Origin of the sequence: Streptomyces sp. NPDC002209, from assembly GCF_042890265.1 — a bacterium.
Taxonomy (GTDB): domain Bacteria; phylum Actinomycetota; class Actinomycetes; order Streptomycetales; family Streptomycetaceae; genus Streptomyces.
Genome location: NZ_JBIARX010000018.1, coordinates 1 through 57,671, shown reverse-complemented (window position 1 = coordinate 57,671; position 57,671 = coordinate 1). Strand labels below are relative to the sequence as shown.

General features: G+C 72.5%; 45 protein-coding genes and 1 other RNA gene (1 of these 46 running past the window's edge). 26 read left to right on the top strand and 20 right to left on the bottom strand.

The annotated features are described in order from the left end of the window. Positions 1–938, bottom strand: partial view of a LysR family transcriptional regulator gene (locus ACFYXK_RS27620; RefSeq protein WP_383519620.1) — the 5' portion only. The gene continues 34 nt to the left of window position 1, outside the view; the window shows 938 of its 972 coding nt (coding positions 1–938); the start codon lies at positions 936–938; its stop codon lies beyond the left edge, outside the window. A gap of 84 nt (positions 939–1,022) precedes the next feature. On the opposite strand from ACFYXK_RS27620, the gene ACFYXK_RS27615 reads away from it, so the two are divergent. Continuing rightward, positions 1,023–2,318: an MFS transporter gene (locus ACFYXK_RS27615; RefSeq protein WP_389413558.1), complete on the top strand. Its 1,296-nt coding sequence runs from the start codon at positions 1,023–1,025 to the stop codon at positions 2,316–2,318. Between the two features lie 101 nt (positions 2,319–2,419). Here the strand turns inward: ACFYXK_RS27615 and ssrA are convergent. From ssrA to ftsE, 5 genes are all read right to left on the bottom strand, one after another. Beyond that, positions 2,420–2,808, bottom strand: a transfer-messenger RNA (tmRNA) gene (gene ssrA / locus ACFYXK_RS27610). Between the two features lie 82 nt (positions 2,809–2,890). Beyond that, a complete protein-coding gene (smpB, locus tag ACFYXK_RS27605) occupies positions 2,891–3,376 on the bottom strand; it encodes an SsrA-binding protein SmpB (RefSeq protein ID WP_030161337.1) in 486 nt (161 codons plus the stop codon). An 18-nt stretch (positions 3,377–3,394) separates the two neighbouring features. After that, the gene (locus ACFYXK_RS27600) at positions 3,395–4,606 is read right to left on the bottom strand and encodes a S41 family peptidase (RefSeq protein ID WP_389413557.1); all 1,212 of its coding nucleotides are present in this window, start codon (positions 4,604–4,606) and stop codon (positions 3,395–3,397) included. Positions 4,607–4,673: 67 nt separating this feature from the next. After that, positions 4,674–5,606: a permease-like cell division protein FtsX gene (gene ftsX, locus ACFYXK_RS27595; RefSeq protein WP_383519633.1), complete on the bottom strand. Its 933-nt coding sequence runs from the start codon at positions 5,604–5,606 to the stop codon at positions 4,674–4,676. A gap of 16 nt (positions 5,607–5,622) precedes the next feature. After that, entirely contained in the window at positions 5,623–6,312 is a 690-nt protein-coding gene (gene ftsE, locus ACFYXK_RS27590; RefSeq protein WP_030161344.1) for a cell division ATP-binding protein FtsE, read from the bottom strand. 237 nt (positions 6,313–6,549) lie between these two features. Between ftsE and ACFYXK_RS27585 the strand changes: the two genes are divergently transcribed. After that, on the top strand, positions 6,550–6,741 hold the full coding sequence (locus tag ACFYXK_RS27585; RefSeq protein WP_053784895.1) for a hypothetical protein: 192 nt from the start codon (positions 6,550–6,552) through the stop codon (positions 6,739–6,741). Positions 6,742–6,828: 87 nt separating this feature from the next. Here ACFYXK_RS27585 and prfB read toward each other — a convergent pair whose 3' ends face one another. After that, entirely contained in the window at positions 6,829–7,938 is a 1,110-nt protein-coding gene (gene prfB, locus ACFYXK_RS27580; protein WP_383519637.1) for a peptide chain release factor 2, read from the bottom strand. Positions 7,939–8,252: 314 nt separating this feature from the next. Here prfB and ACFYXK_RS27575 point away from each other — a divergent pair, with 314 nt between their 5' ends. After that, entirely contained in the window at positions 8,253–9,263 is a 1,011-nt protein-coding gene (locus ACFYXK_RS27575; RefSeq protein ID WP_389413556.1) for an isopenicillin N synthase family dioxygenase, read from the top strand. Positions 9,264–9,334: 71 nt separating this feature from the next. Here ACFYXK_RS27575 and ACFYXK_RS27570 read toward each other — a convergent pair whose 3' ends face one another. Then, the gene (locus ACFYXK_RS27570; protein WP_389413555.1) at positions 9,335–10,600 is read right to left on the bottom strand and encodes a serine/threonine-protein kinase; all 1,266 of its coding nucleotides are present in this window, start codon (positions 10,598–10,600) and stop codon (positions 9,335–9,337) included. A gap of 150 nt (positions 10,601–10,750) precedes the next feature. Continuing rightward, positions 10,751–12,541, bottom strand: coding sequence for a protein kinase (locus ACFYXK_RS27565; protein WP_389413554.1), 1,791 nt, complete (start codon positions 12,539–12,541; stop codon positions 10,751–10,753). 470 nt (positions 12,542–13,011) lie between these two features. Here ACFYXK_RS27565 and ACFYXK_RS27560 point away from each other — a divergent pair, with 470 nt between their 5' ends. From ACFYXK_RS27560 to ACFYXK_RS27510, 11 genes are all read left to right on the top strand, one after another. Further along, complete coding sequence (locus ACFYXK_RS27560) at positions 13,012–16,221, top strand: FHA domain-containing protein (protein WP_389413553.1); 3,210 nt, start codon at positions 13,012–13,014, stop codon at positions 16,219–16,221. Between the two features lie 127 nt (positions 16,222–16,348). After that, complete coding sequence (locus ACFYXK_RS27555) at positions 16,349–17,734, top strand: ABC transporter substrate-binding protein (RefSeq protein ID WP_389413552.1); 1,386 nt, start codon at positions 16,349–16,351, stop codon at positions 17,732–17,734. 4 nt (positions 17,735–17,738) lie between these two features. Further along, positions 17,739–19,088: a carbohydrate ABC transporter permease gene (locus ACFYXK_RS27550; RefSeq protein WP_389413551.1), complete on the top strand. Its 1,350-nt coding sequence runs from the start codon at positions 17,739–17,741 to the stop codon at positions 19,086–19,088. Continuing rightward, positions 19,085–19,996 carry a carbohydrate ABC transporter permease gene (locus tag ACFYXK_RS27545; protein WP_389413550.1) on the top strand — a complete coding sequence of 304 codons (912 nt, stop codon included), beginning with the start codon at positions 19,085–19,087 and terminating at the stop codon, positions 19,994–19,996. Before ACFYXK_RS27550 ends, ACFYXK_RS27545 begins: the two co-directional genes overlap by 4 nt. 180 nt (positions 19,997–20,176) lie before the next feature. Continuing rightward, complete coding sequence (locus ACFYXK_RS27540; protein ID WP_389413549.1) at positions 20,177–22,450, top strand: CDP-glycerol glycerophosphotransferase family protein; 2,274 nt, start codon at positions 20,177–20,179, stop codon at positions 22,448–22,450. A 118-nt stretch (positions 22,451–22,568) separates the two neighbouring features. Further along, positions 22,569–23,336, top strand: coding sequence for an iron-containing redox enzyme family protein (locus ACFYXK_RS27535; protein ID WP_389413548.1), 768 nt, complete (start codon positions 22,569–22,571; stop codon positions 23,334–23,336). A 33-nt stretch (positions 23,337–23,369) separates the two neighbouring features. After that, a complete protein-coding gene (locus ACFYXK_RS27530; protein WP_383519659.1) occupies positions 23,370–24,347 on the top strand; it encodes a 2-hydroxyacid dehydrogenase in 978 nt (325 codons plus the stop codon). Positions 24,348–24,349: 2 nt separating this feature from the next. Continuing rightward, the gene (locus ACFYXK_RS27525) at positions 24,350–25,504 is read left to right on the top strand and encodes an NAD(P)/FAD-dependent oxidoreductase (protein WP_389413547.1); all 1,155 of its coding nucleotides are present in this window, start codon (positions 24,350–24,352) and stop codon (positions 25,502–25,504) included. 12 nt (positions 25,505–25,516) lie between these two features. Beyond that, on the top strand, positions 25,517–26,089 hold the full coding sequence (locus ACFYXK_RS27520) for a hypothetical protein (protein WP_389413546.1): 573 nt from the start codon (positions 25,517–25,519) through the stop codon (positions 26,087–26,089). Between the two features lie 199 nt (positions 26,090–26,288). Then, positions 26,289–27,020, top strand: coding sequence for a hypothetical protein (locus tag ACFYXK_RS27515; protein WP_389413545.1), 732 nt, complete (start codon positions 26,289–26,291; stop codon positions 27,018–27,020). After that, positions 27,020–28,864, top strand: a complete 1,845-nt coding sequence (locus tag ACFYXK_RS27510) for a formylglycine-generating enzyme family protein (RefSeq protein WP_389413544.1) — start codon at positions 27,020–27,022, stop codon at positions 28,862–28,864. The genes ACFYXK_RS27515 and ACFYXK_RS27510 overlap by 1 nt, the downstream gene beginning before the upstream one ends. 37 nt (positions 28,865–28,901) lie before the next feature. Here the strand turns inward: ACFYXK_RS27510 and ACFYXK_RS27505 are convergent, their stop codons facing one another. Continuing rightward, complete coding sequence (locus ACFYXK_RS27505; RefSeq protein WP_389413543.1) at positions 28,902–29,546, bottom strand: TetR/AcrR family transcriptional regulator; 645 nt, start codon at positions 29,544–29,546, stop codon at positions 28,902–28,904. Positions 29,547–29,674: 128 nt separating this feature from the next. Between ACFYXK_RS27505 and ACFYXK_RS27500 the strand changes: the two genes are divergently transcribed. Next, complete coding sequence (locus tag ACFYXK_RS27500; protein ID WP_389413542.1) at positions 29,675–30,655, top strand: ABC transporter permease; 981 nt, start codon at positions 29,675–29,677, stop codon at positions 30,653–30,655. Further along, the gene (locus tag ACFYXK_RS27495; RefSeq protein ID WP_389413541.1) at positions 30,648–31,466 is read left to right on the top strand and encodes an ABC transporter ATP-binding protein; all 819 of its coding nucleotides are present in this window, start codon (positions 30,648–30,650) and stop codon (positions 31,464–31,466) included. The genes ACFYXK_RS27500 and ACFYXK_RS27495 overlap by 8 nt, the downstream gene beginning before the upstream one ends. A 99-nt stretch (positions 31,467–31,565) precedes the next feature. On the opposite strand, the gene ACFYXK_RS27490 is transcribed toward ACFYXK_RS27495, so the two are convergent. From ACFYXK_RS27490 to ACFYXK_RS27480, 3 genes are all read right to left on the bottom strand, one after another. Next, positions 31,566–36,533 carry an NAD-glutamate dehydrogenase gene (locus ACFYXK_RS27490; protein WP_389413540.1) on the bottom strand — a complete coding sequence of 1,656 codons (4,968 nt, stop codon included), beginning with the start codon at positions 36,531–36,533 and terminating at the stop codon, positions 31,566–31,568. 353 nt (positions 36,534–36,886) lie between these two features. Further along, entirely contained in the window at positions 36,887–37,582 is a 696-nt protein-coding gene (locus ACFYXK_RS27485; protein WP_389413539.1) for an HAD family hydrolase, read from the bottom strand. Next, positions 37,579–38,079 carry a DUF6912 family protein gene (locus ACFYXK_RS27480; RefSeq protein WP_389413538.1) on the bottom strand — a complete coding sequence of 167 codons (501 nt, stop codon included), beginning with the start codon at positions 38,077–38,079 and terminating at the stop codon, positions 37,579–37,581. Before ACFYXK_RS27480 ends, ACFYXK_RS27485 begins: the two co-directional genes overlap by 4 nt. A 302-nt stretch (positions 38,080–38,381) precedes the next feature. Between ACFYXK_RS27480 and ACFYXK_RS27475 the strand changes: the two genes are divergently transcribed. Next, entirely contained in the window at positions 38,382–38,762 is a 381-nt protein-coding gene (locus ACFYXK_RS27475; RefSeq protein WP_389413537.1) for an Rv3235 family protein, read from the top strand. Between the two features lie 71 nt (positions 38,763–38,833). On the opposite strand, the gene secA is transcribed toward ACFYXK_RS27475, so the two are convergent. Continuing rightward, positions 38,834–41,605 carry a preprotein translocase subunit SecA gene (gene secA / locus ACFYXK_RS27470; RefSeq protein ID WP_383519684.1) on the bottom strand — a complete coding sequence of 924 codons (2,772 nt, stop codon included), beginning with the start codon at positions 41,603–41,605 and terminating at the stop codon, positions 38,834–38,836. A 226-nt stretch (positions 41,606–41,831) separates the two neighbouring features. Between secA and ACFYXK_RS27465 the strand changes: the two genes are divergently transcribed. Together ACFYXK_RS27465 and ACFYXK_RS27460 are read left to right on the top strand one after the other, a co-directional pair. Continuing rightward, positions 41,832–42,407, top strand: coding sequence for a GNAT family N-acetyltransferase (locus ACFYXK_RS27465; protein ID WP_389413536.1), 576 nt, complete (start codon positions 41,832–41,834; stop codon positions 42,405–42,407). A 95-nt stretch (positions 42,408–42,502) separates the two neighbouring features. Beyond that, on the top strand, positions 42,503–43,705 hold the full coding sequence (locus ACFYXK_RS27460; RefSeq protein WP_389413535.1) for a winged helix-turn-helix domain-containing protein: 1,203 nt from the start codon (positions 42,503–42,505) through the stop codon (positions 43,703–43,705). Positions 43,706–43,742: 37 nt separating this feature from the next. Here ACFYXK_RS27460 and ACFYXK_RS27455 read toward each other — a convergent pair whose 3' ends face one another. From ACFYXK_RS27455 to mtrA, 6 genes are all read right to left on the bottom strand, one after another. Beyond that, complete coding sequence (locus ACFYXK_RS27455) at positions 43,743–44,444, bottom strand: response regulator transcription factor (protein ID WP_030300047.1); 702 nt, start codon at positions 44,442–44,444, stop codon at positions 43,743–43,745. Between the two features lie 199 nt (positions 44,445–44,643). Next, the gene (gene hpf, locus ACFYXK_RS27450) at positions 44,644–45,339 is read right to left on the bottom strand and encodes a ribosome hibernation-promoting factor, HPF/YfiA family (RefSeq protein WP_383519715.1); all 696 of its coding nucleotides are present in this window, start codon (positions 45,337–45,339) and stop codon (positions 44,644–44,646) included. A 270-nt stretch (positions 45,340–45,609) separates the two neighbouring features. Next, a complete protein-coding gene (locus tag ACFYXK_RS27445) occupies positions 45,610–46,383 on the bottom strand; it encodes a ComF family protein (RefSeq protein WP_389413534.1) in 774 nt (257 codons plus the stop codon). Between the two features lie 88 nt (positions 46,384–46,471). Next, a complete protein-coding gene (locus tag ACFYXK_RS27440; protein ID WP_389413533.1) occupies positions 46,472–48,325 on the bottom strand; it encodes an LpqB family beta-propeller domain-containing protein in 1,854 nt (617 codons plus the stop codon). Beyond that, entirely contained in the window at positions 48,315–50,240 is a 1,926-nt protein-coding gene (mtrB, locus tag ACFYXK_RS27435) for an MtrAB system histidine kinase MtrB (RefSeq protein WP_389413610.1), read from the bottom strand. Before mtrB ends, ACFYXK_RS27440 begins: the two co-directional genes overlap by 11 nt. Before the next feature lie 97 nt (positions 50,241–50,337). Further along, positions 50,338–51,027, bottom strand: a complete 690-nt coding sequence (mtrA, locus tag ACFYXK_RS27430; protein ID WP_389413532.1) for a two-component system response regulator MtrA — start codon at positions 51,025–51,027, stop codon at positions 50,338–50,340. Positions 51,028–51,447: 420 nt separating this feature from the next. Here mtrA and ACFYXK_RS27425 point away from each other — a divergent pair, with 420 nt between their 5' ends. From ACFYXK_RS27425 to ACFYXK_RS27395, 7 genes are all read left to right on the top strand, one after another. Beyond that, a complete protein-coding gene (locus tag ACFYXK_RS27425; RefSeq protein WP_389413531.1) occupies positions 51,448–52,719 on the top strand; it encodes a hypothetical protein in 1,272 nt (423 codons plus the stop codon). 7 nt (positions 52,720–52,726) lie between these two features. Beyond that, positions 52,727–53,407 carry a DUF4129 domain-containing protein gene (locus ACFYXK_RS27420; RefSeq protein WP_389413530.1) on the top strand — a complete coding sequence of 227 codons (681 nt, stop codon included), beginning with the start codon at positions 52,727–52,729 and terminating at the stop codon, positions 53,405–53,407. A gap of 119 nt (positions 53,408–53,526) precedes the next feature. Continuing rightward, the gene (locus tag ACFYXK_RS27415) at positions 53,527–54,780 is read left to right on the top strand and encodes a DUF4350 domain-containing protein (protein WP_389413609.1); all 1,254 of its coding nucleotides are present in this window, start codon (positions 53,527–53,529) and stop codon (positions 54,778–54,780) included. Continuing rightward, positions 54,777–55,739, top strand: coding sequence for an AAA family ATPase (locus ACFYXK_RS27410; RefSeq protein WP_389413529.1), 963 nt, complete (start codon positions 54,777–54,779; stop codon positions 55,737–55,739). Before ACFYXK_RS27415 ends, ACFYXK_RS27410 begins: the two co-directional genes overlap by 4 nt. Then, positions 55,739–57,049 (top strand): DUF58 domain-containing protein, encoded by a 1,311-nt coding sequence (locus ACFYXK_RS27405; protein ID WP_389413528.1) that lies wholly within the window; start codon positions 55,739–55,741, stop codon positions 57,047–57,049. The genes ACFYXK_RS27410 and ACFYXK_RS27405 overlap by 1 nt, the downstream gene beginning before the upstream one ends. 49 nt (positions 57,050–57,098) lie before the next feature. Next, a complete protein-coding gene (locus ACFYXK_RS27400) occupies positions 57,099–57,254 on the top strand; it encodes a hypothetical protein (RefSeq protein WP_389413527.1) in 156 nt (51 codons plus the stop codon). An 82-nt stretch (positions 57,255–57,336) separates the two neighbouring features. Then, the coding region (locus ACFYXK_RS27395; protein ID WP_389413526.1) for a Uma2 family endonuclease at positions 57,337–57,671 on the top strand (335 nt) is incomplete at its 3' end.

The following is a 57,671-nucleotide window of genomic DNA, read 5'->3' as shown; positions in this document are numbered from 1 at the left end:
GGGCGCCAGCCGGCCGGGGGCACGTCCAGCCAGCCGCGCTCGGCGGCGATCCCGGCCGCGGCCCGGTGCAGCGCGTCGAGCCCGGGGTGGCCGAAGCCCTTGCGCCAGACCATCGACAGCGGGGACAGCGGCAGCGGCTCGACCAGCGGCCGTTTCACGCACCCGGGCAGGTCGAGGAAGTCCACGGTGACCAGCACCGGATTGCGGGTCTTGGCCATGACCCGGCGGAATTCCTCCTTCCCCATCGCCACGGGTGCGGGCGGCGCCAGGGCGATGCCGCGCCCGGCGAACAGCTCGCGGGCGAGCCCGGTCCACTCCAGGGTCCGCGGATTTCCGGCCCCCGCGTACACGGTCTCCCCGGCCAGCGCATCGAGCGGTACCTCGGCCAGCGCGGCCAGCGGATGCCCGTCGGGCAGCAGCACCGCGAGCGGCTCGTACCGTACGGGCCGGTGCGCGAGGCGGGCCCGCAGCGCCGGGTCCAGCCCGTGGGCGTACCCGAAGGACACGTCGAGGCGCCCGGCGGCGACCTCGGCGGCGGCGTACGTGAGCCCGCTCTCGAAGCGGGCCATCAGCTCGCAGTCCGGGGCGAGTTCGCGGGCCCGCTCGAGCACGGTACGGGCGGTGCTCGGCCCGTCGGTGTTCAGATCCACGAGCAGCGGCCGGGGGCCTGCGCAGGCGAAGGCGGCGCCGAGCGCCTCGTGCGCGGCGAGCACCCGCCGGGCCAGCGGCAGCAGCCGCTCCCCGTCGGCGGTCAGCTCGACGGCGCGGGTCGTCCGTACGAACAGCCCTGCGCCCAGGGCGGCTTCGAGCCGCCGTACGTCCCGGCTGAGCGCCTGCTGGGCGACGTACAGGCGGGCGGCGGCGCGGGTGAAGTGCAGCTCCTCGGCCACGGCGACGAACCCGCGCAGCAGCCGGGGTTCCACATCACGGGGATTCACCCGAGGAGACTAACAACGGAAGCCGGTGAATGGCCCCGGAACAGGTGTTGGACGCCCGGGCACCCCGCGCCCGAGCCTTGGACCATGCCGCAGACCACCGCCCCGCTGATGACCGTGACCGGCTCGACCCTCGTGATCGCCCCCGCCCCGCACCGGCCTGCGGCCCGCACGCCGGGCCCGTACGGCAGGCTCTTCTCGTATCCCGGGACCCGCGCCTTCACCGCCGGGAACCTCATCGCCCGCCTCCCCATGGGCATGTTCGGCATCAGCGCGGTCATGATGATCGCCGGCCAGCGCGGCTCGTACGCCCTCGCCGGCGCGGTCACCGCCACCGGGCTGGCCGCCACCGCACTGGTCGCGCCGTGGACCGCGCGCCTGGTGGACCGGTACGGGCAGGCCCGGATCGCCGTCCCGGCGACGCTGATCGCGGTGCTCGGCTCGGTGGCGCTGATCCTCTGCGTCCGTGCGCAGGCCCCCGCCTGGACCCTGTTCGCCTCGTACGCCGCCACCGCCACCACCCCCAACATCGGCGGCATGTCCCGGGCCCGCTGGACCCACCTGCTGCGCGACTCCCCCGCCGCGCACCACACGGCGATGTCCTTCGAGCAGGCCGCGGACGAGCTCTGCTTCATGCTCGGCCCGGTGGTGGCGGCGTTCCTGTGCTCGGCCGTCTTCCCGGAGGCGGGCACCCTCGCGGCGGCCGTCCTCCTGCTCACCGGCATGCTGCTGTTCACGTCCCAACGGGCCACGCAGCCCCCGGTGTCGACCCCCGGCCGAGGCGCCTCCCCGCTCCGCGCGGTACGCCCCCTCCTGGCGCTCTTCCTCCCCCTGGGGCTGCTCTTCGGCTCGATGGAGGTCACCTCGATCGCCCACCTCGACGCCCGCGGGCTGGGCGCCGCCACCGGCCTGGTCCTGGGCCTCCAGGCGGCGGGCTCCTGCGCGGCCGGGCTGCTCTACGGAGCCTTCCGCCCGCGCAGCCTGCGGACCTGCCTGATCACCCTGTCCGCCGCGATGGCCCTCCCCTGGGCGGCGGCCGCCACGGGCTCGCTCCCGCTGCTGGCCGGCGCCCTGCTCCTGGCGGGCATGGCCACGGCTCCGACGATGGTCACGGCGATGTCCCGCATCCACGCCCTCGCCCCCGAGGGCCGCCTCAACGAGTCGATGACCCTGGCGGTCACGGCCATCTTCGCGGGCATCTCCCTGGGCTCGGCCGCGGCGGGCACCCTGGTCGACCACCTGGGCCCCACCACCCCGTACGCCCTCCCGGCCGCGGCGGCCGTCCTGGCCCTCCTCATCTGCCAGACGGTGCTGTCCGGCTCCGGTCTCGCCGCACCGACGAGGAACACCGCCTCGTGTACCGGGCGGACGGAAAAGGAGTGAAGGTGCTCAAGGCGCGCTATCGCCACTGACGCCGCGGACGCTTCGGGCATGACGAAGGCCCCGCAGCCTGACCGGCTGCGGGGCCTTCGCCCACATGGGATGAGTGGAGATGGCGGGAATCGAACCCGCGTCCAACGGTGCAGAAGCAGGGCTTCTCCGAGCGCAGTCCGCTGCGCTTTTCTCGGCCCCGGAGATCACACGGACAAGTCTCCGACGGGCTCAGCCACTGTTTGGTTTCCCTCCAACCCCCGTGACCGGGGCTAGAGGTTTAGATCCCTAATTGACGCCAGGATCCGGACCGGGACCACTTCCGGGCTGACGCTCCTCACAGAGGCTTCAGCTCACTGTTATTAGGCAGCGAGGGTGAAGCGGGAGTTATCGCTCTTGGAGTTGGCGATTATTTTTTGCGACATGTGGTTAGCGAGATCATTGCCGCTTCCTCGGCTCGCTTCCCCTGCATCGACATCCGCTGTCGAAACCGATCATCCCCATGTTGATTTTTCAAGATGCTCCACCCCGGGGGGCGGTGCTGACGCCATGGTACGCGAAGTGGACCACGGGATGCCAGGAGATTACAGCTGGCCGCGCTCCTTGCGCTTCACGGCCGAGATCACCCGGTTCGTCTCGCGCGTGTCCTGCTTCTCGCGCAGGGCCTGGCGCTTGTCGTACTCCTTCTTGCCCTTCGCCAGCGCGATCTCGACCTTCGCCCGGCCGTCCTTGAAGTACAGCGAGAGCGGCACGATCGTGTTGCCCGTCTCGCCGGTCTTCGAGTCCAGCTTGTCGATCTCCTCGCGGTGCAGGAGGAGCTTGCGCTTGCGGCGGGCGCTGTGGTTGGTCCAGGTGCCCTGGCTGTACTCCGGCACGTGCACGTTGTAGAGCCAGGCCTCGCCGCTCTCCACCGACACGAAGCCGTCCACCAGCGAGGCACGGCCCTGGCGCAGGGACTTGACCTCGGTACCCGTGAGCACGAGGCCGCACTCGTAGGTGTCGATGATCGTGTAGTCGTGCCGCGCCTTCTTGTTCTGGGCGATCAGCTTGCGCCCTTTTTCCTTAGCCATAGTGCGGTCATTTTCGCACTACGGACCCACCCCCAGGCCACCCAATACCGTGCGCGCCCGTTCCTCGGCGCCGTCGGGTGCCGCGAGGTCCGGGGTGATGCCGTCGCCGTCGAGGCTGCGGCCCGCCGGGGTGCGGTACGTGCCGACCGTCAGCTCCGCCACCGAGCCGTCCGGGAGCTGCGTCGGCATCTGCACCGAGCCCTTGCCGAAGGTCCTCGTCCCCACCGCCACCGCGCGGCCGCGGTCCTGGAGGGCGCCCGTCACCAGCTCCGCCGCGCTCATCGTGCCGCCGTCGACCAGCGCCACCAGGGGTCTCGCGGTGTCCCCGCCCGGGCTCGCGTACAGGGCGCGCTGGGTTCCCCGTACGTCGTACGTGGCCACCAGCCCGCCGTCCAGGAAGGCGGAGGCGGCCGTCACGGCCTCGGTGACCAGGCCTCCCGGGTTGCCGCGCAGGTCGAGCAGGAACCCGGCGCCGGCCGGGGCCGCGCGGACGGCGGCCCGGACCTGTTCGCCCGAGCCGCGGGTGAAGGAGGCGACCTTGATGACGGTGATCCCGCCGGGGAGCTCCCGTACGGTCACGGGCTCGGCGCGCAGCTGCTCGCGGCGCAGGGTCTCGGTGCGGTCGGCGCCGTCCCGGGTGAGGTGCAGGACGACGGGGGTGCCGGCCTCGCCGCGCAGCAGGGCGACCACGTCGCAGATGCGCAGGCCGGTGACGGCGTTGCCGTCGATGCTCAGCAGCCGGTCCCCGGCGCGCAGCCCGGCCCGGGCGGCGGGGCTGCCGGGCTGGACCTTGTCGACGTCGATGCGGCCGTCCTGGCGGCGCTCGGTCCAGAGCCCGACGCCGGTCCAGCGGCCGTCGAGGTCGTCGGTGAAGGCGGCGTACTCGCCCTGGTCGTAGACCATGCCCCAGCGGTCGCCGCTGCGGCTGACCACCTCCTGGGCGGCCTTCTTGCCGGACTTGCCCTCGGCGGCGGCCTCGGCGGCGGCGCGGGCCACGGCCTCGCGGTCGGCGGTGCCGCCCTCCCGGGGCGCCTCGGACGCGGCCGCGGGGGTCTGCGCACCGGTGGCCGTTAACCCGCCGCCACCGGCCCCCACGGCGTCGGCGCGGTCCCAGCAGCCGGTGCCCGCCGCGGCGCCGACGGCCGCGATGAAGGCCAACGTCAAAACGGCCCCGCGACGCAGGTCGCGGGGCCGGAGACAGAAGGGGGGAATACTCGGCAAGCCCAGCATGGCGCCGAGTCTAGGACAAGCCCCGTGGAGGCACGGCGGGTTGGACGGACCTCACACGGGGCGCTTGTCACACCTTCAGGTACTTGCGCAATGCGATGAAGGCGGCCAGCGAGGGCATCAGCACCCCGATGACCAGCACCAGCGGCAGCTTGGTCAGGACGGAGTCCCAGCCGATGAAGTTGATCAGCTCCATCTTGGCGCGCAGCGAGGCGCCGTGGTCGATGACGAAGTACTGGCCTGCGCCGAGCATGACGCAGGCGAACACGCCGCCGATGAGGCCCGCGAAGGCGGCCTCCATGATGAACGGCACCTGGATGTAGAAGCTGGAGGCGCCGACGAGCCGCATGATCCCGGTCTCCCGCCTCCGGCTGAAGGCGGAGACGCGCACGGTGTTGACGATCAGCAGCAGGGCCACGATCAGCATGATGAGCATGATGCCGAGGGCGGCCAGGTTGAGGTAGCCGAGCATCGTGAAGAGGTTGTCGAGCTCCTGGTGCTGGTCCTCCACCGACTGCACGCCGTCGCGGCCGGCGAAGGCGGTGGTGATGACCTTGTACTTCTCGGGCTGCTCCAGCTTCACCCGGAAGGATTCGGGCATCTGGTCCGGCGTGATCACCGAGGCGAGCGCGGTGTGCCCGAAACGCTCCTTGTAGTGCTTGAAGGCCTCGTCCGAGGACTCGTAGTGGACCGTCTCGACGAGGTCCATCTTCTTCAGGTCGGCCTCGATCTGCTGCTTCTGCTCGGGCGTGACCGCGCCCTTGGCGCAGGCCTTGCTCCCGCTCTCGCTGTTCTCCTCCGCGTCGCTCTTGTTGCAGAGGTAGATCGAGACGTTGACCTTGTCGTACCAGTAGCCCTTCATCTGGCTCACCTGGTCGCGCATGAGCAGGGAGCCACCGAACAGGGCCAGCGACAGGGCCACGGAGATGATGACCGCGAAGGTCATGGTGAGATTGCGACGGAGACCGACGCCGATCTCCGACATGACGAACTGGGCGCGCATGACGTCTCAAAGCCCTTCAGTGCTGGTAGCCGTAGACGCCGCGCGACTGGTCGCGTACGAGTCGGCCCTGTTCGAGTTCGATGACGCGCTTGCGCATCTGGTCCACGATCTGCTGGTCGTGCGTGGCCATGATCACGGTGGTGCCGGTCCGGTTGATCCGGTCCAGCAGCTTCATGATGCCGACCGAGGTCTGCGGGTCGAGGTTGCCGGTGGGCTCGTCCGCGATGAGGAGGGCCGGCCGGTTGACGAAGGCGCGGGCGATGGCCACGCGCTGCTGCTCACCGCCGGAGAGCTCGCCGGGCATCCGGTCCTCCTTGCCGCCGAGGCCCACGAGCTCGAGGACCTGCGGGACGGCCTTGCGGATCTCGCCCCTCGGCTTGCCGATGACCTCCTGGGCGAAGGCGACGTTCTCGGCCACCGTCTTGTTGGGGAGGAGGCGGAAGTCCTGGAACACGGTCCCCAGCTGGCGCCGCATCTGCGGGACCTTCCAGTTGGAGAGCTTGGCGAGGTCCTTGCCGAGCACGTGGACCTGGCCGTGGCTCGCCCGCTCCTCGCGCAGCACCAGCCGCAGGAAGGTGGACTTGCCGGAGCCGGAGGAGCCGACCAGGAAGACGAACTCGCCCTTCGCGATGTCCAGGGAGACATCTCTGAGTGCAGGGCGGTTCTGCTTCGGGTAGGACTTGGAGACGTTGTCGAATCGGATCACGGGTGCACCACGGTCGCCGGGAGTAGGTGTGCGGAGTCGGTGTGCGTGACCATACGCGAACGGGCGGGGGGTGGGGGCCCGGCGTCCGGAGTTGCCCGATATATCCCCTGGTCCGAGGGGGGTCCGGGGGTGATTGACCCGACGGGCCGCGCCGAATGTCGCGAGAGCTGGCACAGTGGTAGGGGAACGGAGTCGTTCCGTCAGGCGTTGTTCAAGGGGACGAAAGGAGGAGAGCGCATGACATATGACCGGCTCGTGTGCGCGAACTGCGCCGCGCCCGTCAGTCAGGGCCGCTGCCCGGTGTGCCGGGCGAATCGGGAGCGCCTCCAGCAGGAGGGCCCCTTCGCCGGCCTGAACCCCATGGCGCTCATTCTGCTCCTGGTGGTCCTCGTGGCAGCTCTGGCCTGGGTGGCACAGCAGGCGGCGTAGCCTCCCCGCGTTCCGATCATGACATTCCGGCATGGGAAGGGCCCGGACACCTCGGGTGTCCGGGCCCTTCCCATGCCGTTCGCCGCCTTACGCGGTCTGCTCCTGCTGCTTGCGCCAGCGGATGCCGGCCTCGAGGAAGCCGTCGATCTCGCCGTCGAGCACCGCCTGCGGGTTGCCGACCTCGAACTCCGTCCGCAGGTCCTTGACCATCTGGTACGGGTGCAGGACGTAGGACCGCATCTGGTTGCCCCAGGAGCTGCCGCCGTCCTTGAGGGCGTCCATCTTGGCCTGCTCCTCCTGGCGGCGCCGCTCGAGCAGCTTGGCCTGGAGTACGTTCATGGCGCTGGCCTTGTTCTGGATCTGCGAGCGCTCGTTCTGGCAGGAGACGACGATGCCGGTCGGGATGTGCGTGATGCGCACGGCCGAGTCGGTCGTGTTGACGCCCTGGCCGCCGGGGCCGGAGGCGCGGTACACGTCGATGCGCAGCTCGGTCTCGTCGATCTCGACGTGGTCGCTGGTCTCGACGACCGGCAGCACCTCGACGCCGGCGAAGGAGGTCTGGCGGCGGCCCTGGTTGTCGAAGGGCGAGATGCGCACGAGGCGGTGGGTGCCCTGCTCGACCGAGAGGGTGCCGTAGGCGTACGGGGCCTTGACCACGAAGGTGGTCGACTTGATGCCGGCCTCTTCCGCGTACGAGGTCTCGTAGATCTCGGTGGGGTAGCCGTGGCGCTCGGCCCAGCGCAGGTACATGCGCTGCAGGCGCTCGGCGAAGTCGGAGGCGTCGACGCCGCCGGCCTCGGCGCGGATGTTGACCAGCGCCTCGCGCTCGGCGTACTCGCCGGAGAGCAGGGTGCGGACCTCCATCTCGTCCAGCGCCTTGCGGACGGAGGTCAGCTCGGCCTCGGCCTCGGCGAGGGTGTCCGCGTCGTCCATCTCCTGGGCGAGCTCGAACAGCACCGCGAGGTCGTCGATGCGGCCGCGCAGGGTCTCGGTCTTGCGGACCTCGGCCTGGAGGTGCGAAAGCTTGCTCGTGATCTTCTGGGCGGCCTCCGGGTCGTCCCACAGGGACGGCGCGGCGGCCTGCTCCTCGAGCACGGCGATTTCTGCCCTCAGCTTGTCGAGGTCCAGGACGGCCTCGATCGACCCCATGGTCGAGGAGAGGGACTTCAGCTCTTCGGAAACATCGACGACTGCCACGGGTCCAGCGTAGCCGGTCCGCGGGCGGCGCCGTCCGGGCAGGCCGATTCACCCGTTCTGATGAGCGAGAGAACGGGCGTACGCTCACGGTATGACTCTCCTCCTCGTCAAGCGCCGCCATGTGGACCACATGCGTGTCACGACGACGAGCTGTCTGCCGCCGGACCTTCCCCAAGCCTGATCCACCCCGATCCGACTTGGTCCTGTACGCGGCCCAAGCGGCTCCGGCGCCATCCCTGCCGGCGGCCCTCCCCATCCGCTGCCCCGACACCCTTTGGGGAACAGGACCCCGTGACATCCGAAACGGAGCCGTCATGCCGTCCGCGCACACCTCCCTTCCCGTCATCGATCTCTCCCAGGCCGACGACCCGACCCAGCGGGCCGACTTCCTGAAGCAGCTGCACGCGGCAGCCCGGGACACCGGCTTCCTGCACCTGACCGGGCACGGCATCACCGATGCCGAGACGGCCCGCATCCTTGAGCTGACCAGGGCCTTCTTCGCCCTGCCCGAGGCCGACCGGCTCGCCGTGAGCAACCTGAACTCGCCGCACTTCCGGGGCTACACCCGCATCGGCCACGAGCTGACCGGCGGGGCCTCCGACTGGCGCGACCAGCTGGACGTCGGCGCCGAGCGGCCGGCTCCGGTGGTGGGCCCCGACGACCCGCCGTACCTGTGGCTGGAGGGCCCGAACCAGTGGCCGCAGGCCCTGCCGGAGCTGCGTCCGGTCGTACTGGAGTGGCAGTCCCGGCTGGCCGCGGTGGCCCACCGCCTGCTGAAGGAGCTGCTGACCTCGATCGGCGCCCCCTCCGACTTCTTCGACGAGGCCTTCGCGGACCGGCCGCACCTGCACACGAAGCTGATCCGCTACCCCGGCTCCTCCCCGACCGGCACCGACCAGGGGGTCGGGGCCCACAAGGACTACGGCTTCCTGACGCTGCTGCTCCAGGACTCGGTGGGCGGCCTGCAGGTACGGCAGGGCGACGGGTTCCTGGACGTCCCGCCGATGCCGGGGGCGTTCGTGGTCAACCTGGGCGAGCTGCTGGAGATCGCGACGGAGGGGTACCTGGTGGCCACGGACCACCGGGTGGTCAGCCCGCCGGGGGCGGTGGAGCGGTACTCGGTGCCGTTCTTCTACAACCCGCGGCTGGACGCGGTGGTGGAGACGGTCCCGGGCGAGTACCTGCGGTCGGCGCCGGGGGTGGCGCACGACGCGACGAATCCGCTGCACGCGGAGTACGGCCGCAACGAGCTGAAGGGCTGGACCCGGGCCCACCCGGCGGTGGCCCGCCGCTGGCACCCGGAACTGGTCCAGGCCCAGGCCTAGGACAGTCCCCAGCGGGCCCCGGGTTCCGGCTCCGGCCGACTACGGCTCCGGCCGGACACGGCTGCTGCCGGCTACGGCTTCGGCTTCGACGGGGCCGAGTGCTTGCCGTCCTGCGGGGGTGGCTGCTCGTCGCCGGAGGCGGCCAGCCAGGTCCCCACGCCCAGCGCGGCGGCCAGGGCGACCGCCCCGGCCGTCAGGGCCAGGCGGCGCTTGCGGGCCGTCTCCGCGCGGTGGCGGGCCGAGCCCGGCCGGTGGCCGCCCGCGGGGCGGGGGACCCGGGCCGTGCCCAGCGCGCCCCCGGCCAGCTCGTCCGGCCCCGGCACCCGCATCGAGGTGTGCGTGTCCCGGTTCGAGTCCGTCGCGGAGCCCGGCACCAGCGGGACCACCCCCCGGCGGCGGACCGGGCCGTCGGCTTCCACCGGCTCGGCCGACTCCGGCTCCGGCTCCGGCTCGTCCGGCTCGTCCACGTCCAGCGGCGGCATCCCGGCCAGGAGGGGCAGCAGGTCCCGCAGGCGGACCGACAGCTCCGACGCGCGCAGGCGCGAGGCCGGGGCCTTGGCCAGGCACTGGACGATCAGCTGCCACAGCTCGTCGGGGATGCCGGGAAGCGGGACCACCGTCTCCGTCACGTGCCGGCGCAGCACCGCTCCCGGGTGGCCCCCGCCGAACGGCGTGAAACCCGCCAGCAGCTCGTACAGCACCGTGGCCAGGGCGTATATGTCCACGGCCGCCCGCGGCGGCAGGCCCTCCACGATCTCCGGCGCCAGATAGTCCGGCGTGCCGATGATCCGGGTCGTCGGGGCCGAGGCGCGCGCGCCCGCCGCCCCGGCGGCCCGGCGCGGCGAGTCGATCAGCTTGGCCACGCCGAAGTCGGTCAGCAGCGCCGGGTGCGAGCCGCCCGGCCCCAGCGGTCCCTGCATGTCCAGCAGGACGTTCTCGGGCTTCACGTCCCGGTGCACGACCCCGGCCGCGTGCGCTGCCGCCAGCGCGTCCGCGACGTCGGCGACGATCGCCACGGCCGCCTCGGGGGCGAGCCTGCGCTCCCGGTCGAGGCGCGTGCGCAGGTCCGTGCCGCGTACGAGGTCCATGACCAGGGCCAGGTCGTTGCCGTCGACGACGAGGTCGCGGACGGAGACGATGTGCGGGTGGTCCAGGCCGAGCAGCGCGCTGCGCTCCTGGACGAAGCGTCCGACCAGCTCCTGGTCGGACGCGAGGTCCTCGCGCAGCAGTTTGACGGCGACGGGCCCGTCCGGCCCCTCGCCCAGCCACACCGTGCCCGCGCTGCCGCGCCCCAGGATCTGGTGCGCGGTGTACCGGCTGCCGATCTTCCGTGCCACGACTGCTCCCTCAGCGGCTGGCGTACGCACCAAAGCTACGCGGCCGGGTGGGGGTTGGACGCCCCGGAACACTGCGACCTTCACTTCTGGGGGCGAAATCACGTCCCAGAAGTCGACAAATCCACGAAGTCGGCGCTACGAGGGCCCGGTTCAGGGCGTGCCGCCGCCCGAACCGCCGCCCGTGGAGTCGCCGATCGCGCCGACCCAGTCGGCGATGTCGGAGCCCCAGGTCCACAGCTGGTCCCACCAGCCCTTGCCGGTGCCGATCCACTCCTGGAGCGGGGTGAGCTCCCAGACCAGCCAGCCCGCCACGAAGAACAGCAGGATCAGGACCAGGCAGCCCTTGAGGCAGCCCAGGCCCGGGATCTTGACCGGGTTGGCGCTGCGGCGGCGCGGCTCGCGCGGCTCCCGGGGGGCGCGCTGCGGCGGCGGGGCCTGCGGGGGCTGCTGCTGCGGGGGCGCCTGACGCTGGGGCTGGGGCTGCCGCGGGGGCTGCTGCTGGTACGGGGGCTGCTGCGGCTGCTGGTACTGCTGGGGCGGCGGCTGCGGCTGGTAGTACGGCTGCTGCTGCGGAGGCTGCTGGTACTGCGGCGGCTGGGGGCGCTGCTGCTGGTACTGCTGCGGCGGCGGGCCCTGCCGGTACTGCGGGGGCTGCTGCGGCCGCTGCTGCGGCGGCGGGGGCGCCTGGCGCTGCGGGCGCCGGCGCAGCGGGTCCTCGCTCGGGTCGAGGTAGTGCATCTGCGTCTGCTCGTTGCGGTCGCGCGCGGCCTGCATCTGCGACTGCCACGGGTGCGGCTGGTCCGGCTGCTGCACCGGGGGCATGACGGAGGTCGGGTCCGCGCCGGGACCGCCGGGACCGCCCGTGCTGGGCAGCACCGAGGTGGCGTCGGCGGCGCCGATGGGCGGGAGCACGCTGGTCATGCCGTTCGGGTCGTACGCGCCCATCGGTGACGCGGCGGCGGCGCGGCCGGGCAGCACCTGGGTCGGGTCGGCGGCTGCGCCGCCCGGGGTCTCGGGGACCGGCGCGGGCGAGGGGTCGGGCGCGAGCAGCGCGCCGACGCCGAGGGCGGCCTCCACCTCGGCGGGGGCGCTGTGCACGCCGATGCCGGAGGCGACCACGCGCAGTCCGCGGGCCAGGTTCTCGGCGCTGGGGCGCTCGTTCGGCTCCTTGCGCAGGCAGCGCTCGATGACGATCCAGAGCGGCTCGGGCACGTTCGGCGGGCGCTGCGGGTCCTCGCTGAGGTGGCGGTGGAGCACCTCGAGGGCGGTGCCGCCGGCGAACGGCGGGCGCCCGGTGACCAGTTCGTAGAGCAGGATGCCGGCGCCGTAGATGTCGACGGCGGAGGTCTGCGGGCGGCCCTCGGCGGACTCGGGGGCGACGTAGGCGGGGGTGCCGACGAACTCGTGCGTGCGGGTCAGGCCCGGGGAGTCGGCGAGGCGGGCGATGCCGAAGTCGGTGAGCATCGGCTTCATCTGGCCGCCGCGCTCGTCGAGCAGGACGTTGGCGGGCTTCAGGTCGCGGTGGACCACGCCGTCGGCGTGGCTGGCGGCGAGCGCGTCCGCGATCTGGGCGGTCAGCAGGCTCGCGGCGACCGGCGTGAAGGGGCCGTTCTGCCGGATGTACTTGTGCAGGTCCGGGCCGTCGATCAGGTCCATGACGAGGGCGAGGAGGTCGCCCTCGACGACGAGGTCGCGGGTGCGCACGATGTTGGGGTGCGTCAGGCGCAGCAGGACGGAGCGCTCGCGCAGGAAGCGCATGACGATGTCCGCGTCCTGGGCCAGCTCCTCCTTGAGGACCTTGATGGCCACGGTCTCGCCGGGCTGCCCGGCGACGGCCGCCTCCGCACCGGCGGTCTCCCGCTGGCGGGCACGCCAGACGGTGCCCGTGGCGCCGCGTCCGAGCGGCTCCTCGAGCAGGTACTTGCTGCCGACTGGCCGCACGTCTCGCGCTCCCTGCTGTCGTCCTGCTGTGGTTCGTTTTTCCGGCCCACTCTAGGGGGTGTCCCCGGGGAAGACGCGGGGTCCCGGGGGTTGGTTGCCGCACATATATACGAAGAGTGATGTTTGGCGGGGTATGCCACGGGCGATTTTCCCCGGTGCTGCCCGGCGCTCACCGGCTTTCGTCGGCTTGTATGCCCGGATGGGTTCCCGGAGGGATGTCCGGAAGTGTGGTCCGCGCGGGCGGGGGTGTGATCATTCAAGATCATTTATTGGCCGGTGCCGGGCGTGTTGTCCGTGACAGGTGCGAGGATGCACCCGTACGGAACGGCCGGGACGGGAGCCCCGCCTTCCGGGCAGACCTGACCGGACGACGCGCCGTGCCGGGTGGGGGGTTGATCGGGCGGGCACGCCCGTCGTACCCCTGCCGGGCGCACGCACCGCGCACCGCGCAGAAGGGACCGCTGACGGCGATGCAGATCCGGCTGACCGTCCTTGGGTCGCGCAGCGGCCACCAGACCGCGCCCGCCGGCTGTGACGTGCTCGTCACCGCGCCCGTGGGCACCGCGCTCGCCGCCGTGGCCTCCGGCCTGGCGGCGACCGTCGGCGGGCCCGACACCGGCGGCACCGTCGTGCTGTACGCCGGGACGGAGCGGCTCGACCTCCAGCGGCGGGTGCTCGGGGAGCCCCCGCTCGTGGACGGGGCGGTGCTGGGGCTGCATGCGCCGGTACCGGACGTCCTGCCGGACGGGACGGACGGCGCGCAGCTGCACGTGGTCGCGGGCCCGGACGCGGGCGGGGTGCACCTGCTGCACCCCGGGGCGATCCGGATCGGGCGCTCGGCCGACGCCGATGTCCCGCTGGACGACCCGGACGTGTCGCGGCTGCACTGCGCGGTGACGGTGATGCCGGACGGGCGGGTGGCGGTGGCCGACCTGGACTCGACGAACGGCACCTCGGTGGACGGGGCGGTGGTGGGGGCGCAGCCGGTGGCGCTGCCACCGGGCGCGCTGCTCCGCATCGGCGAATCGACCCTCCGCCTGGCTCCCGACTCGGCGTCCCCGCTCCCGGTCGTCCCGGACCTGGAGGGCCACCTCTCCCTGGCCGGCCCGCCCCGGCAACCCGGCGAAGCCGGTCCCGGCGCCGGGCGCCCCGCCGAGCCCGGCTCGGACCCGACCGCCGGGCACGGCGCGCCGTCCGAGGGGGGCCGGGCGCCCTCCCGGCCGGAGGCGGCCGGCTCTGCCGCCGCCCCGCAGGGACCGTTCCCCCACCCCACCCCTTCCCGGAACGGGGGCTCGGCACCCGGAGGGCCCTTCGCGGCCGCTTCCGGCACCGGCCGGGCCCCGGGCGCCCCGGCCGCGCACGGCACGCCGTCCGGCGCTGCGCGGGACGGCGCGGCCGGGGCCGCCCGGACACCCGCCCGGCCCTCCGGCTCAGGCCGAAGCGGCGCAGCCGAATCCGGACCGGGCCCGGCCCCCTCCGGGCCTTCCGGGATCGCTTCCGGCCCGGACCTGCACATCGGCACGCCCGGCGCAGCCGGGGAATCCGCCTCGGGCGGGCTCAAGGCGGGGCGGAAGCGGGGGATCGGGGCCTGGGCGCGCAAGTGGGTGCGGGGGGAAGAGGGACCCTCGTACGGGAGTACGGCCGCCGAGCCGGCCGTGGCCGCCGTGCCCGATGCCGATGATCCCGCCGCGCTGCTGCTGGCCGCGCTCGGGCCGACCCGGCGGTTGTGGTCCCGCGCCCGCGGGCAGCTCGACGTCGGCCTCGGGGCCGGGAGCCGGATCGCGTTCCAGGACGTCGGCTCGCTCGGCATCGCCGGGCCCCGCGGACGGCTGACCGGGGTCGCCCGGTCCGTCGTCGCCCAGCTCGCCGGGCTGCACGCGCCCGGGGAGCTGGAGATCGTGCTCCTCGCCGCCGACCGGGCGCGCGGCGTCGCCGAGCGGCGCGGCGACTGGGGGTGGCTCGGCTGGCTGCCGCACGTGCGCGCCGCGCACGGCCAGGACTGCCGGCTGCTCCTCGCGTACGACCGCGACCAGGCCGCCGCCCGCACCGGTGAGCTGGCCCGGCGCCTCGACGACAGCCCCCTCGGCACCCACTGGGCCGCCGCCGACCCCCGCAGCGTCCGCGAAGCCGCGTACGCCCACCAGGGCCCCTACACGCTGCTCGTCGTCGACGGAGATCCCGGCTCCGGGGCGCTGCGCGACCTCACCGGCCGGCTCGCCTCGCACGGTCCGGCCGCCGGGATCCACGTCCTCGTCCTCGCCGAGACCCCGGCCGCCACGCCCGCCTCCCCGCTCACCGAGACGTACGAGGCGGCCTGCGCGAGCAGCCCCGCCTTCCGGGACTGCGGCGCGGTCGCCCTGCTCAGCGGTGATGTGGCCACGACCGTACGGACGTTCGCGGTGACCGGCGGCAAGCCGGCCCCGCCCGGCACCACCGCCACCGCCGACGCCGTCTCCGCGGCCTGGGCCGAGCGGTTCGCCCGGGCGCTGGCCCCGCTGCGCGCCGAGCCGTCCCCCGCCGCGCCCCGGCGGGCCGTCGCCGCCGCGCTGCCGAACACCGCCCGGCTGCTGGACGAGCTGGGGCTGGCCCGGGCCACCCCGGCCTCCTTGATGGCCCGTTGGGCCGCCGCCACCGACCAGGGGCAGGACGTGGGCGGCCGCGCCGAGCTCGTGCTCGGCAGCGGTCGGCGCGGGCCGGTCGGCGCCGAGCTGGTCCAGGACGGGCCGCACCTCCTCGTCGAGGGACCTGCGGGCAGTGGCCGCACGGAGCTCCTGCGGTCGGTGGCCGCCTCCCTCTCCGCAGCAGCCCGGCCCGACCGGCTGGGCCTCGTCCTGCTGGACGGGGCCGGCGGCGAGCGCGGCGACGGGCTCCAGCCCTGCACCGAGCTCCCGCACGTCGCCGCCCACCTCGTCGCCTCCGATCCCGTCCGGATGCGGGAGTTCGCGCAGGCCCTCGGCGCCGAGCTGAAGCGCCGGGCCGAGCTCCTGGACGGGATCCCGTTCGCCGAGTGGCACGCCCGGCACGAGGTGTCCGACCGGATGGTCTCGCCGCGCCGGCCCGGCCCCGGCGAACTGCTCGGCGACCTCGACCCCCAGCGCACCGGCACGCTCCGGCTGCGCACCGCCGCCCCGCGCACCGACCCGGCCGGGCCGCGCCCGCTGCCCCGGCTGGTGGTGCTGGTGGACGACTTCGACGCGCTGGTCGCGCCGGGGCTCGGCAGTACGGGCCGTCCCGCCGCCGGCTCCGTCGTACGGGCGCTGGACGCGGTGGCCCGCGACGGCGCCCGGCTCGGCGTGCACCTGGTGGCCGCCAGCGCCCGCCCGGACCGTACAGCCGACAGCGAGCTGACCCGTACGAACCCGCTGCGGATCGATCTGGACGCCCCCGACCGGCCGGGACCCGGCCGCGGCCTGCTGCGGTACTCCGACGGGCGGACGGTCCCGTTCCAGGCCGGCCGGGTGACCGGCCGCATCCCGCGGACGGCGACGCAGCGGCCGACCGTGGTGCCGCTGGAGTGGGAGCGGATGGGCGATCCTCCGGCCCGCCGCCCCGTGCGCGAGCTGGGCAACGGCCCGACCGACCTGGCGCTGCTGGCGAGCGCCCTGGACCGGGCCTCGCACCTGGTCTCGGCGATACCCGTGCTGTTCCCGCCCGCCCCGCCGGTCGCCCCGGCGCCGTGAGCCCCGGCCCCCGGGCCCGCGACACGCGGCGACACGCGGCGACACGGCTGAGGCGGTATTGCGGGGGTGCGCGGCTCGGCGTAGACCTTGTGGGACCAGTCACACCACGGGCATCGGGGGCAGAGCCATGCGCAGGCAGGGAACGAGCCGTACGACGAACCGTAGAAGCAGCCACGCCGCCGCCTGGACGGCACTCGCGGCCGCGGGCGCGCTCGCGCTGAGCGCGTGCGGGGACGGCGGGGAGAAGGACGGCCCGCCGCAGGGCGCAGGGGCGTCCACGGCCGGCCAGCGGGTGGAATTACCGAAGCTGACCGGCCAGAAGCTGGAGGTCGCGGCGGTCTGGACGGGGCCGGAGCAGGCGAACTTCACGAAGGTGCTGAAGGAGTTCGAGAAGCGGACGGGTGCCACGGTCACGTTCGTCCCGGCCCAGGACCCGATCGTCACCTTCCTCGGCACGAAGATCGCGGGCGGCCAGCCGCCGGACGTGGCGCTGCTGCCGCAGGTCGGTGCCCTGGTGTCGGCGGTGCAGAACAAGTGGGTGCAGCCGGTCGGCCCGGAAGCCAAGGCGCAGCTCGACAAGAACTACTCGGACGGCTGGAAGAAGCTGGGCGCGGTCGACGGCACCCAGTACGGGGTGTACTACAAGGCCGCCAACAAGTCGCTGGTCTGGTACAACGCAAAGGCCTTCGAGGCGGCGGGCGTGCAGCCCCCGAAGACCTGGAAGGAGCTGCTGACCGCGGCCGACACCCTCTCCGCGTCCGGTACCCCGGCCGTCTCGGTGGCCGGCGCGGACGGCTGGACGCTGACGGACTGGTTCGAGAACGTCTACCTCTCGCAGGCGGGCCCGCAGAAGTACGACCAGCTCTCCAAGCACCAGATCAAGTGGACCGACGACAGCGTCAAGCAGGCGCTGACCACCCTCGGCGAGCTGTTCGGGCGCAAGGACTTCCTGGCGGGCGGCCCGAGCGGGGCGCTGGCCACCGAGTTCCCGAAGTCGGTGACGCAGACGTTCACCCCGCTCGACCGGCCGGCGGCCGCGATGGTCTACGAGGGCGACTTCGTGGCGGTGAACATCGGCCAGACCGAGGCGAAGGTGGGCCAGGACGCCCTCGTCTTCCCGTTCCCTGCGGTCGGCGGCAAGGCACCGGTGGTCTCGGGCGGCGACGTCGCGGTCGCGCTGAAGCCGTCGACCGGAGCGCAGGCGCTGCTGACGTTCCTGGCCTCCCCCGACGCGGCGGAGATCCAGGCCCGTGAGGGCGGCTTCGTCTCCCCGAACAAGTCGGTCGACCTGAAGGCCTATCCGAACGACATCCAGCGCAACATCGCCAAGGCTCTGATCGCGGCGGGCGACGACTTCCGCTTCGACATGTCGGACCAGGCCCCGGCGGCGTTCGGCGGGACCCCGGGCGCGGGCGAGTGGAAGGCGCTGCAGGACTTCCTGGCGAACCCGTCCGACGTGGCGGGCATCCAGGCCAGACTGGAGGCGGACGCGGCCAAGGCCTACGGGAACTGATCCCGTGCCGGCCACGGGATCGGCGGCCGCTGCGGCGGCCGGCTCGCCGTCACGGTCCTCGGAGGCCCGGCGCCGCCGCCTCGTCGCGGCGGCGTTCCTCCTGCCCGCCCTGGTGCTGCTCGGCGCGCTCGTCGTGCACCCGATCGGCTACTCGGTCTACCGCAGCTTCTTCGACCGCTCGGGCGACACGTTCGTGGGCGGTGGCAACTACCGGGAGATCCTCCACGACGACACGATCCGCACGGCCCTGAAGAACACGGCCCTGTGGGTGGTGCTGGCGCCGACCACGGCCACCGCCCTCGGCCTGATCTTCGCGGTGCTCACCGAACGGGTGCGCTGGGGCACGGCGTTCAAGCTGCTCGTCTTCATGCCGATGGCGATCTCGATGCTGGCGGCGGGCATCATCTTCCGGCTCGTGTACGACCACGACCCCGACCGCGGCGTCGCGAACGCGGTCTGGGTCGGGGTGCACGACACGTTCGCCGAGTCCTCGGCCTTCCCCAAGGCCCGTCCGGGCCGCGACTCCCCGCTGGTCCCTGCCACCGGAGCCGCCGCGGGCGGCTTCACCACCCGCGATCCCGTACGGGCGGGCGTACCGGTGCTGCTCCCGCTGGTCGGCGTGGCCCCGGAGGACCTGCCCGGGGCGACCCGTACGGCCAAGGCCGCGCCCGCCGAGCCCGGCAAGGTCACCGGGACGGTCTGGCAGGACTTCACCCGGGGCGGCGGCGGCCGCCCGAACGCGGTCGACCCGGCCGAGTCCGGCTTCGCGGGGATACGGGTCGAAGCGGTCAAGGACGGCAAGGTGGTCGACTCGGCGACGGCCCGCGCCGACGGCACCTTCACGCTGTCCGCACGGGCCGACGGGGCTGTGTTGCGGCTGCCGGCGTCGAACTTCCGGGAGGCGTACGCAGGGGTGGAGTGGCTCGGCCCGACGCTGGTGACCCCGGCGGTGATCGGGGCGTACGTCTGGATGTGGGCCGGTTTCGCGATGGTGCTGATCGGGGCCGGGCTGGCCGCCGTACCGCGGGAGCTGCTGGAGGCGGCGCGGGTGGACGGGGCGAACGAGTGGCAGGTGTTCCGCCGGGTCACGGTGCCGCTGCTGGCGCCCGTGCTGGCGGTCGTCCTGGTCACCCTCGTCATCAACGTGATGAAGATCTTCGACCTGGTCTTCGTGATCGCACCGGGCTCGGTGCAGGACGACGCGAACGTCCTGGCCCTCCAGCTGTACCGCACCTCCTTCGGCACCGACGCCGATCCGGGGCTGGGCAGCGCCATCGCCGTACTGCTGCTGGCGCTGGTGCTCCCGGTCATGCTCTACAACATCCGCAGGCTGCGTAAGGAGGGTTCCCGATGAGCACCTCCGCCCAGGCCCGCCCGGGAGCACGTGCCGGTGCCCGCCCCGTTCCCCGCGCCGGTGCGCGGGCCGGCCGGCTCGCGGCCGGCGCGGCGGCGGGGGCCGTGCGCGTGTTCCTGGTGCTGGCCGCGCTGTTCTGGCTGCTGCCCACCCTCGGGCTGCTGATCTCCTCGTTCCTCTCCCCCACCGACCTGAACAAGGGCGGCTGGTGGCAGGCGCTGACCGCGCCGACTCGGCTGACGGCCGACAACTACGAGCGGCTGCTGGCCAACGACACCATCACGAACGCGCTGCTCAGCACGGTGGCGATCGCCGTCCCGGCGACCCTGCTCGTGGTCGCCCTGGGCTCGTTCGCCGGATACGCCTTCGCCTGGCTGGAGTTCCCGGGACGGGACTGGCTGTTCCTGGTCGTGGTCGGGCTGCTCGTCGTCCCCGTGCAGGTGGCGCTGATCCCGGTCTCGGAACTCTTCGGCTCCATCGGACTGTTCGAGACCACGGCGGGGGTGGTCCTGTTCCACACCGCGTTCGGGCTGCCGTTCGCCGTGTTCCTGCTGCGCAACTTCTTCGCGGAGATCCCGCGCGAGCTGCTGGAGGCGGCCCGCCTCGACGGCGCGGGCGAACTGCGGCTGTTCGCCCGGGTGGTGCTGCCGCTGGGCGCGCCCGCGATCGCCTCGCTCGCCATCTTCCAGTTCCTGTGGGTGTGGAACGACATGCTGGTCGCGCTGGTGTTCGCCGACTCGGCGCACCCGCCGGTCACGGTCGCCCTCCAGCAGCAGGTACGGCAGTTCGGCAACAACATCGACGTGCTGGCGCCCGGTGCGTTCCTGTCGATGGTGGTGCCGCTCGTGGTGTTCTTCGCCTTCCAGCGGCAGTTCGTCACGGGGGTGATGGCGGGGGCGGTCAAGTAACTCCCACAGCCCCGTTGACGTGCGGCGTTGACGCTCGGTAACCCGAATGCCACACGCTGCGTAACCCGATCGCCACGTCGGCGGTTCCCTGGGGGCACTCCCCCCGGTCTCCGGCCGGGGGGACCCCCGCCCAGCGGTGGCCGGGGGAACACCATGCCCGCGCCGACCCCTGGATGTGCCGTGCCCCGGTTCAGCGTCATCGTGCCCGCGTACAAGGTTCAGGCGTACCTCCAGGAGAGCCTGGACTCGGTCCTGTCCCAGTCGTACCCGGATCTGGAACTGATCGCGGTGGACGACGCCTCCCCGGACGCCTGCGGTTCGATCATCGACGAGTACGCGGCGCGGGACCCCCGGGTGACCGCCGTGCACCTGGCGGACAACCTCGGCCTGGGCCCGGCCCGCAACGCCGGCCTGGCCCGGGCGACCGGCGACTACCTGGTCTTCCTCGACGGGGACGACACCCTCGCCCCGGGCGCCCTGCAGGCCATCACCGACCGGCTCAAGGACACCGGCTCCCCGGACGTCCTCGTCTACGACTACGCGCGCACCTTCTGGACCGGGGAGCTGGTGCGCAACCGGCTCGCGCACAAGCTGTCCGAGGAGGGCCCGGCCAGCTTCCGGCTCGCGGACCGCCCGGCACTGCTCGGCATGCTGATGGTCGTCTGGAACAAGGCCTACCGCCGCGAGTACGTGGAGCGCGAGGGCCTGGAGTTCCCGCCCGGGTTCTACGAGGACACCCCCTGGACCTACCCGGCGCTGCTGGCCGCCGAGTCCCTCGCCGTCCTGGACCGGGTCTGCGTGCACTACCGCCAGCGGCGCACCGGCTCGATCCTGACCACCCGCAGCAGCCGCCACCTGGACATCTTCGACCAGTACGACCGGGTCTTCGGGTTCCTCGCCGGCCGCCCCGAGCTGGAGCGCTGGCGCCCCACCGTGCACCGGCGGATGGCCGAGCACTTCTGCGCCCTGCACGCCGACCCGCGCCGCCTGCCGCGTACGAGCCGCGCCGAGTTCTTCCACCGGGCCTCCGGGCTGCTGCGCCGCCACCGGGCCGCCGGCTCGCCGCCGCTGTCCCTGTCGCGCACCGACCGGATCCGGCACACCCTGATGCGGTTCGGGGTGCGCCGGACGTACCGCACGCTGTCGCTGCTCCGCTCGGCCGCGCTGGCGGCGGGACGCGCGGGGGTGTCGCTGTGGCGGGGCCTGCGCGAGAGCGCGCTGCGCCTGCACTACCGCGTCCAGCGGCTGCTGCCGCTGCGCCCGGAGCTGGCGGTCTTCTCCGCGTACTGGCACGGCGGCTACGCCTGCAACCCGGCGGCCGTCGAGGCCAAGCTGCGCGAGCTCGCGCCCCGGATGCGGACCGCGTGGATCTGCGACCCGCAGCACGCGGCGACGCTCCCGCCGCAGACGGCGATGCTCCGCCCGGGCTCCGCGGCGTACTGGACGGCGCTCGCCAGGGCCACGTACCTCACCACGAACGTCAACTTCGACCGCGCCCTGGTCAAGCGGCCCGGCCAGGTGCTGCTGCAGACCCAGCACGGCACCCCGCTCAAGCGGGTCGGCCTGGACCTCCAGGACCGGCCGGCGGCCACCCCCACCACGGACTTCGCGGGCCTGCTGCGCGGCGCGGACCAGTGGGACTACCTGCTCTCCGCGAACCGGCACTCCACCCTGGTGTGGGAGAAGGCGATCCCCTCCTCGTACGCCACGCTCGAGTACGGCTACCCGCGCAACGACGCCTTCCACCGGGCCACCCTGGACGACGTCCTGGCACTGCGCGAACGCCTCGGCATCCCGGCGGGCGGGGTGGCGGTCCTGTACGCGCCGACCCACCGCGACTACCGGCGCAGCCGGCCCGAACACCTCGACTTCGAGCGGGTGCTGCGTGACCTGGGCCCGCGTTTCACGATCCTGGCGCGTACGCACCTGACGTACGCGGACGCGCCCGCCCAGCCGGTGCGCCACCCGCGCCTGGTCGACGTCTCCGCGTACCCGTCGGTGGAGGAGCTCTGCCTGGCCTCGGACGCGCTGGTGACGGACTACTCGTCCCTGATGTTCGACTACGCGGCGCTGGACCGGCCGATCGTGATCCACGCGGACGACTGGGAGGCGTACGAGGCCGCCCGCGGCACGTACTTCGACCTGCGGTCGTGCCCGCCGGGAGCGATCGCCCGGACCGAGGACGAGCTGGTGGACATCTTCGCCACCGGCCACTGGCAGGGCTCGCGCTCCGCGCAGCTGCGGGCGGCGTTCCGTTCGCGGTTCTGCTCGTACGACGACGGCCACGCGGCCGAGCGGGTCGTCCGCCGCGTCTTCCTGGGCCAGCCGGCCGCGGTCCCGCCGGTCGTCCCGCTCGCGGAGCGCCGGCCCGCTCCGACGGCCTCCTCCTCGGCCCCGTCCGCCACCCCGGTACCCACACTGGCCCCGCTGACAACTCCCGGTCTCTACCCGTAGCCGTCCCGTTCTTCCGTTCCGATTAATCCGCCCGCGGACCGGCTTCTTCTGGGCCACTATGGGAGCGCCTTGCTTGTGTGCTGATCGTCGGGCGTCCCCACACGGAAGAGGTATCACCATGGCTTTGACCGGACCATGGAACGCGGAGTTAGCCAGCCGACTCGTGGAATCGAACTTCGTTCAATGGCAGTACGGTGCACGGTTCCTGCCCACCGCGTCCGTCCCGCTGCACCCGGTGGTCGAGGAGGCGGGCCGGCTGGTCCCCGAGAGCGGGGTCGAGCGGCATCCGTTCTTCGCCCTGGCCGGGGCGTCGCGGCCGGCCCTGGAGTTCTGGGTCACGCAGGAACTGTTCGTCACCGGGGTGTTCGCGCAGCTGCTCGGCCTCACGTCGAGCGCGCTGGTCAACGTTCACCAACGGGCCCGTTTCAACCTGGTGTTGCAGGGGGAGCACGGAGGCGTGAAGGACGGGGTCGCACGGGCGTCCCACCCGTGGCTGCTGCACAAGCTGGCGCACAGCATGGGCATCGCGCCCGACTCCGTCGCCCCGGCCGAACCGACCTACGAGTTCCTGCGGGACCTGGCGTCCTCCATGCGCTCCCCGATCAGCGCGCTGGGCGCGCTCGGAGTGGGAAACGAACAGATGCTGGTCCCCGAATACGGGGCCGTCAAAAGCGCTTTCGAAAGCGCGGCACCGGATGTGGACCACGGTGATTTCCTGAACGCCAACATCTATGAGGATACGGAACACTCGGCGCTCATCGCGCATATAGCATCCGAGCTGATCGCGCACGATCCGTCACTGGCCGAGGACTACTTGACGGCCGCCCGCAGCTCTGTCACCGCGCGGATGCGGTATTACGACAGGTTGGCCGATCTCTTCACATGACCATCAGTCACTATCCGACGTTTGGGGTATCGCGTGGCCGATCTGGGAAAGATCCTCGTAACGGGCAGCAGCGTGGCGCAGAAGCACCTCGACCGGCTGTCCGAGTCCGGCTTCCGGGTGCACTCGGTCCCGGGCCTGCTCAGCGAGGACGAGCTGGGCACGGAGCTGGAGTCCTGCACCGCCTATCTGCTGGGCGGGGATGAGTTCGCCTCCCGCGCGGCGCTCACCCGGGCCAAGTCGCTGAAGGTGGTGGGCTTCCTCGGGGTGGGCTACCAGTCCTTCGTCGACGCCGACGCCGCCGCCGAACTCGGCATCGCCGTCACGAACACCCCCGGAACGCTCACCAACAGCGTCGCCGAGTTCACGGTGGGCCTGCTCCTCGCCCAGCGCCGGCAGATCCCCTCGTACGCCGACGACTTCCGCTCCGGGCGCTCCGGAGGCGAGGAGAAGCAGCACGACCTCGCCGGACACCGGCTGGGCATCATCGGCCTGGGCGCGATCGGCACCCGCATCGCCGAGATCGGCGCGCTGGGGCTGGCGACGGAGACGGCGTACTACTCCCGGACCCGCAAGCCCGAGGTCGAGGAGCGCCTGGGCATCGCGTACAAGGACCTGCCGAGCCTGCTGTCCTGGGCCGAGAACGTGGTCGTCATGGTGCCGGACACCCCCGAGACGCGCGGCATGATCGGCGTGGACGAGGTCGCCCTGCTGCCGGCCGGCGGGATCACCCTCGTCAACACGGCGCGGCCCTCCGTGGTCAGCCCGGCAGCTCTGCTCCAGGGCCTGAAGAGCGGGCGCATCCACACGGCGGCGTTCGACGGCTTCTACGACGCGGACGTCCCCGAGACGGCGGAGCTGCTCGCGCTGCCCGCATCGAAGCTGCTGGTCACCGGGCACATCGGGTCGCTGACCCATGACGCCCGCGATGCGATGGCCGTCAAGTGCATCCAGTCCATCGTCAACGTGGTGACGGGAGAACAGGACTCCTACGTCGTCAACCGGAGCAGCTGAGCATGGGCTCCGCACTCGTCGTCGTCGGAGCGGGCGTCATAGGCTGCGCGGTCGCCGCGGCGGCGAGCGACCTCTTCGAGCGGGTCGTGCTCCTGGACGCCCGGCCGGACACCGGGCTGGCGGCGAGCTGGGCGGCCATCGGCGGGATCACACCGCAGAGCGACGACTTCTGCCGCGGCCCGCTGCGGCAGTTCGCCGAGGCGAGCCGGCGGATGTACCCGCAGTGGCTCGCCGGACTGGAGGCCGGATCCGGGATCGCGGTGCCGTTCCTGGATTCCGGGCTCCTCCAGGTGGCCCTGGACCCCTCGGAGCAGCAGCGGGTCCAAGAGCAGCTGGTCCCCCAGTGGGTGGAGCAGGGCTTCCGGGTCGAGCAGCTCGATGCGCGGACCACGGCGCATGCCGAGCCGCTGCTGTCACCGGACGTGCTGTCGGCGGTACGGCTGCCCAGCGAGGGGGCTCTGGAGCCGCGGGTGCTGATGTCCGCCCTGCGCGAGGTGCTGCGCCGGGACCCGCGGATCGAGGTCGTGGCCCGGGCCCGGGTGCAAGCCGTCACGCCGGGCGCCCAGGGGGTCGACGTGCTGCTGGAGGGCGGTGGCGTCGTCCGGGGGGACCGGTGCGTGGTGGCCGCGGGGGCGTGGAGCCCGGAGCTCGTGCCCACCCGGCCCGGCGGGCAGTTCCCGGTACGGGGCCAGGCCGCCGAGCTGGTGGTGCCGGGCTGCGGGGGCTACCCGCTGCGCCACCACGTGTACTGCAAGGTCGCCGTGGACGACACCACGGTCTCGTCGTACGTGGTCCCGCGCCACGACGGCCGGGTGGTGGTCGGCGTGACGTACGACCAGGGCCGCTGGGACGAGGAGCCGGAGGACGATGCGACCGAGCGGCTGCTGGCCGCGCTGCAGCTGGTGGTGCCGGCCTCGCGGGACTGGAGGCTGACCGGTTCCTGGGCCGGGGTCCGGCCCGGAACGGCCGACGGCTACCCGCTGGTGGGGAACGCCGACTCCGACGGCAGGGTCGTCATGGCGACCGGGCACTTCGGCGTCGGGATCACCCTCGCCCCGATCACGGCGGCTCTGGTCCGGAGCATCCTGTCCGGGGCCGCGCTGACGGCGGGCCAGGCGGATGCCCTGCGTGTGATGGACCCGCGGCGATTCCTGTGAGGTGCGTACCGAGTGGCGGCAGCAGACCTGAAGGCCATATGGCGTAGCGGGGCGATGCGCTGGGGGCTCCTGGCCGCGGTGGTCCTGCTCCTGTCCCTTCCGCTGTGGGGGCTCCAGCCGTACGGCGAGCAGTTCGACCACGATGCGGCGGGGACCTGGGGGGACTGGGTCAGCGGGCTGGGCCAGGTCGGTGCGGTCACGGCCGCGGTCGGCACCGTCCTGCGCTCCGAGAACCGGGACCGCAGGAGGCAGCGCACCGCCGCGGCCGCGTGGATGACGGTGCTGTCGGACGACGGCCAGCCGTACTGGGCGGTGCAGGTGGAGAACTCCACCTCCCTGCCGGTGTTCCGGTGGCGGGCGGACAGCCCGGACGGGTCGGTGCACCTGTGCCACGAGGACCTCGGGCCGCTGGTCCCCGGCCGGTCGGACTACGAGGTCCCGCTGACCGTGCAGCCGGACCAGAGCCGGGCGCTCCCGCTGAAGTTCGTGTTCGTAGACAGTGATGGACGGTTCTGGAGCCGGTCGGAGCTGGGGGGCATCACCGCCGTCCCCGAGCCCGCGTCATGGCACCCGGCCGGCCCGTGATGGGTGAGGTGATATGACCCCTGAAGAAGGCTCCGGCCCGCAGGGCGCACGCCCGGCGATCCGTCGCATCAACCCGCAGGCGCCCCGTGGGACGGGAGAACGGGTCCCGGGCCAGCCGGGGCCGAGCGGGCCGGCCGGTCCCGCTGCACCGGACCCGGCACCGCCTCCTGCCCCGGGCCCGGAGCCGCGGGAGCTTCCCGTGGAGCTGGTCCACTACCTGGGCGCGCTGCGCGCCCTGTCGGCGACCAGCCAGGAGGGCGCGGACGCCGTCGGCTTCCCCGACCGTCCGCTGGACGCGGTCTGGATCCCCCGGGAGGTACGGGAGATCGACGCCCTGGCCCGGACCGCCCCGCCGGGTGACGAGGACACGCCGGGCCTGCCCCTCGACGGCATCGTCCTGCACGGCGCGGGCCGCTCCGTGGTGCTCATCGGGCCGCCGTGCTCCGGGCGCACCTCGATCTGCACGCACTACGCCTCGCTGCTCGCGCAGCGGGCGCTGGACGGCGACCCGGAGGCACCCGTACCGCTGCTCGTCAACGCCCTCGACGTACCCGCGCAGGGCGACTTCGCGGCGACCGCCGAGGCCATCACGGACGCCGCCGTCACCCGTTCGGGCATCGGGGTCTACGGCGGCACCGCACGCACCCTGCTGCGGGGCTCGCTCGACCGGGCGTTCCTCTTCGTCGACGGCGTGGAGGACGTGCCGCTGCACGGCCACGCGAGTTCCGACAACTGGTCGCCGCGCACCGTCCTGCAGACCCTGGCGCAGCTCCACGTGCACTACCGCAACCTGCGCGTCCTCGTGGCCATCTCGGATTCGAGCTGGTTCTCCGCCGAGTGCGCGAGGGCGCGCGACGTCAGCGCCTACTTCCTCCGACCGCCCAAACAGCGCGACCTCGAGAACTACATCACCGGATGGTTCACCGCCTGATGACCCCTCACGAAGGAAAGCTCTCGGAGCGGCTGATCGCCGCGATCCGGGGCGACAGCGCTCTGGCCTCGGCAGCGCGCGTCCCCTACCTGCTGCACCTCCTGGTCGTCTCCACGGAGCGCAACCACGAGGTCCCCACGTCCGTCGGGCACTTCTGCCGGCTGGCCTCGGAGGAGTTCCTGCACAAGCGTCCCCGCAGGCGCGCCGCGGCCGCCGCGGAGCCGTGCCTCCTGCGGCCCGGCTACGACACGGAGATCCAGCGGATCATCGAGGAAGTCGGCTTCTCCATCACCTCGTTGAGGTCCGTGCAGCCCGGGGCGAACTCCCTCTCCGCGGCGGCCGTCCACGAGCCGATCCTGCGGGCCCTGGGCGAGGAGCGCGAGTTCCTCGACGCGTACCCGGCCGTCGTCGACTACGTGCAGTTCCTCCGGAAGGGCCACGGCATACTCGCGGTCGACACGGCCACCCAACTCTCCTTCAGGGAGAACCTCTTCCGCGACTACTTCGCCGGCTGCGCGCTGGCGCGCCGGGACTCGGAGACCATCGTCGGCCTGTGCCGCCATCCCATCTGGCACGCCCCGCTGCGCTACTGGGCCAGTGCCCAGACCACGGCCGAGGGGCACCGCCTGGTCACCGGCACGGCGGCCGAGCTGGCGGGCGCCGCGGAGGAGGCCGGGGACGCGGGGCTGCCGCTGTGGCTGCTCGCCGGCGAGCTGCTCGTGATCCTCGCGGCGGCCCGGCCGAACGCGGAGCCGTCCGGGCTCGTACGGCAGCTGCGGCGCTCGGTCTCGGACTCCGTCGCCGCCGCCCGCGGGGACCGGGGGCAGGACCTGGAGACCCGGGCGCGCGCGGCCACCGTACAGGCGCAGCTCAATCCCTCGACGTGGGAGGAGAGATCGCGCTCGTTCCTCGCCCGCAGCTGCGTCATACCGGCGGGCGAGTACCCCATCGGCTCCACGACCCCGCTGAACTCGCAGGACGACAAGTACCGGCACATCGACTGGTTCCCGCAGCGCACCGAGACCGTCGGCTCCTTCCGGATCTCCACGCTGCCCGTCACCAACCGGGACTACGCGCAGTTCGTCTCCTCGGGCGGGTACCGGGACCTGGACTGCTGGCCGGACGGACCGGCACGGCTGTGGGTCAGGCACGACCCGTCCTTCATCGACGCGCCGGACGGACCGCGCGCCGGGTCGACGGACACCCAGCGGATCCATCTGAGCAAGGAGATGCGGGAGGGCATCGTCGACGAGGAGTCCCTCCAGGAGTACGTGGACCAGCTGCTGCTGCGCCGGGTGCCGCTCTACTGGTGGGACCCCCGCTACAACCAGCCCACGCAGCCGGTCGTCGGGGTCAACTGGTGGGAGGCGCTGGCGTACTGCCGCTGGCTGACGAAGCGGCTGCGCGAGCGCAACGTGCTGGACGAGCACGGCTACGCGGACATCCCCACCGAGGCCGAATGGGAGTGCTCCGGCCTGGGCCGGCCGGCGTCCGACCCCTATCCGTGGGGGAACGAGTGGCAGGAGGGCATGGCCCACGTGCGCACGGCGCAGGGCTGGACCCAGCGCTCCGTGCCCGTGGGCCTCTTCCCCTGGGCGGCCCGGGAGGGCGGGCCCCAGGACATGATCGGCAACGTGTGGGAGTGGACGCGGTCCCTGGCCTGGTCGTACGACGACACCCGGCCCGGCCGCGAGGACCTGCGGGCCCCGGGCGACCGCATCGTCCGCGGGGGCTCCTGGTTCTCCCGCGAACAGCGCGCCCGCATGATCCAGTTCCGCTCGTACGACCCGCCCCAGAACGCCTACGTGGACCTGGGCTTCCGCGTGGCGTTCTACACCCGCTAGCCGGCTCCGGCGGTCCCCGTCGTCCCCGTCGTCCGCGTCACGGCGCGGGCGACGTGGCCGTCAGGCCCGCCACCACCGATCGGGCCAGGTCGTCCAGGTACTCCGCCGGCACGGCGTCGCGTACGACCACCTGCCGCCAGTAGAGCGGGCCGATCGCCAGGTCCAGTGCGCGGCCCGGATCCGTTCCCGCCGCGAGTTCGCCGCGCGCCACCGCCTCCGACACGATCCCCTCGGCCATCCGCCGCTCCCCCTCCAGCAGGGCGCCGCGCACCGCGTCCGCGATCTCCGGGTTGCGGGCCGCCTCGACCAGCAGGTCCGGGATCACCGCCGAGGCGACCGGGTGCCGCAGCACGTGTGACATCACCTCGAGCAGGGCCCGCACGTCCCCGTACAGCGATCCCGTCGCGGGAACCGGCAGGCCGTCCACCGCGAAGGCCCCCACCAGGTCCAGCACCAGGTGCAGCTTCGACTTCCAGCGGCGGTAGACGGCCGTCTTGCCGACGCCCGCGCGCCGGGCGATCCCCTCGATGGACATCCGCGAGAACCCGACCGCGGCCAGTTCGTCCAGTACCGCGGCGCGGATCGCCTCGGTCACGTCCTCGCGCAGGACGGCGGCCCCGGCGGGGGCGCGGCGGGCTGAGGCGGGGGCGGGGGCGGTGCCGGCGGCGGGGTCGGTGGTCATGCACAGAGCATAGCCGGGCACGCCGGGTCCAACTCGTCACGACGATACGGTTGCGTTCCGACGCACTGCGCCCTAACCTCGCCGTAGCGACGATACGGACCCGTCCCTTCCTCGATTACCGCTGGGAGATGCCCCGGCCAGCCGACGCCCCGACCCCGTCGAAAGCGACCCTCGTGACCCCCGTGACCGAGACCACCCCGCCCGCGGAGCCCGCCGCGCCCGCAACGCCGCCCGCCCCGCCCCTCTCGCCCGCAGAACTGGCGGCGGCCCACGGCCTGACCCTCAGCGGCGCCCGCCCCCCGCTGCCGAGCTACGTGCGCCAGCTCTGGGGCCGCCGCCACTTCGTGACCGCGTACGCCACCGCCCGGATGCACGCCACGTACAGCACGGCCCGGCTCGGCCAGGTCTGGCACCTGGTGACCCCGCTGCTCAACGCGGCCGTCTACTACTTCATCTTCGGCATCGTCATGAACGCCAGCCACGACGTGCCGGACTACATCCCGTTCCTGATCACCGGCGTCTTCGTCTGGGACTTCATCGGCAGCTCCATCAACGCCTCGACCCGCGCCGTGCACAGCAACCTCGGCCTGGTCCGCGCCCTGCACTTCCCGCGCGCCAGCCTGCCGCTGTCCACCGTCGTCCAGCTCTTCCAGCAGCTGCTCGTCACCATGGGCGCGCTCGTCCTGCTGCTGCTGGCCTGCGGCCAGACCCCGACCCTCAAGTGGCTGCTGGCCGCGCCCACCCTGGCCCTGATGGCCGTCTTCTGCGCCGGCGTCGCCATGGTCATGGCCCGCATCGGCAGCAAGAGCCCGGACGTCAGCCAGCTGATGCCGTTCATCCTGCGCACGTGGATGTACTCCTCCGGGGTCATGTGGTCCATCGACCAGATGCTCCGCAAGGACCACCTCGCGCACTGGGTCACCGTCGTGCTCAAGACCAACCCGGCGGCCGTCTACATCGACCTGATGCGCTACGCGCTGATCGACAGCTTCGACCCGCACGCGCTCCCGCACCACGTGTGGGCGATCGCCGTCGGCTGGGCCCTGCTCGCGGGCGTCGGCGGATTCATCTACTTCTGGAAGGCTGAGGAGGAGTACGGCCGTGGCTGAGACCGCAACCGCATCCGCGCACCGCGCACCGTCCGTGGCGGCGCCCGACACCCGCGTGCCCACCGTCATCGCCGACGAGGTCCACGTCGTCTACAAGGTGCACGGCTCCGGCGCCCGCAAGGGCGGGGCCACCGCCGCCCTCAGCCGGATCTTCTCCCGCAAGCCGGCCCCCGGCATGCGCGAGGTGCACGCCGTCAAGGGCGTCAGCTTCGTCGCGTACAAGGGCGAGGCCATCGGCCTGATCGGCTCCAACGGCTCGGGCAAGTCCACGCTGCTCTCCGCGATCGCCGGCCTCCAGCCCGTGGCCCGCGGCAGGATCTACTCCCACGGCCAGCCCTCGCTCCTCGGCGTGAACGCCGCCCTGATGAACGACCTCACCGGCGAGCGCAACGTGGTCCTCGGCGGCCTCGCGATGGGCATGTCCAGGCAGCAGGTCCGCGAGCGCTACCAGGGCATCGTCGACTTCTCCGGCATCAACGAGAAGGGCGACTTCATCTCCCTGCCCATGCGCACCTACTCCTCCGGGATGGGCGCCCGGCTGCGCTTCTCCATCGCCGCCGCCAAGGACCACGACGTCCTGATGATCGACGAGGCCCTCGCCACCGGCGACGCCGCCTTCCAGCGCCGCAGCCAGGCCCGCATCGAGGAGCTCCGCGAGCACGCCGGCACCGTCTTCCTCGTCAGCCACGGCATCGGCACGGTCCGCGAGACCTGCGACCGGGCGATCTGGCTGGAGGCCGGCGTCCTGCGCATGGACGGCCCCTCCGCCGAGGTCTGCGACGCCTACGAGGAGTTCACCTCGGGCCGCTGAGACCGCGGCGGGCCGCGACCGCCCCCGACGCGAACGGGCGGCCCCGGGACCAGCAAGGTCCCGGGGCCGCCCGTTCGGCCGTTGCGGCCGGCGCAGCGACTAGGCGTGGCTCCGCAGCAGCGAACGCATCGTCCGCATCGCCACGGACAGGTTCGCCAGGTCGAAGTCGTCCGATCCCCGGATCTCGTCCAGGGTCGTCCGGGCCCGGCTGATGATCGCCGCGTTCTTCTCCTCCCACGCCTTGAAGCGGTCCTCGGGAGTCGAGTCGCCGTTGCCCACCGCCAGCACGTCGGCGGTCAGCGCGGCGTGCGCCGCGAACAGGTCCTCGCGGATGGAGGCGCGGGCCATGGACTGCCAGCGGTCGGCCCGCGGCAGATCGATGATCCGGTCCATCAGCTGCGTGATGTCCAGGCGGTCGGCGAGGTCGTAGTACACCTCGGCGACACCCAGCGGGTCGACGCCGGTGCGGTCCGAGATCGCGACGATGTCCAGCGTCGGGAAGGCCGAGGAGAACCCGGCGACCTTGGCCGCCAGCTCCTCCGGAACGCCCTCGCCGATCAGCTCGTCCATGATCGACTGGTACCACTCGAGGTCGGCGCCGCGCACCAGCTTGGGCAGCTCGGACCAGACCTGGGTCACCCGGTCACTGAAGAGCTCGATGGTCTCGGTGATCTGGAGCGGCTGCGGCCGGTTGTTCAGCAGCCAGCGGGTACCGCGCTCGACCAGGCGCCGCGAGTGCAGCCGCACCCGGGTCAGGACGTCGGCCGCGACCTTGTTGTCCAGCGCCTCGACCGCGTCCCACACCTCGGCCAAGCCGAAGATCTCGCGGGCCGAGAGCTGCGCCCGGACGATCTCCTCCGTGGAGGCCCCGGTCTCCTCGCGCAGCCGGTGCAGGAAGGTCGAACCACCGGTGTTGACCGTGTCGTTGACCAGCAGCGTCGTGATGATCTCGCGGCGCAGGGCGTGCGTGTCGATCTGCTCGGGGAACTTCCCGCGCAGCGCGGCCGGGAAGTACGCGTGCAGCAGGCGGCGCAGGTACGGGTCGTCCGGCAGCTCGGTGGCGATGAGCTCGTCCGCCACCGTGATCTTGGTGTAGGCGAACAGGACGGCCAGCTCGGGCTGGGTCAGGCCCTTGCCGTTGTTCAGCAGCTCGCGGATCTGCCGGTCGGTGGGCAGGAACTCCAGGCTCCGGTCGAGCAGTCCGGCCGACTCCAGGCGGCGCATGAAGCGCTGCTGGGCGTGCAGCAGGCTGGGGGCCTGGGCGATGCCGTTGGCGAGGGCCACGTTCTGCGCGTAGTTGTTGCGCAGCACCAGGTGGCCGACCTCGTCGGTCATCTCCGCCAGCAGCTTGTTGCGCTGCTTGACGGTCATGTCCCCGTCCGTGACCACCGCGTTGAGCAGGATCTTGATGTTCACCTCGTGGTCGGAGGTGTCCACGCCCGCGCTGTTGTCGATGGCGTCGGTGTTGACCTTGCCGCCCTCGCCGCCGGCGCCGATCCGGGCGAACTCGATGCGGCCGAGCTGGGTCAGGCCCAGGTTGCCGCCCTCGCCGATGACCTTGGCCCGCACGTCCCCGCCGTTGACGCGGATGGCGTCGTTGGCCTTGTCGCCGACGTCCGTGTGCGTCTCGGTCGACGCCTTGACGTACGTACCGATGCCGCCGTTCCACAGCAGGTCCACGGGGGACTGCAGGATCGCCTGCATCAGGTCGGCCGGGGTCATCTTGGTGACGCCGGCCTCGATCCCGAGGGCCTCGCGGACGTGCGCGTTGATCGGGATGGACTTCGCCGAGCGCGGGTGGATGCCGCCGCCCGCGGAGAGCAGCTCCGCCTTGTAGTCGGCCCACGAGGAGCGCGGCAGCTCGAACAGGCGCCGGCGCTCGGCGTACGAGGTCGCCGCGTCCGGGGTCGGGTCGAGGAAGATGTGCCGGTGGTCGAAGGCGGCGACCAGGCGGATGTGCTCCGAGAGCAGCATGCCGTTGCCGAACACGTCGCCGGACATGTCGCCGACGCCGACGACCGTGAAGTCCTCGGTCTGGGTGTCGTGGCCCAGCTCGCGGAAGTGCCGCTTGACGGACTCCCAGGCGCCGCGGGCGGTGATGCCCATGCCCTTGTGGTCGTAGCCGGCCGAGCCGCCCGACGCGAACGCGTCGCCCAGCCAGAAGCCGTACGCCTCGGCGACGCCGTTGGCGATGTCGGAGAAGGTCGCGGTGCCCTTGTCGGCGGCGACGACGAGGTAGGTGTCGTCCTCGTCGTGGCGGACCACGCCGTTGGGCGGCACGACCACGCCGCCGACCATGTTGTCGGTGATGTCGAGCAGCGCCGAGATGAAGATCTTGTACGAGGCGATGCCCTCGGCGAGCCACGCGTCGCGGTCCACCGACGGGTCCGGCAGGTTCTTGGCGACGAAGCCGCCCTTGGCGCCGACCGGCACGATGACGGTGTTCTTGACCATCTGCGCCTTGACCAGGCCGAGGATCTCCGTACGGAAGTCCTCGCGGCGGTCGGACCAGCGCAGACCGCCTCGGGCGACCTTGCCGAAGCGCAGGTGGACGCCCTCGACGCGCGGGGAGTACACCCAGATCTCGAAGGCCGGGCGCGGAGCCGGGAGCTCCGGGATGGCCTGCGGGTCGAACTTCATCGACACGTACGCGTGCTGCTCGCCCGCGTCGTTGAGCTGGAAGAAGTTGGTGCGCAGGGTCGCGTTGATCAGCGTGAGGAACGACCGCAGGATCCGGTCCTCGTCCAGCGAGGCGACCTGGTCCAGGGCACCGGCCAGCTCCTCCAGCATGGCGTCGATGAGCTCGGTGCCGGCGGACTGGCGGCCGGGCGAGAGCCGGGCCTCGAAGAGCGAGACCAGCAGCCGGGTGGTGTGGACGTTGTTGCGGAGGGTGTCCTCCATGTAGTCCTGGCTGAAGTTCACGCCGGCCTGGCGCAGGTACTTGGCGTACGCGCGCAGCACCACGGCCTGGCGCCAGGTGAGCCCGGCGCTCAGCACCAGGGTGTTGAAGTTGTCGTTCTCGGCGTCGCCCTGCCAGACCGCGGAGAAGGCGTCCTGGAAGCGCTCGCGGGCATCGTCGCCGAGGTAGGTGTCGCCGTTGCCGGCGGGCAGCGGCATCCGCAGGCCGAAGTCGTAGATCCACGCGTTGGTGCGGTCGCTGCAGCGCAGCTCGTACGGGCGCTCGTCGGTGACCTCGACGCCCAGCCGCTGGAGCACGGGCAGCACCGCGGACAGCGAGACCTGCTCACCGGTGCGGTAGATCTTGAACCGGCGCTCGCCGGGGGCCGCGCCGACCGGCTCGTACAGCGAGAGGGCGAACTCCCGGTCGCTGGCGGAGAGCCGCTCGAGGTGGCAGAGGTCGGCCACGGCCGCGCGCGGCTTGTGGTCGGCCTTGTAGCCCTCGGGGAAGGAGGTGCCGTACTTGCGCAGCAGCTCGGCGGCGCGCTCCTCGCCCACCTCGGCGACCAGGGCGTCGGCGAAGCCGTCGGCCCAGGAGCGGGCGGCTTCGACCAGGCGGGTCTCGAGGCGCTCGACGTCGGTGTCGGTCAGCGCGGGCAGCTCGGTGCCCTGCGGGACGCGGACGACGAAGTGGATGCGCGAGAGGATCGACTCGGTGTTCCAGGCGGTGAAGTCGACGTTGGTGCCGCCGAGCTCCTCCTTCAGGATGTCCATCAGGCGCAGCCGGACGCCGGTGGTGAACCGGTCGCGCGGCAGGTAGACGAGCGCCGAGTAGTAGCGCCCGTACTCGTCCTGGCGCAGGTACAGCCGCAGCCGGCGGCGCTCCTGGAGGTACAGCACGGACGTGGCGATCTCGCGGAGCTTGTCGACCGGGGTCTGGAACAGCTCGTCGCGCGGGTAGGTCTCCAGGATCTGCAGCAGGTCGCGGCCGTCGTGGCTGCTCGGCGAGAAGCCGGCGCCTTCGAGGACCTCGGCGACCTTGCGGCGGATGACCGGGACGCGTCGCACGGACTCGGTGTACGCGGCGGAGGAGAACAGGCCGAGGAAGCGGCGCTCGCCCACGACGTTGCCCTCGGCGTCGAACCTCTTCACGCCGACGTAGTCGAGGTAGGAGGGGCGGTGCACGGTGGAGCGGCTGTTGGCCTTGGTCAGCACCAGCAGGCGGTGCTCCCGGGCCTTGGCGCGGGCGTCGGCCGGCAGCCGGTTGAAGGACGGCGAGACCGGGTGGCCGTCGTCCTTGCCGCTGTGGTGCGGGTCGGAGCGCAGGATGCCGAGGCCGGTGCCGGGGACGGCGGCCAGCGAGTCGCCGTCGACCAGGTTGTACTCGCGGTAGCCGAGGAAGGTGAAGTGGTCGTCCGAGAGCCAGCGCAGCAGCTCACGGGCCTCTTCGAGCTCGTACTCACGCAGGTCCGGGGCGATCGGCTCGTCGGGCAGGCCGTCGGCGATGCGCAGTGCGGCGTCGCGCATCTTCTCCCAGTCCTCGACGGCCTCGCGTACGTCGGACAGGACGCGCTTGAGGTCGTCGTTGATCTGCTTGAGGTCGGCGCGGTCGGTCTCGCGGTCGATCTCGACGTGGATCCAGGACTCGACGAGGGAGTCGTGGGGGCGCGCGGTCTTGGGGCCGTGCGCGTCGCAGTCGGAACCGAGGATCTCGATCAGCTTGCCGGTGACGTCACGGCGGACGACGACCTGCGGGTGGATCACGACGTGGATGCCGCGGCTCTGCCGGGACAGCTCGTTCGTCACGGAGTCCACGAGGAAGGGCATGTCGTCGGTGACGACCTCGACGACCGAGTGGCTGGACGTCCAGCCGTTCTCCTCGACCGTGGGGGTGTGCACGCGCACGTTCGCGGTGCCCTGCGGCCGGTTCTCGGCGAGACGGTAGTGGGAGAGCGCCGCCCCGAACACGTCGACCGGGTCCCGGTCGAGCAGGTCCTCCGGGGCGGTGTGCAGGTAGTAGCGCTGGAGGTAGGAGAGAGTGGTGTCCCGGTCGGGGCGCTCTCCCTGCTCGGACCCAGTCGGAAGTAGCCCCCCGGCCGGGCTGTGCTCAGCTACCCGGGCCGCCCGCGCGAGCAGCTCGGCCTTTGCTTCGTCCAGCTTGGTCTGCATGTCCTCTGGCTCCTGTCGCGCGCCATTGCGTGACGTAGGTGAAGGAAGGATTGGCGTGGCGCCGCGACGCGGGGTGACCGCTGGGGATCGGCGCTCTGCCGTGATGAGAGGCGACCGGGAAGGAACTGGCCATGATCGGCTGCGGCTCCCGGCAGCAGGGATCAGCGAAGGCCCGGGCACGGTCGTGCGCCGGGCGCTGGCCGGAGGCGTCAATGCCCCCGATGACTATCGCGCTGATCACGGGTACCAGGCTATCTCGCCGGACCCCCTGTCCGTCACGCACTGGATCTGTACAAAAGCAGGTCCCGAACTTTGACGTTGTGCGCAGTGACGGGGGCATATTCTGCGCGTACTTATTCAGCCAGTCGGCGAGCAGCGGATACGGCTTCTGCCAGCGTGTCGACGACGGCGACCCCTGCCGATTCCAGACTGCGCCGGCTGTGCGAACCGCCCGTGTAGAGGACGGCCCTCGCACCCACGTGCGCGGCGGCCAGGGCGTCGTCCACCGCGTCCCCGATGAGGACCGTACGGCCGGCGGTCACGCCCGTCTCCTCCAGGGCCGCCAAATGGCGTACGAGATGCCCTGCCTTGCTGGTGTGCGAGGGACCGATCCGGCCGTCGACGCGCAGGAAGTGCCGGTCGATGCCGTGCGCCTGCACGAGGGGTACGAGCTTCTCGTGGGGCGCCAGGGAGAGCAGGGACTGCGTGAGCCCGTCGGCCTGCCAGTCCCGCAGGAGCTCGCGGGCCCCCTCGGTGAGCCCGGCGGCGTCGGCCGCGGCCCAGTAGTGCCGGTGGAAGGTGGCGTCCATGACCTCCCACTCGGCGTCCGTGGGCAGTCGTCCCATCAGCCGCTCGTAGAACTTCGGCACGGGCACGACGTACAGCTCGCGGTAGCGCTCCAGCGTGATCGGCGCGAATCCGAACTCGGCGAAGGAGGCGTTGGTGGCGGCGATCACGGCGTCGATGTCGTGCAGCAGCGTGCCGTTCCAGTCCCAGACTATGTGGACGGGGGCGGCGGCGGGGTCGGCCGGGGTACCGGAAGCGATCACTTCAGCAGCCCCGGGATCTCCTGGACGCCGAACCACAGCAGTTCGTGGTCCTCGGCGCCGTCCACGGTGAACTGCGCGTCGTCGTCCCCGCCGGCTGCGGCCTCCAGGGCAGCGGTGGCGGCCGTCACGTCGTCCAGGGCGTCGTCGGCGTCCACGTGCACGGCGGCGGCCACGGTGAGGCGTACGGCGGCGGCGAGGGTCACCTGGCCGAGGGTGGCCTCGTCGACCCCGGGGGTCGCGGCGGCGGCCTTGTCGTCCACGTCGACGGCGACGACGACGCGCTTGCGCGGGGCGGCCCCGTCCTCGGCGAGCAGCCGCAAGGAGGCCGCGGCGGCCCGGCCGAGGGCGGCGTACTCCAGCTCCTCCACGTCGTCCGACACGTACCACTCCCGCAGGCCGGGCGTGACGGCGTACGCACGCAGCGGGGCGGGGCCCAGCTCACCCGCCTTGTGCGCCTCGGCGAGCCCGGGGAGGGTCAGGGGGACGTACACGCGCATGGCCGGCTGCTTTCGGTAGTCGGAAACGCCCTCAGGATACGACTTGGCGGAACTCCGCCGGGTGACGGCGCCGGTCCCCCTTCGGGCTGCCGGGCGGCGGCCGGGTCGCGTCCACCGCGTGCCGCCCGAAGGCTCGGGGAGCGGCCGGGGGCCGCGCGGCGCCCACCCGGATAGGTGAACGGGGCCCGGCCCGTGCGGGCCGGGGAGCGGCCGTTGCGCAGGGTGGTCACGGACCGTAGAAGTCCCGTACCAAGTTACCGCCCGGTAGAGCTCCGGGCCCGGACTTCTCGGGGACGACCGCCATGACCAGGACCAGGAACACCACCCGGCCCCCCGGCCGCCACGACCAGCGCCGCCCCCGCACGCCGCGCGGCCCGCACGACTGGTTCGCCGAGCGGCTGCTGGCGGTGGTCAGCGGCCAGCGGCCGGTCCACTCGCTGCTGGGCCATACTGTCGGCCCGGCCTACGACCAGCTGGTCACCCTGGCCCCCACGGCACCCCTCCGCGACCGGCTCCGCCCGGTCCTGCGCCAGTGCGGCCGCTTCCACCCGGGCCCGGGCGTGATCGAGGCCTTTGCCCGCATCGCGACGGGCGACCGCGTCTCGGCCATGGCGTTCCGCCTGGAGCAGGGCCCGGACCTCCGCTGGCGCTGCGCAGCCGTCGAAATGGGCCCCCTCCCGTGACCGGGAAACGCCGGCGGGGCCGGACACCGTGTGGTGTCCGGCCCCGCCGGGGGTGCCCGTACGGGCAGGGGTCACTTCTTGCGGCGGCGGCCGCCTGCGGCCTTCTGGGCCTTGCGGCGCTCGGCCCGGGTCATCCCGTCGCCGGCCTCGTCGGCGTCGAAGTCGCCCTCGACGACCCCGCCCTCGCCGTCCACCGTGGGCGCCGAGAAGTGCAGCCGGTCGGGCCGCTGAGGGGCGTCCAGCCCCTTGGCCCGGATCTCCGGCTTCGTCAGCGACGGCGGTGCGTCCTGCACCGGAACCTCCTCGACCTGCTGCTCGACCTGGACCTCCAGGTTGAACAGGTAGCCGACGGACTCCTCCTTGATGCCCTCCATCATGGCGTTGAACATGTCGAAGCCCTCGCGCTGGTACTCGACCAGCGGGTCCTTCTGGGCCATCGCCCGCAGGCCGATGCCCTCCTGCAGGTAGTCCATCTCGTACAGGTGCTCACGCCACTTGCGGTCCAGCACCGACAGGACCACGCGCCGCTCCAGCTCGCGCATGATGTCGGAGCCGAGCGCCTTCTCGCGCGCCTCGTACTGCTCGTGGATGTCGTCCTTGACGGACTCCGCGATGAACTCGGCGGTGATGCCCGCGCGGTCGCCTGCCGCGTCCTCGAGCTCGGCGACGGTGACCTTGATCGGGTAGAGCTGCTTGAAGGCGCCCCACAGCCGGTCCAGGTCCCACTCCTCGGCGAAGCCCTCGACCGTCTCGGCCGCGATGTACGCGTCGATCGTGTCGTCCATGAAGAAGCGCACCTGCTCGTGCAGGTCCTCGCCCTCCAGGACGCGGCGGCGCTCGCCGTAGATGACCTCGCGCTGGCTGTTGAGGACCTCGTCGTACTTCAGGACGTTCTTGCGCGTCTCGAAGTTCTGGGTCTCGACCTGCGACTGGGCCGACGCGATCGCGCGCGTCACCATCTTGTTCTCGATCGGCACGTCGTCCGGCACGTTCGCCATCGACATGACCCGCTCGACCATCTGCGCCTTGAACAGGCGCATCAGGTCGTCGCCCAGCGACAGGTAGAAGCGGGACTCGCCCGGGTCGCCCTGACGGCCGGAGCGGCCGCGCAGCTGGTTGTCGATACGGCGCGACTCGTGCCGCTCGGTGCCCAGCACGTACAGCCCGCCGAGCGCCTTGACCTCTTCGAACTCGGCCTTCACGGCCGCCTCCGCGCGGTGCAGCGCGGCGGGCAGGGCGTGCGCCCACTCCTCGATGTGCTCTTCCGGGTCCAGGCCCTGCTGGCGCAGCTCGGCCTCGGCGAGGTCGTCCGGGTTGCCGCCGAGCTTGATGTCGGTACCGCGGCCGGCCATGTTCGTGGCGACCGTGACGGCGCCGCGGCGGCCGGCCTGGGCGACGATCGAGGCCTCGCGCTCGTGCTGCTTCGCGTTGAGCACCTCGTGCGGGATGCCCCGCTTGGAGAGCTGCTGCGAGAGGTACTCGGACTTCTCGACCGAGGTGGTGCCGACCAGGATCGGCTGGCCCTTCTCGTGCTTCTCCGCGATGTCGTCGACGACGGCGGCGAACTTCGCGACCTCGGTCCGGTAGATCAGGTCCGGCTGGTCCTTGCGGACCATGTCGCGGTTGGTCGGGATCGGGACGACACCGAGCTTGTAGATCTGGTGGAACTCGGCGGCCTCGGTCATGGCCGTACCGGTCATGCCCGACAGCTTCGAGTAGAGGCGGAAGAAGTTCTGGAGGGTGATCGTGGCGAGGGTCTGGTTCTCGTCCTTGATGTCCACCCCTTCCTTCGCCTCGATCGCCTGGTGCATGCCCTCGTTGTAGCGGCGGCCGGCGAGGATACGGCCGGTGTGCTCGTCGACGATCATGACTTCGCCGTCGATGACGACGTAGTCCTTGTCCTTCTTGAACAGTTCCTTCGCCTTGATGGCGTTGTTCAGGTAGCCGACGAGCGGGGTGTTCACCGACTCGTACAGGTTCTCGATGCCGAGCCAGTCCTCGACCTTGGCGACACCGGCCTCGTGGATGCCGACGGTGCGCTTCTTCTCGTCGACCTCGTAGTCGCCGGTCTCCTCGATGCCCTTGAGCGGCTGGCCCGCCTCGCCCTTGGTGAGGCGGGTGACCAGCTTCGCGAAGTCGGCGTACCACTTCGTGGCCTGGTCGGCCGGGCCGGAGATGATCAGCGGGGTGCGGGCCTCGTCGACGAGGATCGAGTCGACCTCGTCGACCACGGCGAAGTTGTGGCCGCGCTGGACGAGCTCGTCCGCCGACCACGCCATGTTGTCGCGCAGGTAGTCGAAGCCGAACTCGTTGTTCGTGCCGTACGTGATGTCCGCGTTGTACTGCTCGCGGCGCTGCGCCGGCGACATGTTCGCCAGGATGCAGCCGACCTCCAGGCCGAGGAACTTGTGCACCCGGCCCATCAGCTCGGAGTCGCGCTCGGCGAGGTAGTCGTTCACCGTGATGAGGTGGACGCCCTTGCCGGACAGCGCGTTCAGGTACGCGGGGAGCGTGCCGACGAGGGTCTTGCCCTCACCGGTCTTCATCTCGGCGACGTGGCCGAGGTGCAGCGCGGCACCGCCCATGATCTGGACGTCGTAGTGCCGCTGGCCGAGGACGCGCTTGGCGGCCTCGCGGACGGTCGCGAAGGCCTCGGGCAGCAGGTCGTCCAGGCTCTCGCCGTCCTGGTAGCGCTGCTTGTACTCGTCCGTGAGCGCACGCAACTCGGCGTCGGAGAGGTTGACGAAGTCCTCTTCGATGGAGTTGACCTGGTCCGCGATGCGGTGCAGTTTGCGCAGGATCTTGCCTTCGCCTGCACGCATGAGCTTGTTGAAGACGGACACCGAGGTTTGTCTCCTTGCCGGTCGGGCCTGGCACTGGTTCGTACACGGGCACGGAGGGTGGGCCCCACCGCAACGGCCATCGTAAGCGAGGACGCGGTCACGTCGGGAGGTCCGCACCTTCCGCAGGGCGCGAGCGCCCGGAATGAGAACGTACGGGGGACACGGAAGGTGCCGCTGCGGACGAAAACCGCTCGCCCGGGTTACCCGGCGCGGCCACAATCCGTCCATGGAGCCGACCACGCTGAGCACCGAACGCCTCTTCCTGCGCCCCTTCACGCCCTCGGACGCCCAGGAGGTGTACGCGGCCTGCCAGGACCCCGACATCCAGCGCTGGACGATGGTCCCCTCCCCCTACGAGCACGCCCACGCACACGCCTTCGTCAACGAGCTCGTGCCGAACGGCTGGCGCGAGGACACGGCCTACCCCTTCGCCGTACGCCTGGGGGCCGACGGCCCGCTGGTCGCCTCCACCGGCATCCACCTGCACGGGGCGGACTCGTACGAGATCGGCTACTGGGCGGTGAGGGAACACCGCGGGCACGGCTACGTGACCGAGGCCGTCGCCGCCGTCGCCCGCTGGGCCTTCACCGAGGCGGGCATCGTGCGGCTGGAATGGCGCGCCGAGGCCGGCAACGCCGGCTCCCGCGCCGTCGCCGAGAAGGTCGGCTTCCGCTTCGAGGGCCTGCTGCGGGCCGGTCTGATCAGGAACGGCACCGCGCGCGACTGCTGGATCGGCGCCCTGCTCCCCTCCGACCTCGGCCTGACCCCCGCCCTGCCGTACCTGACGCCGGCCGCCGGCTAGCGGCAGCTACGGCTCGCTGCTCCCGTCCGGCCTGGGCCCGGCCTCCCGGCTCCCGTCCGGGCCCGCTGTCAGTGGCGCCGCTTAGGCTTCGGCGCATGAGCAGCCTGCCGCCGCCGACCGTGTCCCTGTCCGCCGACGACGCGCGTCGCATCGCCCTGCGCGCGCAGGGGTTCCTCGGGGCGCCCGACCGCCGCGGTGGGGTGCGGGGGGTGCTGCGCCATCTGGGCGCCGTCCAGCTGGACACGATCTCCGTACTGGCCCGTTCGCACGAGCTCGTCCCGTACGCACGGCTGGGCGCGGTGGGCCGGGACACCGTGGAGAAGGCGTACTGGTCAACTGGATCGGACGGCGTGCCTCCGGCACGACGCAACGCCTTCGAGTACTGGTCGCACGCGGCCTGCATCCTGCCGATCGAGGAGTGGCCGCACTTCGCGTTCCGGCGCCGGGCCCGCCGGGCCCGCGGCCACCGCTGGCACGTCCTCCAGGACAAGGAGCGCTCGACGCAGGCGGTCCTGGACCGGCTCAAGGCCGACGGGCCGCTGACCTCGACCGAGCTGGGCGGCGCCAAGAACGGCGGCGAGTGGTTCGAGTGGTCCGAGACCAAGATCGCGGTGGAGTGGCTGCTGGACACCGGCGAGGTGGTCTGCTCCGAGCGCCGCGGCTGGAAGCGGGTCTACGACCTCCCCGAGCGGGCGGTCCCGGACGCCCTGCTGCACGACGACATGGACGACGCCGAGTGCCTGCGCCGGCTCGTCGCCCTGGCCGGGCGCTCCCTCGGCGTCGGCACGCGCGCCGACATCGCGGACTACCACCGCCTCAAGGGCGAGCAGGTCGACGCGGTGATCGCCGAGTCGGGCCTGGTCCCGGTCGAGGTCGAGGGCTGGGGCAAGCCGGCCTGGGCCGACCCCGCCGCGCTGGCGACGGCGCCGCGGGGGCGCCACCGCACCACCCTGCTGTCCCCCTTCGACTCGCTCGTCTGGGACCGCCCCCGCACCGAGCGGATCTTCGCCTTCACGCACCGGCTGGAGGCGTACGTCCCCAAGCCGAAGCGGATACACGGCTACTTCGCGATGCCCCTGCTGGCCGGCGGGCGGCTCCAGGGCCGCGTCGACCCGGCCCGCGAGGGCAGCACGCTGGTGGCCCGGCAGCTCTCCCTGACCACGCCCAAGGCGGCCCGCCCCATGGCGGAGGCGCTGCGCGAGGCGGCCGGCTGGGTCGGCTGCGACACCGTCCGCATCGAGCGCGCGGGCTCCGCCGAGGAGGCCGCCGCCGTCACCGCGGAGCTGGCCGCCCTCTGAACCAGGAGCGGATCCCGCCAGACCTCTCCCGGCAGCCTCAGCGGATCTCGAGGATCTTCTCCCGCATCGCGTAGACCACGGCCTCCATCCTGGAGTGCAGCTGCAGCTTCTCCAGGATGTTGCGGACGTGGTTCTTCACGGTGTTCTCGGAGATGAACAACTCCTTCGCGATGTCGCGGTTGTTCATTCCGGTCGCCACCAGCTTCAGCACCTCCAGCTCGCGGTCCGTCAGCCTCGGCGCCGGCACCAGCCGCCGCTCGTCCGTCCGCTGGATCATCGACTTGAACTCCGTCAGGAGCTTCGACGCCATCGACGGGCTGATCTGCGACTGGCCGTCGGCCACCGCACGGATCGCCGTCGCCACCTCGTCGGTCGAGATCTCCTTCAGGAGATAGCCGGTGGCGCCCGCCTTGATCGCGTCGTAGAGGTCCGCCTCCTCGTCGCTGATCGTCAGCATGATGATCTTCGCGGAGGGGGCCACCTCCTTGATCGAGGTGCACGCCTCGATACCGCCGCGCCGGGGCATCCGCACGTCCATCAGCACGATGTCCGGCAGCAGGTCCGCCGCCTTGTCCACCGCCTCCGCGCCGTCCCCCGCCTCACCGACGACCTGGATGTCCTCCTCCTGCGCGAGGACGATCTCCAGCCCGCGCCGGAACAGGGCGTGGTCGTCGACGACGAGCACCCGGATCGGCTCGCCGCCCTCATCACCGCGCACCGGCCCGAAGCTGTCCGCCATCGTTCCTCCCCCTGCATGTACCGAGCTGCCGAGTCAACCGGACCGCGATGCGCGCCGGTTGACTGCCCGCCATGATTCCATGCCCACGCCACCCGGCGGGGAGCCTGCGACGGCCACCTGGCGTATACGAGTCACACAGAGGCCCCCGGAGACGCTGCTGCATCCCCGGGGGCACTTCAACGAAATTCAGGACGCGGCGTCAGCCGCCGAGCGCCCCACCCGCGCCGGAGCCGGGCTCACCCGAGCTGGAGGCCTGGTCGGCGTTGAGGTGGATCACGCCGTAGTCATAGCCGTGGCGCCGGTAGACGACGCTGGGCATCTTGGTGTCGGAGTCGACGAACAGATAGAAGTCGTGGCCGACCAGTTCCATTTCGTAGAGGGCCTGGTCGAGCGGCATGGGTGCGGCCGAGTGCGTCTTCTCGCGGACGATGAGCGGGCCTTCGCCCTGTACTTCCAGCGATCCGATCCGGGTGGTCGGGATCGCGTCCGCCGCCTCTTCGGCAACCGGCTGGCCGCTCCCGTTCAGATGGGCGACGCCGGGAACCACGTCGGCGACCTCGGCCGCCGAGAGCCGGCCGTTGCCACGCCGGGTGTAGCGCTTGTCGTGCTGCTTGCGCAGCCGGGCCTCCAGCTTGTCCTGTGCCAGGTCGAGCGCCGCATACGGGTCCGCTGCAGCCGCCTCGGCACGGATCACCGGGCCTCGCGAATGCAGGGTGATCTCCACGCGGTCGGAACGGTCGGCCTGGCGCGGGTTGTGCTCCTTGGACACCTCGACGTCCAAGCTGATCACCTTGGCGTCGAGCTTCTGGATCCGCTCCGGATTCAGCTTCTCGGCCACGTGCTTGCGGAACCGCTCGGGCACCTCGGTCTTGCGGCCCTTGACGACGATGTCCACGCAGAACTCCGTTCCCGGATAGCTCCGCCTCATGGGGCGAAGCGTCTCCCTTTCGCACCAGGCCCCGGTGAACACCGGAGCCCCGGACTTGGCGACTTTCACCTCCGAAACGTGCGATCCGATGCGTGTAGCCAGGACTCGCCAGTTCCTTACAACCGAACATATCCCTCCATGCCGGTTGTCGGCACCCGCTACCGGACCGTACCTCCGTTCAGGTGGCTGTTCTCTCTTACTACCTGCAACGATGCGCCTTCCCCAAGAGTTCCAAATCTATTCACAAGAGCGTTGGTCTGTACGGGTTGTCGACCGATTTCTTACGAAGGATCCTGGCGGAGCCGCCACCACGGCCGCCCCCACCACCCATCCGACCGACGCTCCGAGCGACGCCGCCCGCACCGCCCGGGCCGCCTCCGCGAGCGTGGCTCCGGTGGTGATCACGTCGTCCACCAGCACGATCCGAGCACCGGCCGGCAGCCGCACCGCGCCCCCGCGGCGCACCCCCAGGGCCCCCGCGAGGTTCTCCCGGCGCTCCCGGGCCCCCAGGCCCGCCTGATCGGACACCGGCCGGACATGGCTCAGTACCGACGCCACCCGCGAGGGAACACCGGCCCGCCGCAGCCGCGCCGAGGCCGCCAGGGCGATCCTGCGCGCCGGATCGTGCCCGCGCGCCCGCACCTGCCGCCGCGCCGACGGCACCGGGACGAGCACCAGCTCCTCCCCCGCCGCCCACGCCCCGCCCCCGCCGACGCCCGCACCGAGGCAGCCGCGCACGGCCGCCGCCAGGGCAGCGCCGAGCGGCCCGGCCAGCGGCAGCGCCCCGCGCTCCTTGTGCGCCAGTACGGCCTCCCGTACGGCCCCCTCGTACGCGGCGGCCGCATACACCACGGGCAGGCCCGCAGGCCCCGGAGACGGCCGCACACACCCCGCCGCGGCCCCGCTCAGCGCCTGCGCGCAGCCCGCGCACAGCAACACGCGGGCAGCCCCGCAGCCGGTGCAGTCGACCGGCAGGACCAGCCCGGCGAGCTCCTGCCACCACCCCCGCATGCCCGCCACTGTGCCGGGCCGGCCGAGCCCCCCGCCACCCCTGTGGACAACCGGGTCCAGGGCGCGGAAGCGCAGGCCGGGCGACGGGTCAGCCCGGGTAGACCGGAGCCCGGCCGCCCGCCGCCACCGTGCGCCACTGCGCCCCCGGCGGCAGCCACACGATCCCGTCCTCCCCCGAGTACGCGACCACCGGCTTCTTCTCGTCCTCCGTCGCCGCGACCGCGTCCAGCCCGGTCGCCCCGGGCAGGCTCGCCGCGACCATCGAACCGTCGGCCAGCATGTACCGGGCCTGCACGACCCCGCCGCTCTCCCGGCCCACCACCAGCAGCCGGCCGCGCGGCGCCCAGCTCAGCGCCGTCACGCTCGCCATCTGCGGGGCCGCCGAACGCAGCTCGCGCACCGACACCGGCCCCGCGTCGCCCTTGCCCTCGGGACGCTCGATCCGCCCGATGTACAGGTTCTTGCGGCCGTCCTTCTCCACCAGCAGCGCGATCCGCACCCCGTCCGGAGACGCCTTCAGCGCCCTGATCCGCCCGCCGTCGAGCCCGGCCACGTCGATCTTCTGCGGGGCCCCGGTACCGCCCGGCACCCGGTACAGCCCCGCATTCTGCGGATCCTGGTCCGCGATCCACAGGTCGCCCGCCGTGTCCCAGCTCGGCGCACCCAGCCCGTTCGGCTTGGCACCCTTGCTGGTCAGCACCGGCTGCGGCATGGGCCCGGCCGTCGTCATGTTCACCAGGTAGAGCCCGTGCTCGTCCTCGGACACCACCGCCGCGCGCTTCTCGTCGTACGAGACGGCCGCCGAGCCGACCTTGAACCCCGGGCTCGTGGCGGTCGGGGACAGCGGCCCCGGCACCGCCTCGGGCTTGTACTGCTGGTCCTCGCTCGAGATGTCGAGCTTCATCCGCACGAGCCGGCTGTCGCTGTCCACGTAGTACTGGTACTCGGGGCTCGGCGCCCGGTGGGCGATCGACCCCGCCACCGCGTCGGTCACCGAGCACAGCGAGGACCGGTCCGAGCGCAGCAGCTCCACCCGCGCCAGCCGGGAGGCCGTCAGATCCTGCACGGTGTACAGGAGTTGCGCGGCCATCTTCTGGCACTGCGGCTGCGCAACGTTGTCGGCCTTGTCGTTGAGCGGCACCTTCAGCGCGTTCTGGCCGTCGTACGCGAGGGACTTGGTGCCCTCACGCAGTTCCGTACCGGTGGGGAAGCTCGAAGTCACCACGGGCCCCAGCCACTTGGACGGCCCGGCCAGCAGCGACTGGACGGTCTGCGTGGTCGGGTCCATCCGCGAGTCGGGGTCGCTGCGCTGGCGCACGTACACCGGATCGGCGACGAGGCTGCCGCCCGCGAAGTAGTACTTGTTGACCGGCATGTAGATGCGCTGGAAATCGGACTCGCTGAGCACGAGGCTGCTCGGCGGCGTCGCGATCCGCCACTGCTTGTTCTCCTGGACCAGCTGGAGGAACTCCTCGTAGCGCGCCCCGGTGGTCTCCGGCTGGTACGCGCTGCGCTCGTCCACCGTCGCGAGCTTCGTGCCGGTCATCTTCCAGCGGGGGCCCGAGGGGTCCTTCTCGCCCTGCACGGAGAACCGGTCGATGCCCGCGGAGAGCACGGTGACGGCGGCGCCGGGCTTCCAGTTCTTCGCCGCGTCCTCGGTGAGGTACTTCCGGGCGGTCTGCAGCTGCGGGTCGTCGCTGGTCATGGCCTCCAGGAAGCCGTCGACGATGTCGGCCGCGCTGGCCTTGTCGGCCGGCGGCACGCCGAACACCCGTACCTGCGAGTCGACGCCCTGCGAGGCGCGCACCTCGCGGATCTCGCCGTGGTCGGGCATGGAGGCACAGCCGGCCAGCAGCAGCCCGGCCGCGCCGAAGGCGAACGCCCGCACCGTCCGCCACCGGCGGCGGTCCTCCCTGCGTACCCGTGCGGGCTCAGCGTCCACCTGCTCCATCCTCCTGTGCTGCTGCCTGGTCGGCCGCGCCGGCCCGGTCGGCCGCCGCCCGGTCCGCCGCCGCCTGGTCCGCCGGGCGGGCCACGACACGGGCCCCGTTGCCCGGCAGGGCCGTCGGGTCCGCGGGCACCGGCAGCGCCCCGGCGACCGCCGAGCGGGTCGGTATCGGTGAACGGTCGGGCCGCCCCGGGACCGGGGGCGCCTGCGGGGGCGTACGGGAGCCCGCCGCCTCGGCCGCGGCCCTGGCCCGGTTGCCCCGGGAATCCTCCGGCTCCAGCGGGATCGGGGACCCGCGCAGCGGCTCGTCGGCGGTCCGCGGCAGGGTCAGCCGGAACTGCGAACCGCCGCCCGGCTCGCCCCAGGCCTGGAGCCAGCCGCCGTGCAGGCGCGCGTCCTCGACGGCGATCGACAGGCCGAGGCCCGTCCCGCCGGTGGTGCGGGCGCGGGCCGGGTCGGCCCGCCAGAAGCGGTTGAAGACGCGGGTGGCCTCGCCGGGCTTGAGCCCGACGCCGTAGTCCCGTACGGCCACCGCGACGGCCCCGCCCGCCGAGGCGAGCCGGACCACCACGTCGCGGCCCTCACCGTGCTCCACGGCGTTGACGACGAGGTTGCGCAGCACCCGCTCCACGCGCCGGGAATCCGCCTCGGCTATGACGGGCTGGGTGTCGCCCAGCACCCGGATCCGGGTGCCCTTGTGCTCGGCGAGCGGCTCGGCGCCGTCGATGACCCGGCGCACGACCTCCCGCAGGTCGATCGGCTCCGCCTCCAGGGCCGCGGCACCCGCGTCGAACCGGCTGATCTCCAGCAGGTCCGCGAGCAGCGACTCGAAGCGGTCGAGCTGCCCGGCGAGCAGCTCGGCGGAGCGGGCGGTGACCGGGTCGAAGTCGACCCGGGCGTCGTGGATGACATCGGCTGCCATCCGTACGGTCGTCAGCGGCGTCCGCAGCTCGTGCGAGACGTCGGAGACGAACCGGCGCTGCATCCGCGACAGGTCCTCCAGCTGCTGGATCTTGAGCTGGAGGTTCTGGGCCATCTTGTTGAAGGCCTCGCCCAGACGGGCGATGTCGTCCTCGCCGGTGACCTTCATCCGCTCCTGGAGCCGCCCGGCCGAGAGCCGCTCGGCGATCCCGGCGGCCATCCGCACCGGCGTCACGACCTGGCGCACGACGAGCCACGCGATCGCGCCGAGCAGCACGACCACGAACACGCCGGCGGTGGCGATGGTGACCTTGATCAGGTTGAGGGACTCCTCCTCCTGCGTGAGCGGGAAGAGGTAGTACAGGTCGTACGGGTCCCCGTTGATGTCGGTGAGCCGCTTGCCCACGACCAGCGCGGGCTCGGGCGCCTTGTCCCCGGCCCCGGCGGTGTACCGGATCTGGGAGAAGGTCTTGAAGGTCCCGGTGGCGTGGTTGACCTCCCGCCGCAGCTGCGGCGGAACGCTCGCCGTCGGGTCCACGTTCCCGGAGGCACGGGCGCCCTTGACGCCCGAGACGGTGGGCCCGCCCGGCTGCCCGTCGGGCTGCCCGCCGGGGCCGGCGCCGAGCGCGACGACCTCGAAGGCGGTCTGACCGCCACTGGCCAGCTGCTTGACCAGCGAGTTCATCCAGGTGCTGGCGTCCCGCCCGACCTTGTTGTCGGTGGCATCGGGCCCGTCCACCGTGGAGGGCGTATTGGCCTTCTCCTGTGCGACCGCGAACCCGCCCGCCGCCTGGCTCTGCGCGGCCTCCTCCTTGGCGTCGAGGAGCCCCTTGCTGACCTGTGCGATCACCACGAAACCGAGCGAGAGGACCACGGCCAGCGACATCAGCAGCGTGGCCGCGACCACCCGCAGCTGGATGTTGCGCCGCCACAGCCGGACAGCCGGAAGCAGCGGTCGTCGTACGAGGCGTACGAACAACCGCAGCACGGGGCCGCCGGGCGCTCCGTCGGCCATCTGACGGAGCTGCCGGCCGCCCCGCAGGGCCCCCCAGCGGAACCCGCGCCGGGGCCTGCCGGGCTGCACGTCAGCTCGGTCCGGCCTTGTAGCCGACACCGCGCACCGTCACGACGATCTCGGGGCGCTCCGGGTCCTTCTCGACCTTGGAGCGCAGACGCTGGACATGCACGTTGACCAGGCGGGTGTCCGCCGCGTGCCGGTAGCCCCAGACCTGCTCCAGCAGCACCTCGCGGGTGAACACCTGCCACGGCTTGCGCGCGAGCGCGACCAGCAGGTCGAACTCGAGCGGGGTCAGCGCGATCGAGGAACCGTCGCGCTTGACCGAGTGCCCGGCCACGTCGATGACCAGGTCACCGATGGCCAGCTGCTCGGGCGCGGGCTCCTCCGAGCGGCGCAGGCGGGCCCGGATGCGGGCCACCAGCTCCTTCGGCTTGAACGGCTTGACGATGTAGTCGTCGGCCCCGGACTCCAGGCCCACGACCACGTCCACCGTGTCGCTCTTCGCGGTGAGCATGACGATCGGTACGCCGGACTCGGCCCGGATCAGCCTGCAGACCTCTATGCCGTCCCGTCCGGGCAGCATCAGGTCGAGCAGCACGAGATCCGGCTTCGCCTCCCGGAAGGCCGCCAGCGCCTTGTCGCCGTCCGCTACGAACGACGGCTCAAAACCTTCTCCACGCAGCACAATGCCGAGCATCTCGGCCAGCGCGGTGTCGTCGTCGACGACAAGGACTCGTCCCTTCATGCTTGACATCATCCCATTAGCTAATCGTTACCAGTCGGTGAGCTGTCCCACAGCCAAAAGGGCTGGAAATCGCCCCTCGGACCTGCGTGGAGATCAGACCGTCCAGTCTGCCCCGGATCCGGGCGACAATTGAAGGCGCGGGCGGTCGGAGTTCCGGGGGGACGGCCGGTCCGCTCAACGTTCCCACGTGGCACGATGGCAGCCGAACAGGGGGTGTCTTGTGGGTCGGGCCGGATCAGGGATGTCCGGTGTCGTGGATCGCAAGGCGGAGGAGGGAGTCGACGCGGTGGGGGCACCTCCCAGCGGTAGCTGGGGGACGTCGGCGACCGACGAGAACGCGGCGAGGCGCGGCACCGGACACCGCGAGCCCGGCCTGACCCGCAAGACACCCCCTGGCGCCCCCCGCCCCGCAGTGCACGTGAAGGAGCGACGATGAACGACTCTCCGGGCCGGGCCGTGCCCGGACCCTCCCCGTCCGACGGCGAGCGGCCGGGCGCACCCGAGGGCCGGGGCGGCACCGAGGGCGGCACACCGCCGCCCGCCGGCGGACCGAAGTGGTCCGCCGAGCAGCCGCCCGCCGGCGAGTGGTCGAGCCCCGGCACCCCCCAGCCCCCGAAGCCCCCGCAGCAGCAGCCGCAGCCGGGCGCGGGCTGGGGCTCGTACGGCCCCCAGGGCCCGCAGGGCGGCCAGTACGGCTACCCCGGCGGCCCCGGCCAGTGGGGCAAGCCCCCGGCCGCCAAGCCCGGCGTGATCCCCCTGCGCCCCCTGGACCTGGGCGAGATCCTCGACGGCGCGGTCGCCACCATGCGCACCCACTGGCGGACGGTCCTGCCGATCACCCTGGTCGTGGCCACCGTCGTCCAGGTCATCAGCGTCCTCGTGCAGAAGTACACGTACGCCGACCTCGCCATCGCCTCCGACCCGGGCTCCCAGGCCGACCTGAAGGAAGCCCTCGACGCCCTCGGCGGCAGCATGGTGGCCCTGCTGGCGAACGGCTTCGTCCAGCTCATCGGGACCATCGTGGCCACCGCCATGCTCACGATGATCTTCAGCCGTGCCGTGCTCGGCCACGGCTCCTCGATCGGCGAAGCCTGGCGCGAGGCCCGCCCCCAGCTGCCCCGCCTGCTCGGACTGACCCTCCTGCTGGCCCTCGGCGGCATCCTCGTCGTCCTCGTGCTCCTCCTGCCCGGCATCCTCCTCGGCAGCATCGGCATCGCCCTCGTCGGCGGCCTCGCCGCCCTCCCGCTGCTCGTCTGGCTCGCACTCAAGTTCAGCCTGGCCTCGCCCGCGCTGATGCTGGAGAAGAGCAGCGTCCTCACCTCGCTCCGCCGCTCCTCGAGGCTCGTCCAGGGCTCGTGGTGGCGCATCTTCGGCATCACCGCCCTGACCGGCCTCATCACCGCGTTCGTCTCGGCGATCATCGTCTGGCCGCTGACCGCGGTCGGGCTCGCCATCGGCCTCGCCGACGGCGGCATGGAAGGCCTGGAGAACGGCACCGCGGCCACCGGCTGGGCCCCGCTGATCCTCTCCGCGGTCGGCGCGGTCATCGCGCAGACCATCACCATGCCGATCCAGTCGGGCGTCACCGTCCTGCTGTACGTCGACCAGCGCATCCGGCGCGAGGCCCTCGACCTGGAGCTCGCCCGGGCGGCAGGTCTGGAGAACTACGGCCCGGACACCGCCGCACCGCCGACCGGAGGCTGATGCACGGATGATGAGTACGGGGGGCCTCATCACACGCTCCACGGCGCTCCTGCCGGCCGTGGAGGAACCACCGGTGACGACACCGCGCGGCCCCGCCCGCGAGGCGGCCGAACGCGAACTGTCCAAGCCGCTGTACCACCAGGACGACCCGGGGCTGCTCCAGCGCGCCCTGGACCGGTTCTGGGAATGGGTCGGCAACCTCTTCGACCACGCCTCGGGCGCCACCCCCGGCGGCACCCTGGGCCTGGCCGCGATCGCCGTCCTGGTCGCCCTGGCCCTCGCCGCCCTGTGGTGGCGGCTCGGCTCCCCCCGCCGGACCGCCACCGCACCGGCGGGGGTCTTCGACGACACCCTGCGCAGCGCCGCCGACCACCGCACCACCGCCGCCGCCCACGCCGCCGCCGGCCGCTGGACCGAAGCCGTGCAGGAGCGCATGCGCGCCGTCGTCCGCTCCCTCGAGGAACGCACCCTGCTCGACCCGCGCCCCGGCCGCACCGCCGACGAGGCGGCCGCCGAAGCCGCGCTCTCCCTCCCCGACCACGCCGAAGCCCTGCGCACGGCCGCCCGCACCTTCGACGACGTCACCTACGGCGGCCGCCCCGGCGACGAGGCCATGTACGCCCGCCTCCACACCCTCGACACCACCCTGGCCCGTACGAAGCCGCTCCTGACGGGACCCCCGGCATGACCGCCCCCGCACCCGGCCCCGAGACCCCCGGCAGCACCCCGGGAACGGGCACCGCCGCCCCGGCAACCGCCCCGCAGCCGGGCCCGGCCCTCGCCGCGCCCGGCGACAGCGCCGCCGCGATGCCCGCCACCCCGGGCACGCACGCCACCGCACCGGCACCCGGCCGAGCCGGCGCGACCTCCGTCGGGGGGATCACGCCCGGCGCCGTCTGGCGTCGCTCCCGCGGTGTGCTCGTCTGCCTCGGGATCCTGCTCGCCGGCGCCGTCGTCCTCGCCGCCCTCGGCTCCGGAAGCCGGCACGGCCGGCTCGACCCCCGCTCCGCCGACCCCGACGGCAGCCGGGCCGTCGCCGAGCTGCTCCAGGCCCGCGGGGTCACCACCCGCGTCGTCACCAGCGCCCGCGAGGCCGCCGCCGCGGCCGGCCCCGGCACCACCCTGCTGGTCACCGACCCCGACCGGCTCGGCGCCACCCAGCGCCGTGCCATCCGCTCCGCGATCGACCTCTCCGGCGGCCGCACCGTCCTGCTCGCCCCCGGCAGCACCAGCCTCCCCGACCTGGCCCCGGCCGCCCGCGCCAAGGGCGACGCCTTCGACGAGGACCTCGACCCCGGCTGCGCCCTGCCCGCCGCCGTCACCGCCGGCCGCGCCACCACCGGCGGCGGCCTCCGCTACACCGCCCCCGCAGCCGCCGCGGCGTGCTACCCCAGCGGCGGCCACCCCACCCTCCTCGTCCTTCCCTCCGGCACCACGGGCGGCGACACCGTCCTCCTCGGCTCCGAGACGCTCCTGCTCAACAAGGAGCTCGCCTCCGAGGGCAACGCCTCCCTCGCCCTCCAACTCCTCGGCTCCCGCCCCGACCTCGTCTGGTACCTGCCCTCCCTCTCGGAGGTCCAGGACGAGGACCCCGGCCAGGAGAAGGGCTTCCTCGAGCTCATCCCCCGCGGCTGGGGCTGGGCCCTCCTCCAGCTCTTCGTCGCGGCCGCGCTCGCCGCCCTGTGGCGCGCCCGCCGACTCGGCCCCCTCGTCACCGAGAAGCTCCCCGTCGCCATCCGCGCCTCCGAGACCACCGAGGGCCGCGCCCGCCTCTACCGCAAGGCCGGCGCCCGCGACCGCGCCGCCACCGTGCTGCGCGCCGCCGCCCGCGAACGCCTGGCCGCCCTGGTCGGCGTACCGCCCACCCGGGCCCACGAACCCGCGGCCCTGCTCCCCGCCGTGTCCGCCCGCCTGACGGACGGACGGACGGCGGACGGGCACACGGACGGACGCCAGGACCCGACCGCCCTCCTCTTCGGCACCACACCCGCCGACGACGCGGCACTCGTCGCGCTCGCCGACCACCTCGACGCCCTCGAAAGAGAGGTCCGCACCTCATGACGGCCACCACGGACAGCGCCCGCTCCTCCCTGGAAGCGATCCGCACCGAGATCGGAAAGGCCGTCGTCGGCCAGGACTCGGCCGTCACCAGTCTCGTCGTCGCCCTCCTGTGCCGCGGCCACGTCCTGCTCGAAGGCGTACCCGGCGTCGCCAAGACCCTCCTCGTACGGGCCCTGGCCGCCTCCCTCGCCCTCGACACCAAGCGCGTCCAGTTCACCCCGGACCTGATGCCCAGCGATGTCACCGGCTCCCTCGTCTACGACGCCCGCACCGCCGAGTTCTCCTTCCAGAACGGCCCGGTCTTCACCAACCTCCTCCTCGCGGACGAGATCAACCGGACCCCGCCCAAGACCCAGTCCTCCCTCCTCGAAGCCATGGAGGAGCGCCAGGTCACCGTCGACGGCACCCCGCGCGCCCTGCCCGAGCCGTTCCTCGTCGCCGCCACCATGAACCCGGTCGAGTACGAGGGCACCTACCCGCTCCCCGAAGCCCAGCTGGACCGCTTCCTCCTCAAGCTCACCGTGCCCCTGCCCTCCCGCGCGGACGAGATCGGCGTCCTGACCCGGCACGCCGCCGGCTTCAACCCGCGCGACCTCGAGGCCGCCGGCCTGCGCCCGGTCGCCGGCGCGGCCGAACTCGAAGCCGCCCGCGACGCCGTCGCCAAGGTGTCCGTCTCCCCGGAGATCGCCGGATACGTCGTCGACGTCTGCCGCGCCACCCGCGAATCGCCCTCCCTCACCCTCGGCGTCTCCCCGCGCGGCGCGACCGCCCTGCTGGCCACCGCCCGCGCCTGGGCCTGGCTCACCGGCCGCGACTACGTCACCCCCGACGACGTCAAGGCCCTCGCCCTGCCCACGCTGCGCCACCGCGTCCAACTCCGCCCGGAGGCCGAGATGGAGGGGGTCACGGCCGACGCCGTCATCACCGCGATCCTGTCCCACGTCCCCGTCCCGCGCTGATGGCCCTCACCGGACGCGCCGCCCTGCTGGCGGCCCTCGGCAGCCTCCCCGTCGGCATCCTCGAACCGAGCTGGACGGGGATGCTCGCGGTCAACGGCACCCTCGCCCTGGCCTGCGCCGTCGACTACGCCCTCGCCGCGCCCGTCCGAAGGCTCAGCCTCACCCGCACGGGGGACACCTCCGTCCGCCTCGGCGAACCGGCGCAGGTCCACCTCACCCTCACCAACCCGGGCACCCGCACGCTCCGGGCCCGCATCCGCGACGCCTGGCCCCCCAGCAGCTGGCTCCCCGGCACCGAGACCGAGGCCTCCCGGCACACCCTGACGATCCCGGCAGGCGAACGCCGCCGGATCACCACCCGGCTGCTCCCGACCCGCCGCGGGGACCGCCACGCCGACCGCGTGACGATCCGCTCGTACGGACCGCTCGGCCTGCTCGCCCGCCAGGGCACCCACACCGTCCCCTGGACGGTCCGGGTCCTGCCGCCCTTCACCAGCCGCAAGCACCTGCCCTCGCGCCTGGCCAGGCTGCGCGAACTGGACGGCCGTACAAGCGTCCTGACCCGCGGTGAGGGCACCGAGTTCGACAGCCTGCGCGACTACGTCCCCGGCGACGACACCCGCTCCATCGACTGGCGGGCCACCGCCCGCCAGAGCAAGGTCGCCGTCCGCACGTGGCGTCCGGAACGCGACCGGCACATCCTGATCTGCCTGGACACCGGCCGCACCTCGGCGGGCCGCGTCGGCGACGCCCCGCGCCTGGACTCCGCGATGGACGCGGCCCTGCTGCTGGCCGCGCTGGCATCCCGCGCCGGCGACCGCGTCGACCTGCTGGCCCACGACCGCCGCACCCGCGCCCAGGTCCAGGGCCGTTCGGCCGGCGACGTCCTGCCGGCCTTCGTGAACGCGATGGCCACCCTGGAACCGGAGCTCGTCGAAACCGACGCCCGCACCCTGGTCTCCACCGTCCTGCGAAACGCCCCGCGCCGGTCCCTGGTGGTCCTTCTGACGAGCCTGGACGCGGCACCGATAGAGGAAGGCCTGCTCCCCCTCCTCCCCCGCCTCACGCAGCGCCACACGGTCCTGCTGGCCTCGGTGGCCGACCCCCACATAGAGGAGATGACGAAGTCCCGCGGCACGCTCGACGCGGTCTACGAGGCCGCGGCCGGCACCCAGTCCCAGGCCGCCCGCCGCCGCACGGCGGAGCAGCTGACCCGCCACGGGGTCCACGTGGTCGACGCCACCCCGGACACCCTGGCCCCGGCCCTCGCCGACGCCTACCTGGCCCTGAAGTCCGCGGGCCGCCTCTAGCGGGTGTCCGACTGGATACGCTGGTCGGACACCCATCGGGAGGACCACCATGGCCGACTTCACCCCCGAGCAGATGCGCCGCATGCACGACTTCGCGGAGCAGCTCGCGGAGCTGGCCGAGCACCAGGAAGACCAGTGGAAGGTGGAGACCACCGACGGTCAGATCTTCCTCACGATGATGAACCCCACGGCTCCCACGGGCTGAACGTCGTACGACTTCGCCGCCAGATCGAGGCCCAGACGCCCGAGGTCATGGCCCTAAACGACACGACTCCCGCGACGTCCTGATGGTGGTGGAGGTCGTCTCGCGTACGAATTCCCTCACCGACATCCGCGACAAGCTGCACGACTACCCGCGCATGGGAGTCCCTTTGTACGTCGTCGTGGACCCCCGCAAGGACAAGAAGAGCGTCACGGTACACAGCGACCCTTCGGAAGGGCCTGACGGCATCCGCTACCGCAAGAAAGTCCCGTACGCCTTCGGAGACACCGTCACCGCCGGCCACGTCTACGCCAGACGGGCCGTAAACGCAGAAAAGCCCTGTACCGGATACCCGGTACAGGGCTTTTCTACAATGATTGTTCGGCGGCGTCCTACTCTCCCACAGGGTCCCCCCTGCAG

Bases quoted from the DNA above. Each gene is read 5' to 3' on its own strand.
- ACFYXK_RS27615 (WP_389413558.1), top strand. From the start codon at position 1,023: ATGCCGCAGACCACCGCCCCGCTGATGACCGTGACCGGCTCGACCCTC.
- smpB (WP_030161337.1), bottom strand. From the start codon at position 3,376: ATGGCTAAGGAAAAAGGGCGCAAGCTGATCGCCCAGAACAAGAAGGCG.
- ACFYXK_RS27600 (WP_389413557.1), bottom strand. From the start codon at position 4,606: ATGCTGGGCTTGCCGAGTATTCCCCCCTTCTGTCTCCGGCCCCGCGAC.
- ftsX (WP_383519633.1), bottom strand. From the start codon at position 5,606: ATGCGCGCCCAGTTCGTCATGTCGGAGATCGGCGTCGGTCTCCGTCGC.
- ACFYXK_RS27585 (WP_053784895.1), top strand. From the start codon at position 6,550: ATGACATATGACCGGCTCGTGTGCGCGAACTGCGCCGCGCCCGTCAGT.
- ACFYXK_RS27575 (WP_389413556.1), top strand. From the start codon at position 8,253: ATGCCGTCCGCGCACACCTCCCTTCCCGTCATCGATCTCTCCCAGGCC.
- ACFYXK_RS27560 (WP_389413553.1), top strand. From the start codon at position 13,012: ATGCAGATCCGGCTGACCGTCCTTGGGTCGCGCAGCGGCCACCAGACC.
- ACFYXK_RS27555 (WP_389413552.1), top strand. From the start codon at position 16,349: ATGCGCAGGCAGGGAACGAGCCGTACGACGAACCGTAGAAGCAGCCAC.
- ACFYXK_RS27545 (WP_389413550.1), top strand. From the start codon at position 19,085: ATGAGCACCTCCGCCCAGGCCCGCCCGGGAGCACGTGCCGGTGCCCGC.
- ACFYXK_RS27535 (WP_389413548.1), top strand. From the start codon at position 22,569: ATGGCTTTGACCGGACCATGGAACGCGGAGTTAGCCAGCCGACTCGTG.
- ACFYXK_RS27525 (WP_389413547.1), top strand. From the start codon at position 24,350: ATGGGCTCCGCACTCGTCGTCGTCGGAGCGGGCGTCATAGGCTGCGCG.
- ACFYXK_RS27510 (WP_389413544.1), top strand. From the start codon at position 27,020: ATGACCCCTCACGAAGGAAAGCTCTCGGAGCGGCTGATCGCCGCGATC.
- ACFYXK_RS27505 (WP_389413543.1), bottom strand. From the start codon at position 29,546: ATGACCACCGACCCCGCCGCCGGCACCGCCCCCGCCCCCGCCTCAGCC.
- ACFYXK_RS27500 (WP_389413542.1), top strand. From the start codon at position 29,675: ATGCCCCGGCCAGCCGACGCCCCGACCCCGTCGAAAGCGACCCTCGTG.
- ACFYXK_RS27490 (WP_389413540.1), bottom strand. From the start codon at position 36,533: ATGCAGACCAAGCTGGACGAAGCAAAGGCCGAGCTGCTCGCGCGGGCG.
- ACFYXK_RS27480 (WP_389413538.1), bottom strand. From the start codon at position 38,079: ATGCGCGTGTACGTCCCCCTGACCCTCCCCGGGCTCGCCGAGGCGCAC.
- ACFYXK_RS27475 (WP_389413537.1), top strand. From the start codon at position 38,382: ATGACCAGGACCAGGAACACCACCCGGCCCCCCGGCCGCCACGACCAG.
- ACFYXK_RS27465 (WP_389413536.1), top strand. From the start codon at position 41,832: ATGGAGCCGACCACGCTGAGCACCGAACGCCTCTTCCTGCGCCCCTTC.
- ACFYXK_RS27460 (WP_389413535.1), top strand. From the start codon at position 42,503: ATGAGCAGCCTGCCGCCGCCGACCGTGTCCCTGTCCGCCGACGACGCG.
- ACFYXK_RS27455 (WP_030300047.1), bottom strand. From the start codon at position 44,444: ATGGCGGACAGCTTCGGGCCGGTGCGCGGTGATGAGGGCGGCGAGCCG.
- ACFYXK_RS27445 (WP_389413534.1), bottom strand. From the start codon at position 46,383: ATGCGGGGGTGGTGGCAGGAGCTCGCCGGGCTGGTCCTGCCGGTCGAC.
- mtrA (WP_389413532.1), bottom strand. From the start codon at position 51,027: ATGATGTCAAGCATGAAGGGACGAGTCCTTGTCGTCGACGACGACACC.
- ACFYXK_RS27425 (WP_389413531.1), top strand. From the start codon at position 51,448: ATGAACGACTCTCCGGGCCGGGCCGTGCCCGGACCCTCCCCGTCCGAC.
- ACFYXK_RS27420 (WP_389413530.1), top strand. From the start codon at position 52,727: ATGATGAGTACGGGGGGCCTCATCACACGCTCCACGGCGCTCCTGCCG.
- ACFYXK_RS27415 (WP_389413609.1), top strand. From the start codon at position 53,527: ATGCCCGCCACCCCGGGCACGCACGCCACCGCACCGGCACCCGGCCGA.
- ACFYXK_RS27410 (WP_389413529.1), top strand. From the start codon at position 54,777: ATGACGGCCACCACGGACAGCGCCCGCTCCTCCCTGGAAGCGATCCGC.
- ACFYXK_RS27405 (WP_389413528.1), top strand. From the start codon at position 55,739: ATGGCCCTCACCGGACGCGCCGCCCTGCTGGCGGCCCTCGGCAGCCTC.
- ACFYXK_RS27400 (WP_389413527.1), top strand. From the start codon at position 57,099: ATGGCCGACTTCACCCCCGAGCAGATGCGCCGCATGCACGACTTCGCG.